45 protein-coding genes (1 of these 45 cut by a window edge) are annotated in these 57,671 nt (G+C 34.1%); 12 read left to right on the forward strand and 33 right to left on the reverse strand.

The window, feature by feature from the left end:
* The first annotated feature begins 54 nt into the window (after window positions 1–54).
* The gene (locus B3C18_RS07285; protein ID WP_256634485.1) at window positions 55–801 is read left to right on the forward strand and encodes an acyl-[acyl-carrier-protein] thioesterase; all 747 of its coding nucleotides are present in this window, start codon (window positions 55–57) and stop codon (window positions 799–801) included.
* A gap of 363 nt (window positions 802–1,164) precedes the next feature.
* Here B3C18_RS07285 and B3C18_RS07290 read toward each other — a convergent pair whose 3' ends face one another.
* The 16 genes from B3C18_RS07290 to B3C18_RS07365 all read right to left on the reverse strand — a co-directional run bounded on the left by B3C18_RS07290 (window position 1,165) and on the right by B3C18_RS07365 (window position 17,312).
* Window positions 1,165–1,692 carry a tetratricopeptide repeat protein gene (locus B3C18_RS07290; RefSeq protein ID WP_291144627.1) on the reverse strand — a complete coding sequence of 176 codons (528 nt, stop codon included), beginning with the start codon at window positions 1,690–1,692 and terminating at the stop codon, window positions 1,165–1,167.
* Window positions 1,679–2,368 (reverse strand): peptide chain release factor H, encoded by a 690-nt coding sequence (gene prfH, locus B3C18_RS07295; protein ID WP_291144631.1) that lies wholly within the window; start codon window positions 2,366–2,368, stop codon window positions 1,679–1,681. The genes B3C18_RS07290 and prfH overlap by 14 nt, the downstream gene beginning before the upstream one ends.
* Complete coding sequence (locus B3C18_RS07300) at window positions 2,356–2,961, reverse strand: hypothetical protein (RefSeq protein WP_291144634.1); 606 nt, start codon at window positions 2,959–2,961, stop codon at window positions 2,356–2,358. The genes prfH and B3C18_RS07300 overlap by 13 nt, the downstream gene beginning before the upstream one ends.
* A 12-nt stretch (window positions 2,962–2,973) precedes the next feature.
* Window positions 2,974–4,365 (reverse strand): RtcB family protein, encoded by a 1,392-nt coding sequence (locus tag B3C18_RS07305; protein WP_291144636.1) that lies wholly within the window; start codon window positions 4,363–4,365, stop codon window positions 2,974–2,976.
* A gap of 1,009 nt (window positions 4,366–5,374) precedes the next feature.
* Complete coding sequence (locus tag B3C18_RS07310; RefSeq protein ID WP_012025443.1) at window positions 5,375–6,091, reverse strand: response regulator transcription factor; 717 nt, start codon at window positions 6,089–6,091, stop codon at window positions 5,375–5,377.
* A gap of 3 nt (window positions 6,092–6,094) precedes the next feature.
* The gene (locus tag B3C18_RS07315) at window positions 6,095–7,681 is read right to left on the reverse strand and encodes a sensor histidine kinase (RefSeq protein WP_291144639.1); all 1,587 of its coding nucleotides are present in this window, start codon (window positions 7,679–7,681) and stop codon (window positions 6,095–6,097) included.
* A gap of 59 nt (window positions 7,682–7,740) precedes the next feature.
* The gene (gene coaE / locus B3C18_RS07320; protein ID WP_291144642.1) at window positions 7,741–8,337 is read right to left on the reverse strand and encodes a dephospho-CoA kinase; all 597 of its coding nucleotides are present in this window, start codon (window positions 8,335–8,337) and stop codon (window positions 7,741–7,743) included.
* A 1-nt stretch (window position 8,338) separates the two neighbouring features.
* Window positions 8,339–9,337: a glycosyltransferase gene (locus B3C18_RS07325; protein ID WP_291144645.1), complete on the reverse strand. Its 999-nt coding sequence runs from the start codon at window positions 9,335–9,337 to the stop codon at window positions 8,339–8,341.
* Window positions 9,338–9,457: 120 nt separating this feature from the next.
* Window positions 9,458–10,648, reverse strand: coding sequence for an enoyl-ACP reductase FabV (fabV, locus tag B3C18_RS07330; protein WP_073482174.1), 1,191 nt, complete (start codon window positions 10,646–10,648; stop codon window positions 9,458–9,460).
* A gap of 100 nt (window positions 10,649–10,748) precedes the next feature.
* Window positions 10,749–12,401, reverse strand: a complete 1,653-nt coding sequence (gene recN / locus B3C18_RS07335; RefSeq protein ID WP_291144650.1) for a DNA repair protein RecN — start codon at window positions 12,399–12,401, stop codon at window positions 10,749–10,751.
* Window positions 12,402–12,455: 54 nt separating this feature from the next.
* Window positions 12,456–13,346 carry a DUF4835 family protein gene (locus B3C18_RS07340; RefSeq protein WP_291144653.1) on the reverse strand — a complete coding sequence of 297 codons (891 nt, stop codon included), beginning with the start codon at window positions 13,344–13,346 and terminating at the stop codon, window positions 12,456–12,458.
* Window positions 13,347–13,415: 69 nt separating this feature from the next.
* Complete coding sequence (gene coaBC / locus B3C18_RS07345) at window positions 13,416–14,630, reverse strand: bifunctional phosphopantothenoylcysteine decarboxylase/phosphopantothenate--cysteine ligase CoaBC (RefSeq protein WP_291144656.1); 1,215 nt, start codon at window positions 14,628–14,630, stop codon at window positions 13,416–13,418.
* Between the two features lie 10 nt (window positions 14,631–14,640).
* Window positions 14,641–14,958, reverse strand: a complete 318-nt coding sequence (locus tag B3C18_RS07350) for a DNA-directed RNA polymerase subunit omega (RefSeq protein ID WP_007807938.1) — start codon at window positions 14,956–14,958, stop codon at window positions 14,641–14,643.
* A 9-nt stretch (window positions 14,959–14,967) separates the two neighbouring features.
* Window positions 14,968–15,762 (reverse strand): outer membrane protein assembly factor BamD, encoded by a 795-nt coding sequence (locus tag B3C18_RS07355; protein ID WP_073482182.1) that lies wholly within the window; start codon window positions 15,760–15,762, stop codon window positions 14,968–14,970.
* A gap of 139 nt (window positions 15,763–15,901) precedes the next feature.
* Window positions 15,902–16,783 carry a 4-hydroxy-tetrahydrodipicolinate synthase gene (dapA, locus tag B3C18_RS07360; protein ID WP_291144672.1) on the reverse strand — a complete coding sequence of 294 codons (882 nt, stop codon included), beginning with the start codon at window positions 16,781–16,783 and terminating at the stop codon, window positions 15,902–15,904.
* A gap of 16 nt (window positions 16,784–16,799) precedes the next feature.
* A complete protein-coding gene (locus B3C18_RS07365; protein ID WP_414655343.1) occupies window positions 16,800–17,312 on the reverse strand; it encodes a DUF6913 domain-containing protein in 513 nt (170 codons plus the stop codon).
* A gap of 46 nt (window positions 17,313–17,358) precedes the next feature.
* Here B3C18_RS07365 and B3C18_RS07370 point away from each other — a divergent pair, with 46 nt between their 5' ends.
* On the forward strand, window positions 17,359–18,138 hold the full coding sequence (locus B3C18_RS07370) for a 5'-nucleotidase C-terminal domain-containing protein (protein WP_291144677.1): 780 nt from the start codon (window positions 17,359–17,361) through the stop codon (window positions 18,136–18,138).
* Window positions 18,139–18,250: 112 nt separating this feature from the next.
* Window positions 18,251–19,162, forward strand: a complete 912-nt coding sequence (locus tag B3C18_RS07375; protein ID WP_291144680.1) for a bifunctional metallophosphatase/5'-nucleotidase — start codon at window positions 18,251–18,253, stop codon at window positions 19,160–19,162.
* On the opposite strand, the gene B3C18_RS07380 is transcribed toward B3C18_RS07375, so the two are convergent.
* The 10 genes from B3C18_RS07380 to rpsF all read right to left on the reverse strand — a co-directional run bounded on the left by B3C18_RS07380 (window position 19,148) and on the right by rpsF (window position 43,941).
* Window positions 19,148–19,843 carry a hypothetical protein gene (locus B3C18_RS07380; RefSeq protein WP_291144683.1) on the reverse strand — a complete coding sequence of 232 codons (696 nt, stop codon included), beginning with the start codon at window positions 19,841–19,843 and terminating at the stop codon, window positions 19,148–19,150. The two genes, B3C18_RS07375 and B3C18_RS07380, sit on opposite strands and share 15 nt — an antisense overlap.
* Entirely contained in the window at window positions 19,833–21,836 is a 2,004-nt protein-coding gene (gene ligA / locus B3C18_RS07385; protein ID WP_291144686.1) for an NAD-dependent DNA ligase LigA, read from the reverse strand. Before ligA ends, B3C18_RS07380 begins: the two co-directional genes overlap by 11 nt.
* Window positions 21,837–22,085: 249 nt before the next feature.
* Window positions 22,086–24,023, reverse strand: coding sequence for an OmpA family protein (locus B3C18_RS07390; protein WP_291144689.1), 1,938 nt, complete (start codon window positions 24,021–24,023; stop codon window positions 22,086–22,088).
* An 11-nt stretch (window positions 24,024–24,034) separates the two neighbouring features.
* On the reverse strand, window positions 24,035–24,967 hold the full coding sequence (locus tag B3C18_RS07395) for a PorP/SprF family type IX secretion system membrane protein (RefSeq protein ID WP_291144692.1): 933 nt from the start codon (window positions 24,965–24,967) through the stop codon (window positions 24,035–24,037).
* A gap of 44 nt (window positions 24,968–25,011) precedes the next feature.
* Window positions 25,012–37,698 carry a gliding motility-associated C-terminal domain-containing protein gene (locus tag B3C18_RS07400; protein ID WP_291144694.1) on the reverse strand — a complete coding sequence of 4,229 codons (12,687 nt, stop codon included), beginning with the start codon at window positions 37,696–37,698 and terminating at the stop codon, window positions 25,012–25,014.
* 1,243 nt (window positions 37,699–38,941) lie between these two features.
* Window positions 38,942–39,415: a DUF6495 family protein gene (locus B3C18_RS07405; RefSeq protein ID WP_291144697.1), complete on the reverse strand. Its 474-nt coding sequence runs from the start codon at window positions 39,413–39,415 to the stop codon at window positions 38,942–38,944.
* A 95-nt stretch (window positions 39,416–39,510) separates the two neighbouring features.
* Window positions 39,511–42,690, reverse strand: coding sequence for a TonB-dependent receptor (locus B3C18_RS07410; protein ID WP_291144699.1), 3,180 nt, complete (start codon window positions 42,688–42,690; stop codon window positions 39,511–39,513).
* Between the two features lie 100 nt (window positions 42,691–42,790).
* Window positions 42,791–43,231: a 50S ribosomal protein L9 gene (rplI, locus tag B3C18_RS07415; RefSeq protein ID WP_053473459.1), complete on the reverse strand. Its 441-nt coding sequence runs from the start codon at window positions 43,229–43,231 to the stop codon at window positions 42,791–42,793.
* Window positions 43,232–43,297: 66 nt separating this feature from the next.
* On the reverse strand, window positions 43,298–43,594 hold the full coding sequence (rpsR, locus tag B3C18_RS07420) for a 30S ribosomal protein S18 (RefSeq protein ID WP_002987043.1): 297 nt from the start codon (window positions 43,592–43,594) through the stop codon (window positions 43,298–43,300).
* 5 nt (window positions 43,595–43,599) lie between these two features.
* Window positions 43,600–43,941, reverse strand: coding sequence for a 30S ribosomal protein S6 (gene rpsF, locus B3C18_RS07425; protein ID WP_041518692.1), 342 nt, complete (start codon window positions 43,939–43,941; stop codon window positions 43,600–43,602).
* A 177-nt stretch (window positions 43,942–44,118) separates the two neighbouring features.
* Here rpsF and B3C18_RS07430 point away from each other — a divergent pair, with 177 nt between their 5' ends.
* Entirely contained in the window at window positions 44,119–44,817 is a 699-nt protein-coding gene (locus tag B3C18_RS07430; protein WP_053473460.1) for a LytR/AlgR family response regulator transcription factor, read from the forward strand.
* On the opposite strand, the gene priA is transcribed toward B3C18_RS07430, so the two are convergent.
* The 5 genes from priA to nadC form a co-directional block, all read right to left on the reverse strand.
* Window positions 44,814–47,258: a replication restart helicase PriA gene (gene priA, locus B3C18_RS07435; RefSeq protein ID WP_291144729.1), complete on the reverse strand. Its 2,445-nt coding sequence runs from the start codon at window positions 47,256–47,258 to the stop codon at window positions 44,814–44,816. The genes B3C18_RS07430 and priA overlap by 4 nt on opposite strands.
* Window positions 47,259–47,281: 23 nt before the next feature.
* Window positions 47,282–48,028: a subclass B1 metallo-beta-lactamase gene (gene bla-B1-FLAV / locus B3C18_RS07440; RefSeq protein ID WP_291144732.1), complete on the reverse strand. Its 747-nt coding sequence runs from the start codon at window positions 48,026–48,028 to the stop codon at window positions 47,282–47,284.
* 11 nt (window positions 48,029–48,039) lie between these two features.
* Window positions 48,040–48,468, reverse strand: a complete 429-nt coding sequence (locus B3C18_RS07445; protein WP_291144735.1) for a DUF2147 domain-containing protein — start codon at window positions 48,466–48,468, stop codon at window positions 48,040–48,042.
* A 5-nt stretch (window positions 48,469–48,473) separates the two neighbouring features.
* Complete coding sequence (locus B3C18_RS07450) at window positions 48,474–49,394, reverse strand: YihY/virulence factor BrkB family protein (protein WP_291144738.1); 921 nt, start codon at window positions 49,392–49,394, stop codon at window positions 48,474–48,476.
* Between the two features lie 103 nt (window positions 49,395–49,497).
* On the reverse strand, window positions 49,498–50,355 hold the full coding sequence (gene nadC, locus B3C18_RS07455) for a carboxylating nicotinate-nucleotide diphosphorylase (protein WP_291144741.1): 858 nt from the start codon (window positions 50,353–50,355) through the stop codon (window positions 49,498–49,500).
* 262 nt (window positions 50,356–50,617) lie between these two features.
* On the opposite strand from nadC, the gene B3C18_RS07460 reads away from it, so the two are divergent.
* The 8 genes from B3C18_RS07460 (at window position 50,618) to rlmH (ending at window position 56,755) form a co-directional block, all read left to right on the forward strand.
* Window positions 50,618–51,718 carry a DNA alkylation repair protein gene (locus B3C18_RS07460; protein ID WP_291144743.1) on the forward strand — a complete coding sequence of 367 codons (1,101 nt, stop codon included), beginning with the start codon at window positions 50,618–50,620 and terminating at the stop codon, window positions 51,716–51,718.
* A 19-nt stretch (window positions 51,719–51,737) separates the two neighbouring features.
* On the forward strand, window positions 51,738–52,103 hold the full coding sequence (locus B3C18_RS07465) for a hypothetical protein (RefSeq protein ID WP_291144746.1): 366 nt from the start codon (window positions 51,738–51,740) through the stop codon (window positions 52,101–52,103).
* A gap of 188 nt (window positions 52,104–52,291) precedes the next feature.
* Entirely contained in the window at window positions 52,292–53,173 is an 882-nt protein-coding gene (locus B3C18_RS07470; protein ID WP_291144748.1) for a pirin family protein, read from the forward strand.
* A gap of 2 nt (window positions 53,174–53,175) precedes the next feature.
* Window positions 53,176–53,571 carry an OsmC family protein gene (locus tag B3C18_RS07475; protein WP_291144751.1) on the forward strand — a complete coding sequence of 132 codons (396 nt, stop codon included), beginning with the start codon at window positions 53,176–53,178 and terminating at the stop codon, window positions 53,569–53,571.
* Between the two features lie 2 nt (window positions 53,572–53,573).
* Window positions 53,574–53,855, forward strand: coding sequence for a GNAT family N-acetyltransferase (locus B3C18_RS07480; protein WP_291144753.1), 282 nt, complete (start codon window positions 53,574–53,576; stop codon window positions 53,853–53,855).
* A gap of 431 nt (window positions 53,856–54,286) precedes the next feature.
* Window positions 54,287–55,702 (forward strand): adenosine deaminase, encoded by a 1,416-nt coding sequence (locus B3C18_RS07485; protein WP_291144756.1) that lies wholly within the window; start codon window positions 54,287–54,289, stop codon window positions 55,700–55,702.
* A gap of 139 nt (window positions 55,703–55,841) precedes the next feature.
* Window positions 55,842–56,144, forward strand: coding sequence for an antibiotic biosynthesis monooxygenase family protein (locus B3C18_RS07490; RefSeq protein WP_291144759.1), 303 nt, complete (start codon window positions 55,842–55,844; stop codon window positions 56,142–56,144).
* Between the two features lie 137 nt (window positions 56,145–56,281).
* Window positions 56,282–56,755 carry a 23S rRNA (pseudouridine(1915)-N(3))-methyltransferase RlmH gene (gene rlmH, locus B3C18_RS07495; RefSeq protein ID WP_053473473.1) on the forward strand — a complete coding sequence of 158 codons (474 nt, stop codon included), beginning with the start codon at window positions 56,282–56,284 and terminating at the stop codon, window positions 56,753–56,755.
* A gap of 42 nt (window positions 56,756–56,797) precedes the next feature.
* On the opposite strand, the gene B3C18_RS07500 is transcribed toward rlmH, so the two are convergent.
* Both B3C18_RS07500 and B3C18_RS07505 read right to left on the reverse strand, forming a co-directional pair.
* On the reverse strand, window positions 56,798–57,430 hold the full coding sequence (locus tag B3C18_RS07500) for a hypothetical protein (protein WP_291144762.1): 633 nt from the start codon (window positions 57,428–57,430) through the stop codon (window positions 56,798–56,800).
* Between the two features lie 6 nt (window positions 57,431–57,436).
* A protein-coding gene (locus B3C18_RS07505; RefSeq protein ID WP_291144765.1) for a hypothetical protein crosses the window boundary here: on the reverse strand, window positions 57,437–57,671 show its 3' portion. Its footprint extends 233 nt past the window's final position; 235 of the gene's 468 nt are visible here — the last part of the coding sequence; its start codon lies beyond the right edge, outside the window; the stop codon is at window positions 57,437–57,439.

Here is a 57,671-nt window from a genome sequence, read left to right on the forward strand (position 1 = left end):
TATTCTCAAATAGAAAAAATCTAAACTCAACAATCTAAAATCTAAAATTAAAAAATGCCAATATCTCCAAATTTCACATCAGTTTTAAGTAAAGACTGGGAAATCAATTTCACACAATGCACGCCAACAGGTTTCTTAAAATATACCGATTTGTGTAATATTTTACAATTAACCGCCGCAGCACATTCTGAAATTGGAGGAATTAGTTTTTATGATATGCAGGAATTTCACCAAGCCTGGGTTTTAAGCCGAATGCGCGTTGAAGTTCACGCTTTACCAAAATGGCAGGATGTTGTAACCGTAAAAACATGGATTAATAGTTTAGAAAATTCACGTTCAGTTCGTGCGTTAGAAATGTATGTAAACGGAAAAAAAATCGTCGGCTGCGAAACGTATTGGGCTGTTTTTAATACACAGGCACGCCGTCCAGAAGCTTTAGCACTTCCGTACGAGCATTTCGAATTATTCCCAGAAAAAAGAGCTACAGAAGAAGGTTTTTCTAAAATAAACATCAATCACGAAAAAGAAGCCGTTTTTGAAAAAACAGTTTATTTATCTGATTTAGACATTGTAAATCACGTAAATAACGTAAAATATCTGGAATGGTGCCTTGATCACGTTGACCCAAAAAGAATCATGAAACAAGAAGTTAAAAGCTTCGAAATGAATTTCATGAAAGAGCTTTCATTAAAAGATAATGTTGTAATTCATGAAAGCGAAGATGATGATCATACAACAGCAACATTTAGCATTACAAAAGGTGAAAAAACTTGCTTTGCTTTGGAACTTCATTGGAAATAAAATTGCCCACTGATTAAACTGATTAAACGGGTTAGCGCAGATTTTTAATTTAAAACGTGATTCTAGCAATAGTGAACAGGTGAAGCAATTCGCTGCTAAAACTTTTTGATCTATAAAACTTAAAATTTGTATAGTCCCTACGGGACAAAAATCATTTCTTTTATAATGTTCTACCGAGATATAATCTCTACGAGATAATTTTATCTTCATTATTTCTAAGTAAAGAACTCCGTTAGGAGTTAAAGATCGGTAGAAAATTAATGTGCGTCACAACAATTAATGTCCCGTAGGGACATCTCTAATATTGTATTCATAAAAAACGATGCGATTCAATAACCGCATCGTTTTTTCTTTCAATCAAAATCATTTCGATTTCTTTTTAGAATCTTTTTTAGATTTCTTTTTCTTCTTTAGCAAATCAATTTTGCCTTCAATTCTTTTCTCTACATCGCTAATATTGCATTCGTATGCAAATTGTAAAGAATGAAGCTTAGCATTTTTAATCTCCTTTAATGCTTTCTTAAACTCATGTTGTGCTTCAAAAAGAATCGCTTTTTTAACGTAAATATCAGATTTATTAATTCCTTTTATTGTTAAAGCAAAATCAATTAATTTTTGTGCTTCTTCATAATCTTCGTTTAAAATTAAAGTCTGCAAATAATACGGATAAACTTCAAGCGCATGAATATTTATCGATAAAGCCTCCTGAAAATAGGATTTTGCCTCTTCATAATTCATTAATTGTTCTGCCTGAATTCTTCCGTACAAACACAAAACCATTGTATTTTTTGCATCATAAGAAAAAGCATAATCTAAAGATTCAATCGTTTCTTCAAGCGAATACGGATAGTTATCCAAAGCTTGAAAAAGGTATTTATCAATTGTTTTCATGTCGTAAGTCGTTTTTTAATTTCTGACGAGTTCCTTTGTAATTTTTCTCTACTTTGTTCTTTTTAAAATCACTTCCGGTAAAAACCCTCACAGGATTTCCACGCTCGATATTAAGCTGATTTTCCCATTGTTTACCCACATGATTTTTAAGCTGAACCCGTTTCTCGTCTTCTAGTTTTTTTAATAATCTTTCTGTTGCCAGTTTTTTGTTCTGGTGCTGCGAACGGCTGTCCATAGAAACAACTGCAATTCCTGTTGGAATATGCGTCGCCCGAATTGCCGAGCTCACTTTGTTTACATGCTGACCGCCAGCTCCCGAACTACGCATTGCCTGATATTGAATATCATTTTCTGAAACTGATGCATTTTTTTGCGGTTCGATTTCAAAAATTCCAATAAACCAGTTCTTGCGTTTGTGCATTTTCCTAAACTGACTCTGACCAATCCACTGAATTGTTCCAATCCAGGATTTTATAAATTGTTCTGCATTTTTTCCTTTTATCGAAATTGAAGCTGTTTCAACCGTTCCGTTTTCTTCTCCAACTTCCCGTTGTAGCAGCACAACATCTAATTGCTGATCCTGCGCTTCTTCCAACACTTTTTTAAGCACTTGGGCGACAACCCAAGTGCATTCTGCAGGTCCGCGACCCGCTGTTATTTGAATTATTCTTTCCATTTTTCTAATATTTTAAGAAGCTTTTCTCTGTTTTTCGCTTCTTTTATAAATTTTGGAAGTCTTGAAACCATTGTTCCATTACCACTACCATTATTATTTCTTTCTCTTAAACCAGCTTTAATATATCTTTCCAAATACTCTATATGTATCTGATTGTAAGCCCAAAAAATTGATTTCCCAAAATCTTTTTGATACCAGATTTCTACATTAAAATTTGTATCATACATCTTAGAATTATCTCTATCAAATACAAAAGGAACCATGTCAATTCTTGGTTTATAATGTTTAACTTCACTACAAATCGGGCATTTTAACTTAATTTGTTTTGGTTGTTCATTTAGTAATTGCGATTGAAACTGTATCTTATCCTCATTATTACAGCAGTATGCATCTACATAAGCAAGATACTTTACAGCTACTTCTTTTTGAGAATAATAGCAATTTTTACATTCTAAAATTCTTTTATCAGAGTAATACCATTCAGATACAAAAGTTCTTCTAACAATTGCTTTTGAAGCACACTTTGGGCATTTTACATTGATAATATCTCCAAAACTGCCCAACCATTTATTTTCATCTTGAAATCTTTCCATAATTTTACTTTTTTAGCGATCCATTCTAACAATCTTCGGCGTAAAAGTTCCTATGACTTCAACCAGATCAGTTTGGTTTGCCATTACTTTTGTAATGTCTTTGTATGCCATTGGAGCTTCATCAATATTTCCTCCAATCAAGGTTACGTCATTGGCTTTCAAAACCTTTTTGATTTCGCTTTGCGTAAAAGTGCTTTTGCATTTTGCTCTCGAAAACAAACGTCCGGCGCCATGCGATGCAGAATTTAAACTCTCTGCGTTTCCTTTCCCTTTCACAATGTAACCCGGTGCGGTCATTGAACCAGGAATAATTCCCAATTGACCTTGTGCCGCTGGAGTTGCTCCTTTTCTGTGCACAATACATTCCTGACCGTTTACCATTTCTTTCCATGCAAAATTGTGATGGTTTTCAATTGTAACCACTACCCTTTTCCCAATTGCTTTTGCTATTCGTCTGTGAATATCATCGTGACAGGCTTTTGCATATTCTCCAGCTAAATTCATTGCCAGCCAATATTCCTGACCATCGTGTGTATTCAAATCCAGCCAGGCCAAATGCTGCACATTTTTTGGTAACGGACATTGTTTTGTTGCCAAATAAGTATAATGCTTTGCAATATTTGCCCCCAAACCTCGTGAACCGCTATGTGAAAGAACTGCGAAATATTCGCCTTTTTCAAGCTTCCATTCATTCTCTGGATTATCAATTTTAGCAATTCCAAATTCTACAAAATGGTTTCCTCCGCCTGAACTTCCTAATTGTTTATAAGCTTTTGGTAAAAGATTCTTTAGCAGCGGAATATCCTGAAATTCGCTCTTATGAAAAACTTCATGATCTACTCTTGAAGCGTGTGTTTCATTCATTCCGAATTTTGTATTGTCTTTCAAAATTGCTTCTAACTGATGTTCCTTTCCTTTGAAATGCGACGCTGGTAAATCAAAAATTGAAAGGCTCATTCGGCATCCAATATCAACTCCAACTCCATATGGAATTACAGCATTATCTGTTGCTAAAACTCCACCAATTGGCAATCCATATCCCGAATGTGCATCCGGCATTAAAGCTCCGGCTACAGAAATTGGCAGTTTCAACGAATCATACAATTGAAATTTTGCCTGCTGATCAATTTCATTTTCACCAAAAATCGTAAAAGGAGCTCTTGTTGCTTTAAGCTGATGCATTCTTACCTGAACCGGTTTTATCAAACCTTCAGCAACTTTTCCCCAAGTTCCGTGACCTTCAAATTTTTCAGGATTCAGCAGAACGTCTTTTGCCTCTGTTAGAATAGATTCCTTTTTTTCTCTTTTTCTATATCTGTTTATCTGCCCTAAGGCGATGTTTATTGAATTGTTTTTTGGAAATCCCAATTTAATCAGGTCTTTTCCAGTTAATTTATTTCCCATAAATTTTTTATAATTATGTTGATGCACAGCTAAGTCAGGTTGAAACCAACAAAGGATTCAAAAATGAAATAAGCATGCGGATTTTTTATCCTTTCGGATAGTTTGTAAAATATTCTTCGGGAAAATTTTGAAGTGTCTAGAATAAAAAAAGCCCGAAACTAAATGTCTTCGGGCTTTTTTATATATCTAAAAATGTATTTCTAAGATTGAAATAAGCCACGAAGAAGTGCTACACCAAATCCGTTTGGTGTGAAGCTTTGTGATGTCAATGTAAGTACAAACATTTTTTCTTCGTTTTTAAAGGGTTATTATTTTTTTCGTCTGCAAATATTCAGAATTGTTTTTTGATTTTCCAAATTTATTTTTCAGAAAAGTTGTGTGAAAAATATTTTTGGTATTAAATTCTTCAATAAATAAGAAGTTATTACTTTGAAAATGAGAACAATATATTCTCTAGAAATAAAATTAAAAATTCTAGTATTATATGTCTTTTTTGTCATTTCGACTGAAAGGAGAAATCGCACACGTATATCGACAAAGATTGGTGATTCTCTTTGCGTAGACGCACTGCTGTGCGTCTCTACGATATACGTTATCTATAAATCAATTTTAATATAGAGATACACACTGCAATACGCCTACACGATTTACGTTATCTATAAATCAATGACAATTCTAATATAAATTAATCATATTTTAATGTAGAGATACACTGCAGTGCATCTAACCAAAGATTGGCGAAATTAGATGTGATATTCTTTTTAAACATAAAAAAGAGCACAGACGAAGGAGGTCATACAATCATAATTCGACAAAGATTGGTGAATCTCTTTGCGTAGACGAACTGCTGTGCGTCTCTACGATTTACGTTATCTATAAATCAATCATAATTTTAACGTAGAGATGCACTGCAGTGCATCTAACCAAAGATTGGCGACATTTAATTGTCTTTCTAAACATAAAAAGCTCTGATTTCTCAGAGCCTTTATATTGTTTTTAGGTGAATTCGTTATTCAGAAACTTTGCTTTTTACAACTAATCTGAAACCTTCTCCGTGAATGTTTAAAATTTCAACATCTTCATCAGATTTAAGGTATTTTCTAAGTTTAGCGATGTAAACGTCCATACTTCTTGAAGTAAAGTAGTTGTCATCTCTCCAGATTTTAGTCAAAGCTAATTCTCTTGGCATTAAGTCATTTTCATGAAGAATTAACATTTTAAGCAATTCATTCTCTTTTGGAGATAATTTAATTGGCTCTTCATCCTGGAAAGTCAGGAATCTAAGTTTTGAGTTTAAGTGGAATTTTCCAATATTAAATTCAAATTGTACTTGTTCTGCTTTTGTATCAGCTGATTTTCTTTGAATAATCGCTTTGATTTTCATCAATAAAACTTCTGAGTCAAAAGGCTTGTTTAAATAATCGTCAGCACCAGCTTTATATCCTTTTAACACATCTTCTTTCATAGATTTTGCTGTTAAGAAGATAATTGGCACTTCGCTATTTTTTTCTCTAATTTCTTTTGCTAAAGTATAACCATCTTTATAAGGCATCATTACATCGAGAATACATAAATCATATACATCCTTCTTAAATTTCTCGAAACCTTCCATACCGTTTTTAGCTAAAGTAACTTCAAAGTCATTTAACATTAGATAATCTTTAAGAACCGCCCCAAAATTTAGGTCATCTTCTACTAAAAGTATTCTTTTGTTAGTATTTTCCATATTTTAATTTATTAATGGTATTTTTATTATAAAGGTGCTACCTTTTCCTTTTTCGCTTTCAACATATACTTGACCATTATGGTCCTCTACAATTCTTTTTACGTACGCCAGACCTAAGCCGTGCCCTTTTACATTATGAAGGTCTCCTGTGTGTTCTCTATAGAACTTCTCAAACACTCGTTTTTGAGCTATCTTACTCATTCCCAAACCATGATCTCTTACTTTTATCAAAATCATGTCTTTTACATTTTCTGTAAAAATTTCAATTTCAGGAATGTCAGGTGAATATTTTATGGCATTCTCTAAAATATTAACCAGAACGTTTGTAAAATGAACTTCATTGATTAAACAAGTCGTTCTTGCTGCATGATAATGTTTTACTACCGTACCTTTTCTATCTTCTAAAATAAGGTTTACATGCTCAATTGCATCATCAATTACATCAGTTACCACGGTTGGCTCTTTCGTAATATCAAGTTCTCGTTTTTCTAATTTAGAGATACGTAAAACGTTCTCAACCTGCGCATGCATTCTTTTATTTTCATCCCTTATCATTTGAAGATACCTAAAGACTTTGTCTTTATCTTCAATAATTTTAGGATTTCTAATCGCATCAAGTGCTAAATTTATTGTCGCAATTGGAGTTTTAAACTCGTGCGTCATATTATTTATAAAATCTGTTTTGATTTCAGAAATATGTTTCTGACGCAACAATTGATTTAATGCACTTGTGTATGCAACTATTATAATTAATGTAAAAACTATTGATAAAATAGTAATACTTAATAATTCAGATAATAAAAATTTCTTTTTATGAGGAAATGTAACTGACAATTCATATCTGCTATTTCCTTCGTTATCAGTATATATCGGAATATTATAAGTTGCTTCTTTATCGTAGTGAAATCCATCCGATTTAATTTTGGTTGGAACACCACTGCTATAAATTCCAAATTCAAATTTGGTTTTAACTCCGTACTCTTGTAATTCTTTCTTTAAAAGCTTAGAAAGTTTATCTTTAGTAATTCTTCCTTCAATTGGAGTTAAGGACGCAATATCTTTATACTGAATTTGCTGCTGAACTTTATTTAAAATATCTAAACTTCCTGATTTTTCAATTGTAAGATCCGGTATAATACTTTGACCTAAATTGTTATTATCAATTCCGTTATTATTATTATAAACTTCGGTTACTCTTTTAGAGCTAAAATTCTTAAATCGCTCACTGCTGAATTTTTTATTAAAAAACGATCCGCTTATATCGTAATCTTCAGAAGTCAGTGTATTAGAATAAACAATTGTTTTATTTGTTTTTGCATTTCTCTGCACATAAAACACTTGAAGTAAGTCCTCTTTTTTGGGAATTTTACCTGTGCTGTCTTTTATGCGGTTGTATTTATCGTAAAAACTGTATTCTTCCTGCTGTTCAAGTTTGTCTGCTACATTTCCGATAACTTGGGTAACGTGGTATTTAAACTGCTCTTCATTATTTTTAAATGAAGAGTTAAACCAAAATACCTGCACTAGAATTATCCCTATTAAGGACAAACTCATCAGTAAAACAAGTATTCTAAAAAATAATTTATTCATCGAAACAAAATTAATATTTTAACAATATACTAAATAATACATTAACCAAATATTAACATTTAAGACTGTTTTTGTTTTATTTTCAAAATTTTAAGAATTTCAACTACTTCTTCTTTAGCAATTTTAAGATTACTGTTATTAATAACAAAATTGCTCAAAGAAATTCGTTTTTTATCATCCCACTGCATTTTCATTCGGCTTAAAACGTGTTCGCGTGTTGTGTTATCACGTTTCATCACTCTTTCAATTCTTACTTCTTCTGGAGCAGTAACGGTAACTATATAATCAAATTCTTTGTATTTCCCGCTTTCAAATAAAATGGCAGCTTCGTAAACTACAAAAGCTTCCTCTTTATTTTGAGACAGCCAAAATTGAAAATCCTTTTTTACTGCCGGATGTACAATCGAATTTAAAACTGTTAATTTATCTGCATCATTAAAAACAATATCAGCTAATTTTGCCCGGTTTAAAACATTATTTTCAAAGAGCGATTCTCCAAAAGCATTTTTTATTTCAGCAATAATTTCTGCTGACTGCATTATCTTTTTAGCTTCATCATCTGCGATGTAAACAGGAATTCCCATTTCCTTAAAAAAAGCAGTGATTGTTGTTTTACCGCTTCCTATTCCGCCGGTTAAGCCGATAATTTTTGTCATATTATATCTTAAAAAACATACGAGGAAAAGCTTCTTGTGGTTTCTTCTTTAATAAAATAACTTTTACAAAAGATTCCAAAAATCCTGTTCCGTAACCGTAAAATTGTTTCCAAACAGCAATAACCGATAAATACCCAATTTTAATACTTTTATTTTGAATACTTGCTGTAAGAAAAATAATAACGAAATATACAAAATATAATTGTAATAAAATATCAATATTGAAAATTAATAGTAAAAAAGCTATCAATAAACCTATGATAAATACGGTTGGAAAGAAAAAAGTAAGCTTATTATGTTCTGGATACCAACTGTTTAATATTGGTCTGGCGATACCGAATTTTTTTACCTGAATAGAGAATTTTTCCCAGTCAATTCTACGTTTGTGGTACACAAAAGCCTCAGAAAACAGTCTGGTTTCAAATCCTAAATTCCATAAACGGATCGATAAGTCGGGATCTTCGCCGGGATGAATGTTTCCAAAACCTTTTGAAGCTTCAAAAGCTTTCTTCGAAATCCCCATATTAAAGCTTCTTGGCTGGAACTTATTAATCTTTTCAGAACCACCGCGAATACCTCCTGTAGTAAGAAAAGAGGTCATAGCAAAATTGATTGCTTTTTGAATACTAGAAAAGCTTTTCAAGGCTTTATCAGGACCTCCAAAACAGTCTACATATTTTTCATCTAAAGCTTTACGAACTTCAGTTAAATAGTTTGGAGGAATAATACAATCTGAATCAAAAATGATAAAATAATCCCCTCTCGCCTTCTGCATTCCAAAATTTCTGGAGTCGCCGGGACCAGAATTTGGTTTAAAATAATATGAGATATTCAATTTCCCATCATAGTTCATTACAACATCTTTACAAGGAATAGATGATCCGTCTTCAACCAGAACAATTTCAAAAGGTTCGTTGTAATCAGATTTTGTAAGACTTTCTAAAAGTTCGTCAACTTCGTCCGGTCGATTATACACGGGTATAATTAAAGAAAAAATCATAGTGGGAATGCGGTTTTAAGTGGAATATTCTAAACTTTAAAAATTTGAGCAAAGATAGGTTATATTCATAAAAAAACCACCAACTTTTGGTTGATGGTTTTTGTTGTAAGATTTATGTTTTTATTTGATACTGTCAATATTAACTACTTCATTAGCTTCTGCTTTGTAGTCAACTCCGTCAAATTCAAATCCAAATAAATTTAAGAAATCATTTCTATAACCTGCTAAGTCTCCAATAGCCGGTAACGTTTCTGTTGTAGCTTCTTTCCAAAGTTCAGCCACTTTTGCCTGAACATCGTCACGCATTTCCCAGTCGTCAATTCTAATTCTTCCTTTTTCATCAACAGGAACTTCAGAACCGTTGTATAATCTATCCTGGAATAAACGCTGAATCTGCTCGATACATCCTTCGTGAATACCTTCTTCTTTCATGATTTTATATAAAAGAGAAATATATAACGGAATAACCGGAATTGCAGAACTTGCTTGTGTTACTAATGCTTTGTTTACAGAAACATAAGCTTTTCCACCAATAGATTTTAAGTTATCTGTAATAGTGAATGCAGTAGCTTCTAAATGGTCTTTTGCACGACCAATTGTTCCTTTACGGTAAACTGCTTCTGTTAATGCTGGCCCAATATAAGAATAAGCTACTGTTGCAGCACCTTCTGCTAATAAATTTTCATTTTTTAAAGCATCGATCCACATTGCCCAGTCTTCACCTCCCATTACAGCAACTGTGTTTTCAATATCTTCCTCATTTGCAGGAGCGATTGAAACCTCAGTTACATTTCCTGTATGAAAGTCAACTGTTTTGTTTGTAAATGTTTGTCCAATTGGTTTTAAAACCGAACGGTGTAAAACTCCTGTATTAGGGTTTGTACGTACTGGAGAAGCTAAACTGTAAATTACAAGATCTACTTGTCCTAAATCAGCTTTTATTAAATCTAAAGTTTCTCTTTTTATTTCGTTTGAAAAAGCATCTCCGTTGATACTTTTTGCATATAGACCTGCTTTGTGAGCTTCTGCTTCAAAAGCTGCAGAATTGTACCATCCTGGTGAAGCTGTTTTTCCTTCAACTGGTGGTTTTTCGAAAAATACTCCAATTGTAGCAGCATCAGATCCGAAAGCACTTGTGATTCTTGAAGCTAATCCGAAACCTGTTGAAGCACCAATAACTAATACTTTTTTTGCTCCGGCAATTGCACCTTTTGATTTGATATATTCAATTTGATTTTTAACGTTTTGCTCAGCTCCCTTTGGGTGGGCAGTCAAACAAATAAATCCTCTCATTCTAGGTTCTATAATCATACTCTTTTTATTTACTCATAAATTAATCATTATCAAGATAAATGACAACTTATGCCTGTTTTGTTTAATTATTTTTCGATGACAAATATAAAGTATTTCTTTAGTTCAACAAGGCTTTGGCGTGATTTAAAGCCGAATCTGAAACGACTGCTCCTGATAACATTTGAGCAATTTCTATAACTCTTTCGTCCTGAGACAGTAACTTTAATTCTGATTGTGTATGATCGCCTACTGTTGCTTTAGAAACTTTAAAGTGCGAATCGCCTTTTGCCGCAATCTGCGGTAAATGTGTGATGGCAAAAATCTGCATTTTAGCACTCATTTCTTTCATAATCTCTCCCATTCTAATGGCAATTTCTCCCGAAACTCCGGTATCAATTTCATCAAAAATTAAGGTTGGTAATTTTGAATACTGCGCTAAAATTGCTTTTACTGCCAGCATAATACGTGACATTTCCCCACCTGAAGCTACTTTTTTCAACAAACCAAAATCAGTTCCTTTATTGGCAGAAAACAAGAACTGTAATTCGTCTTTTCCGTTTTGAAAATAAGTTTCAGATGGTAAAAGTTCCATATTAAAACGAACATTTGGCATTCCTAATGTTTCTAAAATCGATATTAACTGATTGGATAAAACCGGAATAGCATTTATTCTATTTTGATGAATTGTTGTTGCAAAAGCATCTAATTCATTTGCTTTTTGTTCAATTGATTTAGATAAGGTTTCGATTTCTTCTTCGATATTATCTAATTCTAAAAGTGTATTTCCTAAATCTGCCTGAATTTGAAGCAATTCGTCTACAGAATTAACATGGTGTTTCTTTTGCAGATTAAAAATTAACTGCAGTTTTTGACTTACTAATTCTAATTGTTCCGGATCGTTTAATAATTTTTCAGAAGCGTTTTGCAATTCTTTTGAAACATCATCAAATTCAATTGAAATACTGGTGATTCGTTCAAAAAAGTTTTGATATTCTGCTGAAAACGGAGCAATCTTTTGCAGCGCGTTTTTAATTTCATTAAGATTATGAAATACACCAAATTGTTCTTCGTTTGCAATTACAAGCGATTTATCAATTGATTCTTTGATAATTTCAACATTATTCAGTTTTTCAAAATCAGCTTCTAATTCTGCTTGTTCTCCAGATTTTAATTTAGCCGAAACCAATTCATTCAATAAAAAAGTATTGTACTCCTGCTCTTTTCCTGAATCGCTTTGTTTTTTTAGTAAAGCATTTAATTTTGATTTCTCTGATTTATAAACTTTTAATAGATTTTGATACGTTAGAATTGTATCAAAATTATCAGCAATAGCATCAATTATTTTGAATTGAACCGTTTCATCAGACAATTCCTGAGTTTGCTGCTGCGAATGTATATCTATTAAAAAAAGACTCAAATCCTGCAATTCCTGAAGATTTACGGGACTATCGTTTATAAAAGCTCTTGATTTTCCCGAAGGTAAAATTTCACGTCTAATTATGGTTTCATCTTCATAATCGAGATCATTTTCTGCAAAAAAATCTTTTAAGTTGTATTTAGAAATTTCAAAATGTGCTTCAATAACACATTTTTCTTCTTTGTTTTTTAATGAAGTTAAATCTGCTCTTTTTCCTAAAACGAGTCCAATCGCACCTAATATAATCGATTTTCCTGCTCCTGTTTCACCAGTAATTATAGAAAAACCTTTTGAAAAATCAATAGAAAGCTTTTCAATCAGAGCATAATTTTTAATCGATAGTGAAGTTATCATAAAGGGAAATTATAAAAATAAAGTGCTACGAAGAAAGGAAAAAAAATTAAGTTATTAAAACTTAATTTGTGACCATTTTGAATTATTTAAAGGCGAAACTCTATTCAAAATATCGGTTAAGTCCGTAACAGGAATACTTGGGCCGCCAGAAAAAACAGAAACTATTTCATCTGATTTTGCGTCAAAAAATACGCGGGTTAAAAATGCATTTGGCCTAACTGAATTTACTTTTCCAATTAGTATTAAAGAAGATTTTACTTTTTCTTTTGCTCCTTTTAAATCATTACTCATGGTATCTAAACCTGTGTGATATAAAAAGGTTGTCTGACGTAAATCAGCATACATAGGAGAAAGCATATCGGTTATTAAATAATAACGGTTTTGAAGCCCGTCTGTCTGGCTCCATCCTCTAAAGCCACCTTGCTGAGCAACGCTTGCAATGTTTTGAGCTGTTTCAAAATATTGATTTCCGGCACCGCTTTGAAACGTATCAGCATCCATACCCAAAATTATGTAGCTGTAAAAAGATACTACAGATACTAAATTTGATTCGAAAACAGTTGGATTAAACAATAATGGTTCGTATTCTGTGTATCTAAAATTAAAGTCTTTGTCATTAAAATTCAGAACAGGCGAAGAATAAGTTGAATTGTAAATTAATCTTGAAGACTGTACCTGAATAGTTCCTGTAAACTGATCAGAACTATAAGATGACAATGTGATGTACATTGAGCAATTAATTCTTTCATGCTGCTTTAAGGCAGATCCAGTTCCTGTCCAGTCTGTTTTGTTTACAAATTCAGATAAAGAAGTCTGCAGCGTTTTAAAAACCTGCTGATTTGGTGTAGGAAGCCTTTCAGTATTGATAGTTACTGTACAATTTAGCTGCTGCGCCTGAGTAAAGCCAAAAATAAAAAATACGAAAAGTGTAACTATTTTGTTCATACAAATACAATTTTATTAGTAGCAAAAATAGAACAACTATTCTTACTTTTTATAAAATATTTTAAATCTTTATGATTTTGAAAAATGTGAAATCACTTTGTTTAAAATATCGACTGCTACAAATTCTTTCGATTTTAATTCCATTGGCTCGATATTAAAGTTTTTATCAATAAATGTTACTTTATTGGTTTCTTTTTTAAAACCGGCACCTTCATCCTGTAAAGAATTTAGAACTATCAAATCTAAGTTTTTTTTCTGGATTTTCAGCTTAGCATTTTCAATTTCATTTTCTGTTTCAAGGGCAAAACCTATTAAAAACTGATTTTTTTTAATAGCTCCTAAAGAGGATAAGATATCTTTTGTTTTCTCTAATTCAATCGAAAACTCACTTGCATTTTTCTTAATCTTTTGTAACGCAACCTCTTTTGGTTTGTAATCTGCTACGGCTGCTGCTGCGATTGCTGCATCAGAATCATCAAAATGTTTGTGGCAGGCATCGTACATTTCCTGTGCCGACATTACATTTATAACTTCAATCGAAGGATTTTTAGTTTTATAATGTGTTGGCCCTGAAACTAAAACAACCTGCGCTCCAAGATTTGCTGCTGCATTTGCAATATCAAATCCCATTTTTCCAGAAGAATGATTTCCTATAAAACGTACGGGATCTATTGCTTCGTATGTTGGACCTGCAGTTATTAGTATTTTTTTTCCTTTAAGGGGTAATTTGCTTTCTAAATCTGCTTCAAGAAAAGCTATAATGTTTTCTGGTTCAGCCATTCGGCCTTCTCCAGATAAACCGCTTGCTAATTCACCTTTTTCAGCAGGAATAATAATGTTTCCAAATTGCTTTAAAGCATTGAAACTAGAAATTGTAGACGGATGTTTGTACATATCCAAGTCCATTGCGGGAGCAAAATAAACAGGACATTTAGCCGATAAGTATGTAGCAATTAAAAGATTATCGCAATTTCCTGTTGCCATTTTAGACATTGTATTTGCTGTTGCAGGAGCTATCAGCATCAAATCTGCCCAAAGGCCTAATTCAACGTGATTATTCCATACAGCATCTTCATTGTCGTCGTTAAAGAAACTGGAATGTACAGGATTTTTTGATAAGGTAGATAACGTAAGTGGCGTTACAAAATCCTTAGAAGCAGGTGTCATTATCACTTGGACATGTGCACCTGCTTTTATAAAAAGTCGTACTAATGAGGCTGTTTTATACGCTGCAATTCCACCGGAAACTCCCAGTAAAATCTTTTTTCCGTTTAAAACTGACATTTATACTATATTATTTGTTTGAACCTCTGTGGTAAGTTTTTCCGTCTAACCATTCCTGAACAGCTAAAGCGTGTGGTTTTGGTAATTTTTCGTAAAATTTAGAAACTTCAATTTGTTCTTTATTTTCAAAAACTTCTTCAAGACTGTCATTGTAAGTAGCAAACTCTTCTAATTTCTCAGTTAATTCTTTTTTGATTTCAGAATTAATCTGGTTTGCTCTTTTAGCCATAATGGTAATTGCTTCATACACATTTCCTGTTGGCTCTTCAATAACTGTTTTATTGTAAGTTATTGTGTTAACAGGAGCATTCGTCTTTTTTAAATCCATGACTTATTTTTATTTAGTATATTTTTGTAAATCCGTTTCAACTCTGGCATTCATTTCGTCTGCCTCTTTTTTATATTTTGTATCGCTTTTGTACTTGATTAAGTTTGCATAAGCTGTTTTTGCAATATTTAAACGTTCTTCCATTTTTGAAGGAACACTGTTTATTGCTAACTTATATGCTGAATCATATTTGTAAAACAAAGCGTCTTCTTTAAAAGGAGTCCCTGGAAAATCAGCTATAAAATTATCAAAAGCTACAAGAGCTGATTTATAATCTGAAATCGTGTTGTATCCTTTAGCATTTTCGTATGCTTTTTTCTCTAATTTTCCATTTAAAACCTGTACCGTTTTATTTGCTTCAGGTATATATTCTGAATTTGGATAATTATCAATAAATGCTTGTAATTTTTCTAAAGCTTTTACGGTATCAGCCTGATCTAAACTGTAAACCGGAGATAATTTTGAATAACTGTAAGCTCCTAAATAAGCACATTCCTGTACTTTTTCGCTTCGCGGATATCCTGAAACAAAACTTTCAAACTGATATCCTGCCAAATAATATTGTTTTGTTTTGTAATAAGACTGTGAAAACATATAAAAAAGTTTTTCAGCCTGAGGTTTACCTCTATATGTTGGCGCTAATTGTTCAAAAAGACGAATGGCTTTATTATACTTGCCTGCTTCGTACATTTTTGTCGCCACTTCGAACTTTGCTGCAACATCTTCATTTTTTAATGCCTTTTGGTAATCACTACAAGAACAAAAAAGGGCTACAACAATTAATAGAGATACTATTTTTTTCATTTATTTACTTTTATTATGATTTTCTTAGACATTATGCCAAAGTAAAAATCACACCGAAGCTTTCGGGTGCAAATTTAGTCATTAATTTAGCGACTGCAAAATAATTTTTTAGTATCTTATAATACTAACACTTTAACAATTATTTAATGCTATTTTTTACAAACTCATTTAATCTTGCTGCTAAAGCGTCATCTACAGAAACCAAAGGTAAACGTACCACATTTTCAGCAATACCAAGGGCTTGAAAGATTTGTTTTATTCCGGCAGGGTTTCCTTGTTCGAAAATCATATCGATACAATCTGCTAAAAAGTATTGTGTTTTAAACGCTTCAACGGCTTTTTTATTCAATCCTAAGCGTATCATTTCTGAAAATTCTTTTGGAAAACCTTGTCCAATTACTGAAATTACACCTGCTCCACCTGCTAAAACGATAGGTAAAGCAATCATATCATCTCCAGAAATTACCAGAAAATCTTTTGGAGCATCTTTTATAAGTTTTAATGCCTGGGCCATGTCTCCTGCCGCTTCTTTTATAGCTACGATATTTTTAAAATCGTTTGCTAAACGAACCACAGTTGCCGGAAGCATATTGCTTGATGTTCTTGCAGGAACATTATATAGTATTACAGGAATTGGAGATGCTTCTGCAATTGCTTTAAAGTGCTGGTAAATTCCTTCCTGTGTTGGTTTATTATAATAGGGTGAAACTGAAAGTATGGCTTCAAAAGCAGAAAAATCTCTTGTTTTTAATTCTTCAACAATCTGCATGGTATTATTTCCTCCAACTCCAAGAACTAATGGCAGTCTTCCTTTATTAACATCAATTACGGTGCTGATAACTAACTCTTTTTCTTCTGATGTTAAGGTAGCATTTTCTGCTGTTGTTCCCATAACAACAAGATATTCAACTCCTCCGTCAATCGAAAAGTTAACGACACGCTGCAACGCTTCGATATCTACTGAAAAGTCTTTTTTAAATGGGGTTACAAGCGCAACACCAGTTCCTATTAATGATTGCATATTTTGATTTATAATTTTATTTTATACTTTTTAAATACTTAAACAATTCTGTAATGAAAAGTTTATACTCTTCCATTGTAGTACTAATCATCCAGCGATTTAATTTATCATCGACAGAAGAAAACCCTACTTTAAATTTTGCTTTTGACTTGCTTGTGATCATCATTAAAATGGGAGTTTCCTCTTCATAATAACTAATCAAAAGATCAAATTCTGTATCTGTAAATTCATTTAAAAAATCTTCTGTAACCTGCCCTTTCCAATCGATATGTTTTTTACCGAAAGTTGGTCTTGAGTACTCTTTTTTCTTGTCGAATTTACGTCTGTACGCAGCAATTTTTATGTTTCCCGGAGCAATTCCATTCGATTCAAGTTCTTTTATTAACTCTTTTGAATTTCTAAAATTACTCTCATCAACCAGCAAACCAATGGTTTGTATATTGCTTGTAAAAACCTCGTTTTTGATAGTATTCAAGTTATTTTTTAATGATTTTTTTACAAAAAATTCTCTTATATAATCTAAAAACATAGTACTTTTACGAATTACAAAATTAATTATTTAAGCCGCATTTAAAATGGTAAAACTAAAAAAGTATAACCGATTTTTAAAACTTTTTGTTATATTCTTAACACTAACTACAATATTTTCTTGCAGCCCCAAGAATTATAATTTAACGAAGATAGAAGGAAAACAGATTCCAGTTGCAGAAAATAGTGCACAAACTCCAGAAATTGAGAATTTTATTAAACCTTATCGCGATAGAATTAATAAGGATTTAGACAGCGTTTTGGCATATTGTCCTGAAACTCTTGATAAAAGTACAGGAAAATGGCAGACTCCTATTGGAAATTTATTAGCCGATGTCTGCTTAGAAAGAGGTAATAAAGTTTTTAAAATGCGTGAAAATAAAAGTATTGATATCTGCTTTTTAAATCATGGCGGTATCAGAGCGATTTTACCTAAAGGAAATGTTACGACGAGATCTGCTTTTGAAATTATGCCTTTTGAAAATAATATGGTTGTTCTGGCTTTAAAAGGGGAACAAATTTTAGAAATAACGTCTTATATTATAAAAGAAAAAAAACCGCATCCTTTGTCTGGAATGACTTTTACTATTGCAAAAGATAATACGGCAAAAAATATCCTGGTGCAGGGAAAACCGCTTGATGTAAATAAAACATATTATGTTGCTACAAATGATTATTTGGCAAATGGCGGCGATAACATGAGTTTCTTTGCAAAAAATATTCAGAAATATGATTTGAATTACAAACTTCGAAATGTTTTAATTGATTATTTCAAGGAAGTTGATACAATCCCGGTTCCTAAAGATATTCGTATTACAGAAGAGTAAAAAAAGTTTGCCACGAATTGCACGAATTTACACGAATTATTTTTTTGATAGTTTAAAATTTGTGGCCGAAAAAATCACCAAAATATAAAGTTCCCCGCAAAAAATATACAAAATGAAAAGAAGAGAATTTATCGAAAAAACAGCTGCAAGTACTGCCTTATTAAGTTTAGGATTGTCGTTGAGCAGTTTTGGCACTGACGATATAAAACACTTAACTATTCTGCATACAAACGATGTTCACAGTCATATAGATCCGTTTCCGGCTGATGATCCGCGTAACCCAAATAAAGGCGGCGTGTCTCGTCGTGCGGCGCTTATTGAAACGATTCGCAGGGAAAATCCAAATGTTCTTTTGTTAGATGCGGGTGATATTTTTCAGGGAACTCCGTATTTTAATTATTATGGTGGTGAATTAGAATTCAAGCTGATGAGTATGATGAAATATGATGCTTCTACTATTGGAAATCATGATTTCGACAATGGTCTTGATGGTTTGTATGCTCAAATGCCTCATGCTACTTTTGAATTTATAAATTCTAATTACGATTTTAAAAATACCGTAATGAACGGTTTGGTGAAACCGTATAAAATCTTCAATAAAAACGGAATTAAGGTTGGTGTTTTTGGTGTGGGAATTGAACTTCAGGGTTTGGTTGATAAACAACTTTATAAAGAAACTGTTTATAATGATCCTGTTGAAGCTGCTCAGGATATGACACGTTTATTAAAACAGGAAGAAAAATGCGATTTAGTAATTTGTCTTTCGCATCTTGGTTATAAATATAAAGATGAGCCTTCGAAAATTTCTGATTTAAAATTTGCGGAACTTACGCAGGATATTGATTTAATTATTGGCGGACATACGCACACTTTTCTTGACAAACCAACTATTGTAAAAAACAAAGCCGGAAAAGAGGTATTGGTTAATCAGGTTGGCTGTTACGGAATCAATTTAGGCCGTATCGATTTTTATTTTGATAAGGATAAAGCGCACAGTAATCAAGCAACATCAATTATTGTATAAAGCTCTTTTATGCATTTTTATTTTTTCGAGGAAATATTCGACCATAAAGTAGTAGGCTAAAATTTGTGTTATATCACGAATTAAAACTAAAACTACGGAGTGTGAAAAGTATTCGTTGAAGATGTAGAATATATCTGAAAATATATAACTAACTGCCATTAATGACATTAATAGGGTTATAAATGTGCCTTTTGTAATATAACTTACAAAAGAGAAATAGCTTATATAGCTCAGAATTATTCCGTAAATAATATAGATATAATCGAACTTTTTAGTGTTGTCAAATTTCATACTGAGTACTGAAATAAGCAGGTAAACAATAAAAATTATAACTAAGGATATTGGTAAAATATCCTTTTTTTGCAGTTTAATTTTTTCGTGTTCTACTATAAAAAGCTTCATGATTAGGGCGTAGACAACAAGAAAACTTAATACGGCTCCAATTTCTGAAACCTCAACATCCATAAGGTCGAAAACCTGGCCTATAAAGCAAAATACAAAAATAAAGCTTTCTGTTTTCTTGATTTTGAATTCACTGCTTATTAAAAAATAAATGAAAATGGCAGGCAGCACTATTGCCTTTGCATAAATTGCAAGGAAGTCTTGTTCTGTCCAATCAAAAATAATTGTAAACAGTAACGCCAGGAAGAATAAAATTAACGATGGTTTATTAGCCTTCATTCAGTTTAGTTATAAAATCATCTTCAGATAGTATAGGAATATTCAATTTATTTGCTTTTTCTAATTTAGCCGGCCCCATGTTATCTCCCGCCACGACAAAGTCGGTTTTTGCAGAAATCGAACTTCCTACTTTTCCACCGTTATCCTCAATCGTCTTTTTTAAATCGTCTCTCGAAAATTGGCTGAAAACTCCTGAAACAACAAAAGTTTTTCCAATAAATTTCTCGGTAGCATTTGGGTTTATTCTTTCTACGGTTTCAAATTGAACTCCATAACTTTTAAGACGTTCAATTATGATTTTATTTTCTTCGTTTTCAAAAAATTCTATTACGCTTTTGGCAATTCTTTCTCCAATTTCATCTACTAAAATTAAATCCATTAAAGAGGCCTGGCTTAAAGCGTCGATATTTTTATAATGTTTGGCCAGTTTTTTGGCTACGGTTTCTCCAACAAAACGAATTCCGAGTGCAAACAGTACGCTTTCAAATGGAATTTCTTTTGATTTTTCTACTCCTTTTACCAAATTTTCGGCTGATTTTTGCGCCATTCTTTCCAGATGCAAAATATCTTCGACTTTCAATTCGTATAAATCGGCATAATTGTGAACTAAATTATTTTTGAAGAGCAGCGCTACTGTTTCTCCGCCAAGTCCTTCGATATCCATTGCTTTTCTCGAAATATAATGCTGTACTCTTCCGATAATCTGCGGAGGACAGCCGTAAAAATTCGGGCAATAATGGTTTGCTTCTCCGGCATTTCGAACCAATTCGGTCTGACATTCCGGACAATGCGTTATGTAGTGTGTTATTTCTGAATTTTCTGGGCGTTTCTCTAAATCTACAGCAATAATTTTTGGGATAATTTCTCCTCCTTTTTCAACAAAAACGGTATCATTTATTCTGATATCCAGTTTTTCAATTTGGTCTGCATTATGAAGAGAGGCTCTTTTTACAATGGTTCCGGCCAATTGAACTGGCTCCAAATTGGCCACGGGAGTAATGGCTCCTGTGCGCCCAACTTGATAAGATATTGATTTTAATTTGGTTGAAACCTGCTCTGATTTAAATTTGTATGCGATTGCCCAGCGTGGTGATTTTGCTGTATAGCCTAATTCTTCCTGAGAATGTATGCTGTTTACTTTGATTACAACACCGTCTGTTTCATAAGGTAATTGATGACGGTGCACATCCCAATAGTCAATAAAGTCGAAAACTTCCTGCATGTTATTGACTAACTTGGCTTCGTTTGGAACTTTGAATCCCCATTTTCTGGCTGATTCTAATCCTTCGTATTGGGTTTTAAACGGAAGGTTATTTCCTGTTACAAAATACAGTAAACATTCCAGCGGACGTTTCGCAACTTCGGCACTATCTTGTAATTTTAAACTTCCTGATGCTGTATTTCTTGGGTTTGAGTATGGAGTTTCGCCAATTTCGATCAATTCCTGATTCATTTTTTCGAATCCTGCATGCGGAAGAATAATTTCTCCTCGAATGTCAAATTTTTCAGGGTAATCTCCTTTTAATTTGATTGGAATTGATTTGATTGTTTTGATGTTATTGGTCACCTCATCTCCCTGAAAACCGTCACCGCGTGTTAACGCCTGAACTAATTTTCCGTTTTCATAAGAGATACTGATTGAAGCTCCGTCGTATTTTAATTCGCAGGTATATTGCAGGTCAACATTTCCCAAAACGCGCTGAATTCTGTTTTCCCAATCGATTAAATCTTCTTTTGAATACGAATTATCAAGAGAATACATTCTGTATTGGTGCGCAATGGTTTTGAAGTTTTTTGTTACGGCTCCGCCTACTCTTTGGGTTGGCGAATCTTCATCAAAAAACTCTGGATTTTTATTTTCTAAATCCTGAAGCTGCTTTAGTTTAATATCGAAATCGTAATCAGAAATTGTGGCATTATCCAACACGTAGTAATTGTAATTGTGTTGATTAAGTTCGTCTCTTAAGGTTTGAATGGTTTCCTGAATACTCATAAAATGCTAAAATAATGCTGATTTTGATTTGAAAATAAATGTATATCAAAATTAGGATTATTTTTGTTCATACAACATTAAACACAAAAGTTTTATAAAAATCAAAAATCAGGCTGCAAAAATTTGCGGCCTGATTTTCTCCTTGTCCATTATTCTTAAAAAAGAATTTTAAAAAACCAACTTCCAAATGGTTTCTACGTTCTATATCTTAAAATCTGATTATCAATAAATTAGATCGAAAATATAGTACTATTTTTGAATAATGATGAAATCGGAGCGTCTGTTTAACAAATGTTCTTCTTCAGTACATTTCACTCCATTTTTGCATTTATTGATTAAACGACTTTCGCCGTAACCAATGGCACTTTCGATTCTTGAAGCGTCAATTCCCTGCGAGATAATATAATCTCTTGTTGATTTTGCTCTGTTATCTGAAAGTTTTAAGTTATAAGCATCTTTCCCTCTTGAGTCTGTGTGTGATTCAATTTTGATTCTGATGTTTGGAAATTTTTGCATAATGAAAACTACTTTTGTCAATTCTTCGACTGCCAAAGGTGTAATGTCGTATTTGTCATAATCAAAATAAATTGGGTTAACATCTACTTTTTCAACACCTTTCTTTTTTACCACTAAATCGTCATAATTGCTAAGTTCAAAATTGATATTTGGAATTTCGCCTTCATTTTCTTTTGTAGTTTCTACGGTTTTTTCGTCGCTGCTGTAATTTGGTTTGGCAGCAATCATATTAACCACTTTATTACACGGAACAACAATGGCGTATTTTCCTTCGTAGTTTGTTTTGGTTTCGCCTAAAACTTCTTTAAAAGAATTGTAAGCCATAACGGTAACATCTGATAATGGAAGTTTTGATTTTCTATCAACGGCAATTCCCGAAATACTTTGGTTACAAACCGGTTTTCCTTTTACAAAAGAATAAATATCATCGTCGCCTTTTCCTCCTGCTCTGTTTGAGGAAACGTAACCGTAACTGTCTGACTTATCTACGATATAAGCAAAATCATCTTTATTACTGTTTATTGGAGCGCCAAGATTTCTTGGTGTTGTAAAAGTTCCGTCTGATAAAAATTTACTTTCGTAAACATCTAAATCTCCTAAACCATAATGTCCATCTGAAGAAAAATAAAGCATTCCGTTTCTGTAATAAGGAAAAAGGTCATTACCAATTGTATTGATTTTTGGTCCCAGATTTAACGGTGTACTCATTGTTCCGTCATCTGAAATTTTTACTACATACAAATCCGTTTCACCAAATCCGCCCGGCATATCTGATGCGAAGAAAAGCCATTTTCCGTCATCGCTTAAAGAAGGATGTCCTACAGAATAATCATCGCTGCTAAAGAATACGTTTTGCGGATTTTCTAATTTATTATCTACAACATCTCCTCTAACAATTTGAAAATTATTGACTTTATCGCCATCAACAACTAATTTGTTTTTCTTTAAAATGTTAGTGGTATAATAAATTGTTTTTCCTGCTGCATCAAATGTGGCTGTTGCTTCGTGATATTTACTCATTACGTTTGGAATGAATAAACTTTCGTTGAAGAGGCTTCCATCTGCAGGATTTCTTTCAGAAACATATAAATTCAGGAAGGGCTGATTGTTCCAAGTGTATAGTTTTTCGCTAAACTTGGTTGTGTCTCTTGCCGAAGTAAAGACAATTTTTTCCTGATAAAAAGTGGTTCCAAAATCAGATTTAGTGGTATTGATATCCAGATTTTTAATTTGATACAATGGCTTTGCTTTCGCTAAACTATCCAATTGCTTTTTCTGTGCAACATAACGGTCTATTTCCTTTTGATCTCCTTTTTTGTCCAGATATTCTTTGGTTACTCTATCTGCTTCATCATAATCCATGACTGCTTTCATGGTTTGAATGTATCTTAGATAGTAAATATCAGTTAGATTATTGCCCTGTGCTTCGTATAGTTTTCTATACCATTTTAGGGCATTTCGTGCATCAGAAATAAAATAATACGAGTCTGCGGCATTTTTTAATGTTTGTGTCGACGGACTTTTAATATTTTGTAATATTTCTTCGTAAGCCTTTGATGCATCTGTATATGAATAATTTCTAAACAAAGCATCGGCTTTCTTTAAATTAGTCTTTTGAGCAAAACTAAACGTAATGCTCAAGACTAAACTTAGGATATATAATTTTTTCATATGTTTTGTTTTTAGAAGAATCTAGGAGATTTAATTTTGCTTTGTCCTTTGTTGAATGAATAACGCAAGATGAATTCGTGTGTTCCATCGTTGTATTTATTCAATTGACTTGTGGTGTAATCAAAAGCATAACCTAGATAAAAACTAGGTGTTATTTGAAAACCTGCCAGAATACTTACAGAATCGTCTGTTCTGTATGATCCTCCAATAACAAATTTCTCAGCTATCATAAAATTCGCCGATACATCAGCAGTTAAAGGTGCTCCGCTTACTGCTTTTACTAAAAATGCTGGTTTGAACTTTAAATTTGGGTTCAAATCAAAAACATATCCTCCCATTAAATAATAATGCAAACGATCGTAATCTATTGATTCCTGCACATCATCATAATAGTTGTTTGAAATAAAACTTGGAATAGAGAATCCTAAATACCATTTTTCTGTGTAATAGTAAATTCCGGCTCCTACTGCTAGTTTCATTTGATTGTCTATATTTTGGTTTAGGAGAACATCATTGTTATCGTAATATCTTCCTTTTGACCAATCTATATTTAGCATTCTCATACCTGCTTTTAGTCCAAATGCTAATCTTTTTTCGTACCCAAGAGGTAATGAATAAGAGAAGTTTCCGTCAAGGTATAATTCATTTGAAGGACCAATTTTGTCGTTAACTACACTCAATCCTAAACCGATTTTTTCGTTTGAAAGCGGTCCGTGAATGGAAAACGATTGTGTTTCTGGTGCTCCTGAAATGCCTACCCATTGCGAACGGTGTAAAAGTGTGGCTTCGAGAGTGCCGGTAGACCCGGCATAAGCCGGATTTACCGCCATTGTATTATACATATACTGCGTATATTGAGGATCTTGTTGTGCACTGACACATACTGTAATAAGAGAACATATTAAAATTAAATACGTTTCTAATGGTTTTATATATAGTTTCATAACGATACTTATTTAGTTTAATTAATTAGATGATTAATAGAATGTTATCTCATTATTGATAACCATCCTTTTTTAACCGTTCCATCTCCAATGGTAATCACATAAAAATAAGTACCTGTTGGCAGCATATCTCCTCTATTAACTACTCCGGATACATTTGCAGTTCCGTCCCAATCGTTCTCATAGTGTGCTTTGCTGTACACTAATGCACCATATCTGTTAAAAACTTTTAACTCGTTGTTAGGATGTGTTTCGATACAATCAATTCTAAACAAGTCATTAGCTCCGTCATTATTTGGTGTAAACTCATTGTAAACTGTCAAACAAATTGGCTCAACCGAAGCTGAAGCTGAATTGTTTGTTGCATCGACATCTAAAGGAGTTGAGTTTTCGATAGTAGCAACATTTAAGTAGTTTCCGCTTGAAAGTACTTCTGCAACTATTGTTAACGTTACACTTTGTCCTGCTGGCAGTGTTGGAATTGTCCAAAGTCCTGTTGCCGGATTAAATGTTCCTGTTGATGTATTAGAGCTAACTAAATTATATCCTGTTGGTAATAAATCACTAACAAGTGTGTTTATGAAACCTCCTTCGCCAACATTGTTTACTGTTATTGTAAATGTTACATTGTCACCAAAATTTGGCGTTGGATTATCAACCACATTCGTAATTGTTAAATCAGAACATGTTGCTACAGTTACGTTTAAGAATTTAGTTGTGGTTTCGTCACAAGTATTTGTGTAAGTAACCTCAACTCTTCCCGGTCCAATATCTGACCATGAGATTGTTGCAGATCCGTCTGCAGTTCCTCCGCCAGAAGTGATTGTTCCGTTTGTAACTGACCAAACATAATTTGATTTTCCATTTGCAATTGAATAGGTTACTCCTTGGAAAACACATGGTGTGTCGTCTGTAGTTGTAAGCTGTACTAAAGCATCATTTTCAAAGGCAATTGTAATACCTAATCTTGTCGCGCTTTCACATCCGTTTGTTGTGTTACTAAGTGCGGCAGCGTAATACGTACCTGCTGTGAGCAATGTTCCTGCCGGAAGTGGTGTTCCGCCTGTTGCAGTGGCATAGAAAACAACGTTTGGTTCGTTAACTAAAATGTTAGCTAATGTTGGCAATTTAGATAAACAGAACGTTTGCGTTGTGTTTGGCGTTGTAATGATACCCGGAGTATTTACATTTACTGCAACTGCTAATCTCGCTGGATTTTCACAATTTATAGCACTTGACACAGCTCCATAATATGTTCCTGTTGCTAAAGCTGTTGTAGCTGGAAGTGCTGTTCCGCCTGTAGCAGAAGTATACCAAATCACATTTGCTTCGTTTACCTGAATATTAGCAACTGTTGGTGCATTGATTGAACAGAAATCCTGTGTTGCATCTGTTGTAGTTGGCGTTGGACTCGGATCTGTTACTGTTACTGTAACTTGTAAACGAGTTGAGCTTTCACAACCTGTTGCCGGATCTACAATGTTTCCATAGTAAATACCTGATGTTAAGGCTGTAGTTGCCGGAATTGCTGTTCCACCTGTTGCTGTGCTAAACCAAGTTACATTGCTTTCATTTACCTGAATGCTTGCAATTGTTGGTGATGCTGTTGAACAGAAGCTTTGAGTTGCATTTGTTGTTGTTGGATTAATTGTGTTTCCAACTGTAACTGCAACTAGTAATCTCACGCTGCTTTCGCATCCTGTTACCGGATCCTGAATTACTCCATAATAATTACCTGTTGCTAAAGCTGTTGTAGCTGGAATTGCTGTTCCGCCTGTAGCAGCTGTGTACCAAACTACATTTGGTGCGTTTACCTGAATGTTAGCAACTGTTGGTGCGTTTCCAGAACAGAAAGTCTGTGTAGCATCTGTAGTTGTTGGTGTAGCAGGATCTGTTACACTTACTGCAACTGCTAATCTTACAGTACTTTGACAATTTGTTGCCGGATCTAAAATGGCTGCATAATAAGTTCCATTTGTCAAGGCAGTTGTCGCTGGAATCGCTGTTCCGCCTGTGGCTGTACTGTACCAAACAATGTTTGATTCATTTACCTGAATATTGGCAAAAGTTGGTGCATTAACTAAACAGAAATCCTGAGTGGCATCTGTTGTAGTTGGTGTTCCCGGATCTGTTACACTTACTGCAATTGCTAATCTAACGTTGCTTTCGCAGTTTGTTGTCGGATTTAGAATTGAAGCGTAGTAGTTTCCTGTTGCTAAAGCTGTTGTAGTAGGAATCGCTGTCCCGCCTGTAGCAGCTGTATACCAAACTATTGTGCCTACTGCTGGTGTGTTTACTTGGATATCAGCAACGATTGGCGCATCAATTAAACAGAAGTCTTGTGTAGCATCTGTTGTGGTTGGTGTTCCAGGATCGGTTACACTTACTGCAATTGCTAATCTTACATTGCTCTCGCAATTTGTTGTTGGATTTAGAATTGAAGCGTAGTAAGTTCCAGTTGCTAATGCTGTTGTTGCTGGAACTACTGTTCCGCCTGTGGCAGCTGTATACCAAACTATTGTTCCAACGGCTGGTGTATTTACCTGAATGTTCGCAACTGTCGGTGCATCAATTAAACAGAAATCTTGTGTGGCATCTGTAGTAGTTGGTGTTCCAGGATCTGTTACACTTACGGCTATTGCTAATCTAACATTGCTCTCGCAATTTGTTGTAGCATTTAGAATTGAAGCGTAGTATGTTCCTGTTACTAAAGCTGTTGTTACTGGAACTGCTGTTCCGCCTGTCGCAGCTGTATACCAAACTATTGTACCAACGGCTGGTGTGTTTACCTGAATGTTCGCAACTGTCGGAGCATCAATTAAACAGAAATCTTGTGTTGCATCTGTTGTAGTTGGTGTTCCCGGATCTGTTACACTTACTGCAATTGCTAATCTAACGTTGCTTTCGCAGTTTGTTGTCGGATTTAGAATTGAAGCGTAGTAGTTTCCTGTTGCTAAAGCTGTTGTAGTAGGAATCGCTGTTCCGCCTGTCGCAGCTGTATACCAAACTATTGTTCCTACCGCTGGTGTATTTACCTGAATATTGGCTACTGTCGGAGCATCAATTAAACAGAAGTCTTGTGTAGCATCTGTTGTGGTTGGTGTTCCCGGATCTGTTACACTTACTGCAATGGCTAATCTAACATTGCTCTCGCAATTTATTGTTGGATTTAGAATTGAAGCGTAGTAAGTTCCAGTTGCTAATGCTGTTGTAGTTGGAATCGCTGTTCCGCCTGTGGCAGCTGTGTACCAAACTATTGTACCTACTGCTGGCGTGTTTACCTGAATATTGGCAACCGTAGGAGCATCAATTAAACAGAAGTCTTGTGTCGCATCTGTTGTAGTTGGTGTTCCAGGATCTGTTACACTTATGGCAATCGCTAATCTAACATTGCTTTCGCAGTTTGTTGTTGGATTTAGTATTGAAGCGTAGTATGTTCCTGTTGCTAAAGCTGTTGTTGCTGGAATCGCTGTTCCGCCTGTGGCAGCTGTGTACCAAACTATTGTACCTACTGCTGGTGTATTTACCTGAATATCAGCAACTGTCGGCGCATCAACTAAACAGAAGTCTTGTGTGGCATCTGTAGTTGTCGGTGTACCCGGATCTGTTACACTTACTGCAATGGCTAATCTTACATTGCTCTCGCAGTTTGTTGTAGCATTTAAAATTGAAGCGTAGTAGTTTCCTGTTACTAATGCTGTTGTAGTTGGAATCGCTGTTCCGCCTGTAGCAGCTGTGTACCATACGATTGTACCTACTGCTGGAGTGTTTACCTGAATATCGGCAACGGTTGGCGCATCAATTAAACAGAAGTCTTGTGTTGCATCTGTAGTTGTTGGTGTCCCCGGATCTGTTACGCTTACTGCAACTGCTAATCTAACGTTGCTTTCGCAGTTTGTTGTCGGATTTAAAATTGAAGCATAATAGTTTCCTGTTGCTAAAGCTGTTGTTGCTGGAACTGCTGTTCCGCCTGTAGCAGCTGTATACCAAACTATTGTGCCTACCGCTGGCGTATTTACCTGAATATCGGCAACGGTTGGCGCATCAATTAAACAGAAATCTTGTGTGGCATCTGTTGTAGTTGGTGTTCCCGGATCTGTTACACTTACGGCTATTGCTAATCTAACATTGCTTTCGCAGTTTGTTGTTGGATTTAAAATTGAAGCGTAATAGTTTCCTGTTACCAATGCTGTTGTAGTTGGAATCGCTGTTCCACCTGTTGCAGCTGTATACCAAACTATTGTTCCAACAGCTGGTGTGTTTACCTGAATATTAGCAACGGTTGGTGCATCAATTAAACAGAAATCTTGTGTAGCATCTGTAGTAGTTGGTGTTCCCGGATCAGTAACACTTACTGCAATTGCTAATCTAACATTGCTTTCGCAGTTGGTTGTTGGATTTAGAATTGAAGCGTAATAGTTTCCTGTTACCAATGCTGTTGTAGTAGGAATCGCTGTTCCGCCTGTCGCAGCTGTGTACCAAACTATTGTTCCTACTGCTGGCGTATTTATCTGAATATCGGCAACGGTTGGAGTATCAATTAAACAGAAATCTTGTGTAGCATCTGTTGTCGTTGGTGTTCCAGGATCTGTTACACTAACAGCAATTGCTAATCTAACATTGCTTTCGCAGTTTGTTGTCGGATTTAGAATTGAAGCGTAATATGTTCCTGTTGCTAAAGCTGTTGTTGAAGGAACTGCTGTTCCGCCTGTAGCAGCTGTATACCAAACGATTGTACCTACTGCTGGTGTATTTACCTGAATATCAGCAACGGTTAGTGCATCAATTAAACAGAAGTCTTGTGTGGCATCTGTCGTTGTTGGTGTTCCAGGATCTGTTACACTTACCGCAATTGCTAATCTAACATTGCTTTCGCAGTTTGTTGCTGGATTTAGAATTGAAGCGTAGTAAGTTCCTGTCACTAATGCTGTTGTAGTTGGAATCGCTGTTCCGCCTGTTGCTGCTGTATACCAAACTATTGTTCCAACGGCTGGTGTATTTACCTGAATATCGGCAACGGTTGGCGCATCAACTAAACAGAAATCTTGTGTTGCATCTGTTGTAGTTGGTGTTCCTGGATCTGTTACACTTACTGCAATGGCTAATCTAACATTGCTTTCGCAGTTTGTTGTTGGATTTAGTATTGAAGCATAGTAATTACCTGTTGCTAAAGCTGTTGTTGATGGAATCGCTGTTCCGCCTGTAGCAGCTGTATACCAAACTATTGTGCCAACAGCTGGCGTGTTTACCTGAATATTGGCAACTGTCGGAGCATCAACTAAACAGAAATCTTGTATTGCATCTGTAGTTGTCGGCGTTCCAGGGTCAGTTACGCTTACGGCAATCGCTAATCTAACATTGCTTTCACAGTTTGTTGTCGGATTTAAAATTGAAGCGTAATATGTTCCTGTTGCTAAAGCTGTTGTTGATGGAACTGCTGTTCCGCCTGTAGCAGCTGTATACCAAACTATTGTGCCAACGGCTGGTGTATTTACCTGAATATCGGCAACTGTAGGAGCATCAATTAAACAGAAGTCTTGTGTTGCATCTGTTGTGGTTGGTGTTCCAGGATCGGTTACGCTAACTGCAATGGCTAATCTAACATTACTTTCGCAGTTTGTTGTCGGATTTAGAATTGAAGCGTAGTAATTTCCTGTTACTAATGTTGTTGTAGCTGGAATCGCTGTTCCTCCTGTAGCAGCTGTGTACCAAACTATTGTGCCAACGGCTGGCGTATTTACCTGAATGTTGGCAACTGTAGGCGCATCAACTAAACAAAAATCTTGTGTTGCATCTGTAGTTGTCGGTGTACCCGGATCAGTTACGCTTACAGCAACAGCTAATCTTACAGCACTTTCACAATTTGTTGTTCCGTTAAAAATTGATGCATAATAAGTACCAGTAGTCAAAGCTGTTGTAGAAGCGATTGCTGTTCCGCCTGTTATGGCAGTATACCAAACTATTGTTCCAACGGCTGGTGTGTTTACCTTAATATCAGCAACTGTAGGAGCATCAATTAAACAGAAGTCTTGTGTTGCATCTGTAGTTGTTGGTGTTCCAGGATCTGTTACACTAACGGCAATCGCTAATCTAACATTGCTTTCGCAGTTTGTTGTTGGATTTAGAATTGAAGCGTAGTAGTTTCCTGTTGCTAATGCTGTTGTAGTTGGAATCGCTGTTCCGCCTGTAGCAGCTGTATACCAAACTATTGTTCCAACAGCTGGTGTATTTACCTGAATGTCTGCAACGGTTGGCGCATCAACTAAACAAAAATCTTGTGTCGTATCTGTCGTGGTTGGTGTTCCCGGATCTGTTACACTTACTGCAATGGCTAACCTTACATTGCTCTCGCAGTTTGTTGTTCCATTTAAAATTGAAGCGTAATAGTTTCCTGTTACTAATGCTGTTGTAGTTGGAATCGCTGTTCCGCCTGTGGCAGCTGTATACCAAACTATGGTTCCTATCGCTGGTGTGTTAACCTGAATGTCGGCAACAGTTGGCGCATCAACTAAACAGAAATCTTGTGTTGCATCTGTTGTAGTTGGTGTTCCTGGATCAGTTACACTTACTGCAACTGCTAATCTTACGCTGCTTTCACAACCTGTAATAGCATCTGTTGCAGCTCCATAATAAGTTCCTGTTGTTAATGCTGTTGTAGATGGAATCGCTATTCCGCCTGTTGAAACATTATACCAAACTACATTTGATTCATTTACCTGAATACTTGCAATTGTTGGCGCATCAACTAAACAGAAATCTTGTGTAGCATCTGTGGTTGTCGGTGTATTTGGATCACTTATGATAATTACGGCATCTTGTAATGTTCCTGCAAGATTTTCACAAGTATTATCGCTGGCAACTGCCACATGATAAGTAATTGGGCTCATTGCTTTTGTCAATCCTACAGCTGTTAAAACACCTGCAGCATTGATTGTATAAGTAACTCCTGCTATAACTGAACCGTTTGTTATAGGCTGTGTTCTGGCTGCATCTAAATACCAGGTAAATACCGGATTTGTTAATGTTGGTGCAGTTGGAGTTAATGATGCTGGCACACTGTGACAAACTGTTAAATCATCAACTAAAATATCATTGACTGTTGAAGGAGGCAGAATTGTAAATGTAATTTGTTTTCTGTCTGCAACTGCAGTTTCACAAAATTGATCTCCGCTAACCCCTACATAATAAGTATAAGTTCCCGGAGCTAATCCGTTAACGATTAACTGTGCCGTTGTTTCTCCAGGAATCAACTGCGCTGTAGTACCGTTAAAGCTATACCAGTAATAAACAGGGTTTGTTACAACTGGTGTTCCGCTTAAACTTGTTGCTAATGTTACAGTTCCTGAAGGAGAGCAAATTGAAGTTGTTGTTCCTCCATTTAAAGTAATATTTGTTAAAGCATTTACCGGAGTCGAAGCTTTGATTTCAACTGTTACTTCTCCTCTAGCAAAAGTTTCACAACCATAACGTACTGGCTGAACGTAGTATTTATAGATTCCTGCTGTTAAACTTGCTGGTACTGTATAAGTAATTCCTGTAGCAAGTGCAGTTCCTCCTGTTGGTGCATCATACCAAATGTAAGTTGAACAGGCTTCTTCGGGTATTTGAAGGGTTATATCTGTTCCCGGGCAGACCGTTATTTTATTCTCCGGATCGGCTCCTATTACGGTTGTGTTTGCAACTCTTTCTACTGTATGAACTCTTAAGAAATCTAATACTCCTGCAACTCCTCCCAAACGAATTCTTACTCTATCGTAAACTTCTGTTGGTGAAGTAACAAGTGCCACTGCCATTGAATTTCCTGGCAATAATCTTAAGCTCAATAATGTACTTGTATTTTGAATTGGTGCCCCAACGGCAACACTTCCTAAATAACGCTGAATACTAAATCCTGTCAATAAATTAACATCTAAAAGTGCTCCCGGTTTTGAGATCACAATTCTTAGTGTATCACTTACAACAGATGGTGTTTTGAATTCAACTGTTAAATCGGCAGCAGCCAAAACTCCTAATCCGCTATACATTGTTGCAAAAGTTGTAATGTCATTGTCTGCAATATTCCATGCATCGTTAACTCCTACTGCAGTTGTGACAGCTCCAATTCCTAAATCAGTTGCGCCATAAAAAATATCACGGATATCTCCAGGCGTACAAACAACACTTGAAACGGATCTGTTATAATGTGCATCGAATACTTTCGTATTTTGAGCCACACTTAATAGTGAAGCTGACTGAATACGAATTCCGTCATAATCCTGCGGACCTGAAGCGTCTGAAGGAACAAAAGTAAATTCATAGGTATTATCTCCAGAAATTAAATTCAATAAAGAACCCGATACAGATTGCATTGTTCCAATATCAACTCCTCCAATTGTTCCAATTACTGATAAATTTTGGCCTACTGCTAATAAACTTAATTCAGAACCCAATTTAATCGTTACTGGTGTTCCTTTTACGATTGGTGCTGGCCAAGTTAAATTTTGCCAGGTTGTACCCACTCCTAAAAGTCCTAAACCTGTAGTAATGGTAGAGAATGTCTGTGGATCACCATCGACTGCATTTGCTCCGTCAGTAACCGTTCCTGTAACTATTGATCCCATTGTTTGTGCTGTTGCATAAACTCTTTCTGTTAAAGATTGACAGTTACTAAGATCAATTACATTAATTACTTTGGTTGCAGTTCTGGAACAAATTCCGTCGCTGGCAACAACTGTATAAGTATAAACTCCCGGTGTGTTTAAAACTCCGGTAGTAAATGTTGGTCCTGTTAAAGCATTTCCTTGCGGATCAAACCATGAAATTGTTCCGGTTGATGTTGCTGTTAAGGTAACGTTTGATCCTATATTTACTGATTCTGATGGATTTGTTACAACTAAACTTGGTAATGCATTTATTGTCACAGTTACAGATTGCTGTACAGATGGACAAGTAACTCCATTACCCTGAGCTAAAATTGAATAAACACCACTTAATGTAATATTAGCCGCAGCATCTGCAGTTATTACATTATTCGATGGATCATAGAAAGTATAAGTTGTATTTCCTGTTGAATCAAAATTAGTTATTGCATCTCCTAAATTAACACTTCCACAACCTGCTAACGTTGCATTTACAGTTAAAACAGTAGTTGAAGGGAAGTTAACGGTTACTTGTTTTAATGTTCCGTTTACATTTTCACAAGTTCCGCCATTTAAAATGGATACGAAATAATTATAAGGTGTTCCTGCAGCATTTAAGCCTGCTATAGTAAGTTCTCCTGTTATAGCATCTTTAGTAAATGTTACTCCCGGCTGAGCTGCTACTGTAGTGCCTGTTATAATTTCCTGAGTTTTATTTTGATCTGTATAATATTTAAACTCAGCTCCTGCAATTGTTGATGATGTTGGAGTTAAAACTGCACCTCCCGCACAAGTCGCCTCAACTGGAGTTGTAATGGTAACATCAGCATCTGTAGGAATTGGCAGTACTGTAACTGTAACAGCCTGACGTAAACTATTAATACAAGTTCCTCCACGAGTTCCTTCTAAATAATATGTTGTAGTAGAAGTTAGTGGAAGCGTTGGATTAACGGCTACAATATTTCCGCCTGTTGGTGCATCATACCAAGTAAAGGTTTCTGTACCTGTTGAAGATGCTGTTAAAGAAGCAGTTTGTCCTGAACAAATTGGTGCTGAAGCTCCTGTAATTGTAGCATTTGGAAATCTGTAAGAAGCATCATAAATATCTAAAGATACAAGAGCACTTAGTATTCCTGTTAATCTAACTTGTACACTTGTAAATGGACCGGCCGCAACAAAACTAGCTCTAAAACGGTTACCACCTAAAAGCTGAACATTAACAAGATTACTGATATTAGACTGATCTGCATTAGGAGTTACACCGTTGAAACTTTGTAAACTAATATTAGAAAGAGCACTAATATCCAGTAAACCAACAGGAATTCCCAACTCTACATCAATTATATCACCAGCTTGACCTGGAGATGTAAAAGTTAAGGTTTGTTGTATAAAATCTAATAATCCTAATGGAATTGTAAGTGTAGTTGCTGTTGCGTTGTTACCGTCAACAGAAGCTGCGTCATTAGCTGAAGTACATGTAATACAGCCTAAAACTACTCCTCCTCTTGTAATAGCCTGAGAGTTGGCTTGCAAACAAGTACTAATAGTATTTATTACGATAACGTTTATTACACCTCGTACAGCATTTCTACAATCTGTTGCTATATCAACTGCTTCAACATAATAGGTTTTATTTGCCGTTAAAACCGGACTTGGTGTATACGTTTGCGTATTAGTTGCTATTGGTAAACCGCCAGTTGCAACATCATACCAATTGTAGTAAACGCCCGCAACCGGATTTGAAACTGATAATGTAACTGTTTGTCCAGTTTGTATAATAACATCCTGAGAAGCAAAAGTTGGTACAGCTGGTAAAGGAGTTACTGTTAGATTTACAGCCGTACGTGTAGGCGTAGAACAACTTCCAACAACTGCTTCAAGATAATAATTTGTATTTGCTGTTAAAGCTGGTGTCGTAAATGAAGTTCCTGTAAATACCAAATTTCCTCCTGACGCAGCATCGTACCAATTATAAGTTGTACCTACTACCGGAGTCTGAACCGTTAAAGTCGTTGTCCCTCCGCTGCATATTGTTGATGGAGAAACATCAATTACCGGCAATACAGGATTATTTACTAAAACCTGAACCGGATTTCTTTCACTATTAACACAGCCATTTCTTGTTATTTCTACATAATAAGTTGTTGCTGTTGTTAAAGCCGGAGTTGTAAATGCAGCTGTAGAAGCTAATGAAGCTCCGCCAGTCGCAGCGCTATACCAATTAACAGTTTCACCAACTGCAAGAGTCGCGGTTAATGTTGTCGTCTGCCCGCTGCAAATTGTTGTATTTCCTGTTATAACTGGAGCTTTATATCTATATGTAGCCTGATAAATATCTAAATTTGTCAGTACTGTTGCCAAACCTCCTAATCGAATTTCTACACGATCAAAATTTGCTCCCGCAACTACGCTTGCTCTAAAACGATCACCGCTTAATAATTGCAAAGTAATTAACGGATTGTTAATTGAAACTCTGTCATTATTATAAGTTGCTCCATTATACGTTGCCAGACTAACTGCTCCTAATAAGGAAAGATCGGCTAATCCGCCTGGTAATTCTAATTCAACATCAACGATGTCACCCGTTTTACCCGGATTCGTAAATTGTAATGTCTGTTGCACCCATCCATTAATTAAACCAATAGGAACGGTAAGTCTCGCTGCTGTTGCAGGATTTCCATCTACCGAATTATTTGGATTTGTAGAACTACATAATAAACATAAACCATTTTGGGTTGTTTGCTGGCTGCTCGCCTCAAGACAGCCGCCTAAAGCTGCAGGCTGAACCGTAACTGTTATTGGAACTCTTACTGCACTAACACAACTTCCGTTTGGGCTTTGTGCTTCAACATAATATGTTTTTGTTGCAGTTAAAATAGGTGTTGTAAAAGTTGCTGTATTTGTTGCAACTGGTGTTCCGCCTGTAGGCACATCATACCAATTTAATTGTGCACCTACTTCAGGCGTTGTCGCATTTAAAGTTGCATTTTGACCTGACTGTATCGTAACACTTTGTGTTAAAACAGTTGGTGTTACAGGAACTGCTGTAGAAACTACATTGACTGTAGTACGCGTAGGGCTTACACAACTGCCTATCGCTCCTTCTACATAAAAAGTTGTAGTACCCAAAGGTACTGTAGGTGAATATGTTGTTCCTGTTGCTAATGCTACTCCTCCACTTGCAACAGAATACCAGGAATATGTTGTTCCAGGAATAGGATTTAAAAGTGTTAAAGTTGTCTGTTGTGTTGCTCCTGTAGAACAAATAGCAGTTCCAGCGTTGTTAACCGCTGGTGCAACTGGATTAGAAACATTAAGAACTACTGGTACTCGAACATTGCCTTCGCATCCGGCAACTCGGGAAATACCAATATAATAAGTAGTATTAGCATTTAATACAGGAGTTGTAAAAGTGTTTCCTGTTATTAATGGTGTTGTCGACGCTGCTGAGCTATACCATGCAAGCGTAGTTCCTGCAGCTGGAGTTGCTGTAAGCGTTGGTGTAGCTCCTGCGCAAACCGTTTGCGTTAAACCGCCGGCTACTGTTGGCTGTGCAAACTCTAATCGGACATCATAAATTCGTAAGCTGACTAAAAGACTTAAAAGTCCGCCAACCTGAATTTGTACCTGATTTGCATCACCAGTTAAGGTGTACTTTGCAACTGCAATCGTATTTCCATTAAGCAAATTTAAGTTCAGGAGCGGGCTATTTAAAGCTACACTTGAACCTACATTTACACCAGCCAGTTTGGTTTGAAGAGATGCATTAGATAACAATCCAACATCCAGCAAACCATTTCCTGTACCAAAATAAATTGCAATTTGATCCCCTGCTCTTGCCGTCTGGTTCAAGGTCAATGTTTCTTCGACGAAACAGCCTACTCCAACAGCATTGGTCAGGGTTGCAAAAGTCGTTAAGCCCGCGCTGTCATAAGCGTTGGCTGGACTATCTACATTTAATCCTACGCACAATAATCCGCCCTGACTATTTGTTTGAGACGTTGGTCTGCAAATAGTCTGCGCAAATGAATTCGTGCATAATAAGAATAAAAATAATAGTCCGAATAATCTCTTCTGAAAGTTGAGACTACAAAAAATAAATTTTTTTTTCATAATTTGGAAGATTAGAAAATGGACAATAAAATACCTGCTGCCATAAGCACGTATGCTTAGGCAATTAAAAAAAAACATTAAAAATCAATTAGTTAAACTCTAAAACAAATCCTTAGCACATAAAGACTATAGTTTAAATTTTTATAAAAAAATTACGTTGTGTCTGGTATACCGAAGTATACAATTGAGGTCTTTTTATTTTCTTCAAATAAAAAAAATCTCGAAACTTTTGGGAAATATTGATCTACACCAATCTTCCAAATGAAGTGATTTGTTTAAAATTAATTTTCATAAAAGAAAATTTAAAGTGTAGGGGGAGAATTTGAATTCAATAATATTTAATCAATTTCAAATAGAAAGTTGATTACTCTTTCTATGATTTTGATTTATCTAAAATCAAAACCTAAATTGAATTAATTAGACATTAAAGATTTGTCCACTAAAATAAAATTTAATGGACAACATGATCGTCTACACAATGTAGACAACACTTTAAATATTTAGAATTGAATATTAAAAACTTTTGAAAAAAGTCTGCAATAAAAGAAGGGTAATCAAAAGAATGAAGAAGTTTGTTTTTCTTCAGAATAATAAAATGTAAAGCTAAAATGATAGGAAGACCTAATGCAAACTCAATAATAAAGAAAGTAAATGTCAGTTCCATAAGCAGGGCGGTTAAAAGTTATTATTACAAAGTCTATTCGATTATAATTATTACATACTATATTTTTTTGATCTTAAAAGTTCAACAGATAAATTTCTTTTGATTTTATTGAAGAAAACCTCAAAAACATTTTGTTTAACTTTTGTATTCTAAAATTAGAAAAAACAAAACAATAAAACAAGTATAAAATTCTTATTTTTTTGATGTGAAGTGAAAATTAAAAAACAGCCAATCTTCCTTAATATAAGAAAATACGGCTTTTTTAATACAGAAACGTCCCATTTTTCAAGGCTTAAAAATATTTACGTTTTTCTGTTAAATTTAATATTTGTAAGTTTATGGTTACAATATAAATCACGCAATCGATTGATATTTAACAATTTTAAGCATATTATAATCTAAATCTTACTGAAATAAAATAAAATCTTAAAATTTTAATTATTATTACAAAACCGCGTAAAAATACGGGTATCAAAAAACACAAAAGTTTAAACAATAGTTAAAAAATTAAAAAAAGGATAAACAATTAACACAATCGCCTATCCTTTTATAATATTTTGAAAATGAACTTATTACAACCTAAGATTCTAAAATTGTATTAATTTGAGTAAATAATTGTCCATCACTTAAAAAAGCACCCTGTTTGATCAATTCAAAAATAGAAGAATTTCTATCCTCAGTGAAGACCTTTTTTCCAACTTTCATTTCGATATTTTCAGTAAACATATTATCACTAAGCCACTGCAAACCTTCTTTACTTAAAAAATCAGTTTCCGGAAGTAATGACTTCAAAACTATAGATTGTACATAAGTATCAAAACATTGAAATAAAAAGATATGATTCTTCGAAAAATGCTCTAAAAATTCTGCTCTGCCCAAAACACCTTCCCAAATCAAATCTGAAAAAACATCCAGTTCCTGTTCTGCAACTTCTGGTTTATTTATTTTAAGAGAATCCCACTCTGCTTTATCAATTGCCTGAGTTGCTAAAAAACTGGCAAATTCTGCATGCAATTCATCAAACTGCTCTTTTGTTAATCTTGCGTACTTCATTATTTTTTTATTGTTTAAACGCTTTAAAAAGAACTTTTAATAATAAAAAAAGCCCTCGCAAATGCGAGGGCAAATTTATAACTTTTTTATCATTACTAAAAAATGTATCTAACACCAAATTGAGCCTGCCATCTTGAGGTTAAACTGGCATCATAACTGAATGTTTTAGTCTGTGTATTATTAAAGGTATAAGTTGGTGTATTTCCAACAACAGTTACCCCAATAGGCTGAACACTAGTTGGTACCTGAACAACTCCCCAATCAGAATTTAATAAATTTCCGAAATTTAAAATATCAATACTAAACTGAATAGTATTTGTCTTTTCAGATGCTGATGAATATTTAAAATTATAATCCTGCAATAACTTAATATCACAACGTCCTCTCCAAGGCGATATAGCACCATAACGCTCTGCATACTGCCCTCTTCTGTCTTTCATATATTTATCCTGCGAAATAAACTTATCAAAAGCTTCACCCTGACCTGGGCCGCTAAAAGTCATTTGAGCAATCTCTGCAGTTGTTGGAATATAAATCAAATCATTTACAATAGAACCGTCTCCATTAATATCTCCTCCATAAGTATAATTAAAACGTCCGCCCTGAGCATATTCAAAAAACGCAGAAACTGTAGTTGCCCATTTATCCTTTCCGTATTTCCATTTTTTTGAAGCTACACCAATAAAACGATGATTATCGCCATATTTAGAATTCGAAAGCACATCATTATTTACATTTCCTAAAGCCGGATTAAAAGAAAAAGCATCTCCGGTAATTTCTGCCTCAATAGAGTTAACGTCTTTTGATTTCATATAATTATAAGCAACACTTGCATACAATCCATTTACAAAAGTTTTCTGCACTTTGACCGAAGCATTAAAAGCACTTCCTTTATCAGAATTTGTCATTACATACGCATTATTCGCGCCATGATCTGCTGCCACATAAATTGGTCTGTTATCCACGCCAGCCAATACTCCCGTTGGAGGTTTTAATCCCCAGTTTTGCACATGCACCGCATTAATATCTTTATTAAGCGATAAATCAAGCGTTACAATATAATTACTTTCAAATCTATGATCGTAACCCAAACTTGTTCTCCACACTTGCGGCCATTTATAATCCGGATCCATAATTTGCAAAAAGCCATCATCTGCACCACTCACCTGATTTCCTAACCAAACAAACGGAATTCTTCCTGTAAAAATTCCAGATCCTCCTCTAAGCTGCGAAGTCGCATTCCCTTTTACATCCCAGTTAAAACCTATACGAGGCGACCACAAAATCCTGTCACTAGGTAAATCTGTCGAAATCAATTTAACCGCTTCTCCCGTTTGAGGATCATAATAATCAATATCATTATTTCTACCTGCCCCGCCATTATCAGTATCAATATATTTTTGTATTAAATCTGCAGTATTAAAATACAAAGGTTTATCAATTCTTAAACCTACAGCCAATTTAAAATCATCACTTACACTAATATCATCCTGAGCATATAAAGCCCATTGCCCTACATTAAGTTCCGCCAATTTCCAGCCGCCGTCGCTGCCTACAGCAAATTGACTTCTTGCATCATGCGTATCTTGAGCATATTGCAAATTTTGAACTAAAGAACTAGATGCTAATGGCAAACTTGCATCCGCTAAAAAATCCGCTACACTTGCATAAGGTCTAAAAGTACCATAATACGGAACCGGATCCGTATCAGGATCACGAAATTTATCATAACCTGCTAAATTGAAGGAATTTTTAAAAGCAAATTTCTCAAAAGAAGTTCCAAAAGTAAAAGCGTGTTTACCAATAGTATAAGTTAGATTATCAGTAATTTGAATTACTTTTTGATCTAAGGTATTATTTATTGAAAATGGCTCATGTCCCGCAATAATATAATTTGATCCTGCCCCATCCTGAATTGTAATAACAGGCGCTGGAACAGAAAATGGATCTCTATAATCATTAAAATGAGTGTAACCCACCTGTAATTTGTTTGATACCGATTCACTAAATTTAGAATTCAGCTCCACCAAAAAGGAACTCAATTTATTATTGATTTGATATCCTGAATTTTGAAACTGTAATATAGAAGCATTTGGCCCTCTAAAACCTAAAGCTGTTGGGTGAGCTGGTTTATCTTTTGAGGCATCAAGGAAATTATAAATAACCGCTAATTTATGATTATCATTAATATTCCAATCTACTTTTATAATTCCTTTACTTGAATTTGATTCATGCTTAAATCCCTGATACGCTCCAGTATTATAACCTAATTTTGCCAAAGCATCAGAAACTGCGATTAAATCAGATTCTAAAACTCTTGATTCATTAATTCCAGTTACACCGTCATTATTATTAGCCACAAAATTAGATCCTAAATCACTTCGTTTATCAATTTCAAAATTCCCAAAAATGAATAATTTATCTTTAATAATTGGAGCACCCAAACTAAATCCGGCCTGAGTCTGCTCTAATGAAGGCACAAATATTTTCTCTCCTTTAATTTTACTTCCTGTTAAATCCTGATTTCTGTAAAAAGCATAAGCAGTTCCGTGAATTTCATTCGTTCCTGATTTGGTAACCGCATTTACAGAAGCTCCTGTAAAACCAGACAATGTTACATCATAAGGAGCTGTAGCAACCTGAATCTGCTCAATTGCATCTAATGAAATGGGCTGAGCACCCGTTTGTCCTCCGGGAGTTGCAGCATCAAGTCCGAAAGGATTATTAAAAACTGCTCCGTTTAAAGAGTAATTGTTATATTGATCATTTCTACCGCCAAAAGATCCGCCGCTCGCTGTTGGTTCCAAACGGGTAAAATCTTCTGCCGATCTTGAAATAGTTGGCAGAGCTGTTAGCTCTCTCCTTCCAATTGTTGTTTCTGCACCGGTTTTTCCGCTTTTAAAAACTTTATCTTTTGAGGTTACTTTAACTTCTTCAAGAGTCTGACTTTCGTCAGCGAGAAGTACATCAATATTAAATGGTTTTCCTAAATCCAGATATATGTCATTATATTCCTGACTTTGATACCCAACAAACGTTACTAAAATCTTGTAAGGTCCGCCAATTCTCATATTTAAAATATTAAACCTTCCATCTTCATTGGAAACGGCAGAATATTTAGTTCCAGTTGGAGTATGAACTGCTAAGATACCAGCTCCCGGTAATAGTTCATTACCTGAACTCTTTACAATACCTTTTATACTCGACGTTGTAGTCTGTCCTGTGGCTAAGGCGAGTCCCAACACACATAACATAAATGCAAATAGTTTTTTCATTTTCCTGGTTTTGAGTGAGTTAATTCCCTTAAAATTAGGTAAAAAAAAACCACTCCTAAGAGTGGTTTTTATATTTTATTAACAAGAAGTTAACAAAATGTTATTTTTCAGCGATAATCTCGTATGGTAATTCAACAATAACATCTCTGTGTAAACGGATGCTAGCTGTATATTTTCCTGTACGTTTTACAATACCACTAGTGATGAATTTTCTGTCAATAGCGTTACCTGATTTCTCTAAAGCTTCAGCAATGTCGATGTTTGTGATAGAACCAAAAAGTTTCTCTCCACCAGCTTTTGCAGTAAGTTTAATTTCAAGAGCTTTTAAAGTTTCAGCTAATGCTTTAGCATCAGCAACAACTTTAGCTTCTTTATGTGCTCTTTGTTTTAGATTTTCAGCTAAAACTTTTTTAGCAGAAGGAGTTGCTAATGCAGCAAAACCTTGAGGAATTAAAAAGTTACGACCGTAACCAGGCTTTACAGATACTACATCATCTTTAAATCCTAAGTTTTGTACGTCTTGTTTTAAAATAAGTTCCATGTTGTTGTCCTTATATTTTAGAAGTTAGGTTCTGATTGAACAGAAACCAGCGACTAGAGTTTTTAATTATTTTAATAAATCGGCCACGTATGGCATTAAAGCTAAGTGACGAGCTCTTTTTACAGCTACAGAAACTTTTCTTTGGTATTTTAATGAAGTTCCAGTTAAACGACGAGGAAGAATTTTTCCTTGCTCATTTACGAATTTCAATAAGAAATCAGCATCTTTATAATCGATGTATTTGATTCCTGATTTTTTGAAACGGCAATACTTTTTAGTTTTGTTAGTTTCAATGTTTAAAGGCGTTAAATATCTGATATCTCCGTCTTTTTTTCCTTTTGCAGATTGCTCTATTGTAGACATAATGATTAAGCTTTAGTAGATTTTAATTTTGCTCTTCTTCTCTCCGCCCATGAAATAGCATGCTTGTCTAAACTTACAGTTAAGAAACGCATAACTCTTTCGTCACGTCTAAATTCAGTTTCAAAAGCAATTAGAACTTCTCCTGATACTTTGAACTCAAATAAGTGATAAAAACCACTTTTTTTGTTTTGGATTTCGTAAGCCATTTTTTTAAGACCCCAATCCTCTTTTGATACCATTTCAGCTCCTCTGCTAGTAAGAAATTCTTCAAATTTCGTTACTGTTTCCTTCACCTGAACCTCAGATAAAACGGGATTTAAAATGAAAACAGTTTCATAATGATTCATAAATAAAAAATTTATTTGTTAAAATTGGGTGCAAAAGTAACCATTATTTTTAAATATACAACACATTTTTTCTATTATTCGTCATAATGCAAAAATTATACGTCTATTTTAGTTTTTTTTCCAAAAAAACTATACATTTACTACTGCTATCCTGAATTTATTCTAAATTTAAATGTTATGAAACTAAACTGTGTTGTTGTGGATGATAGTTCTATACAAAGGACAATTATTGCAAAATTAGTTAATAATCACCCAGGTTTGCACTTAATCGGGGATTTTTCTAATGCAATAGAAGCAAAAAGTTGTATCTCATTAAATAATATCGACTTAATTTTTCTTGATATAGAAATGCCTGTCATTAATGGCTTTGATTTTCTTGATGGTTTAAAATCTAAACCACAAATTATATTTATCACTTCTAAAGCTGAATATGCACTAAAAGCTTTTGATTATGATGCCACTGATTATCTGCAAAAACCAATCGCTGTAGACCGTTTTAATGCTTCTGTAAAAAGAGCAATTGATATGCATTTGCTTAAAAAAGAAGTCAAAGAAGAAGAAGGCGAACATATTTTTATAAAAAGCAACCTTAAAAAACTTAAAATATTTACGGCTAAAATCAAATGGATTGAGGCTTTTGGAGATTACGTAAGAGTGGTTACCGAAGACGACAGTAATCTGGTGCTTTCAACAATGAAATCTTTTGAAAATGATTTATCAAAAGACAAATTCATTCGTGTACACAAATCGTATATCATTAATATTGATAAGGTTGAACGCTTTAATAGTAAATTTGCAGAAATCGGAATTACGAAAATTCCGCTTAGTCGAAACAAAAAAGAAGATTTAGTAAAAGCATTGTCGACATCTAATTAATAGAAATCGACATTGACAACAACTTTTATAGCTCTGTACTGAGCAACTGCTTCAAAACTATTCAACATTTTCTGAATAGTTTTTTTTGTATTTCCTAAATGCAGGTTCTGCGGAATCTTAATTAATATAGTCCTTATATATTCATTTCGGATTCTGCTGATAGCCGGTTCTTCCGGGCCCAAAACCGGCATATTCAGGTTTTGGCTTAAAACCTGATACAGCCACATCGAACCTTCTTTCAATTTCTCAAATTCTCGATGTTTTATTGTTAGTTTAATAATCCTGAAATACGGCGGATATTTATAAATCTGTCTGTCATACAATTGCTCCTTATACATACCTATATAATTATGGTTTGTAACCTGCTGAATTGTATTATGATCTGGATTATAAGTCTGAATCACAACTTTACCTTGTTTTTCTGATCTTCCTGCTCTTCCCGCAACTTGTGTCATCATTTGAAAACTGCGCTCAAAAGCCCTGAAATCAGGATGATGCAGCATATTATCGGCATTCATGATTCCGACTAAACTAACATTATCAAAATCTAAACCTTTTGCGAGCATTTGTGTTCCAACCAAAATATCGATTTCCCTATTTTTAAAGGTATCGATAATCTTTTCAAAGCCGAATTTACCACGAGTCGTATCCTGATCCATTCTAGCCGTTTTAGCTTTTGGAAAAAGCGATAACAACTCCTGCTCTATTTGTTCTGTTCCAAAACCTTTAGTCGTTAAATCAATGCTGGAGCAGCTGTGACAATGCGTTGGTTTTGCAATCGAATATCCACAATAATGACAGCGCAATTGGTTTTTAAATTTATGAAAAGTCAAACTCACATCGCATTGCTGACAATGCGGTACGTGTCCGCAGGTGATACATTCTATTATAGGAGAATATCCCCGTCTGTTTTGAAACAAAATCACTTGTTCACCTAAAGATAAAGCTTCAGCAATTTCTTCTATTAAAACGTCGCTAAAATGCCCCGTCATTCGTTTTCTGAAATGCTTGTCTTTTAAATCAACCAAAACAACTTCTGGCATTCGAACATTTTTATAACGTTCTGTAAGCGTAACTAGACCGTATTTTTCGCTCTGCGTATTAAAATAGGTTTCAATACTTGGCGTTGCCGAACCTAAAAGCACTTTGGCATTATGAAAATTAGCCAGAACAATTGCAGCATCTCTGGCGTGATATCTCGGCGCAGGATCTGTCTGTTTAAAAGTCTGCTCATGTTCTTCATCAACGATCAATAAACCTAAATCATTGAAAGGTAAAAACAATGCCGACCTCGCTCCTATTACAATTTGTGCTTTTTCTGAATTTTCGAGTGTTTGTTTCCAAACCTCAACTCTTTCATTATTACTGTATTTGGAATGAAAAACAGCTACTTTATCTCCAAAATGAAGCCGTAAACGTGAAACTAATTGTGTGGTAAGCGCAATTTCAGGAAGCAGATATAAAACCTGTCTTCCAGTCTGCAGATATTCTTCGATTAATTTAATGTAGATTTCTGTTTTTCCGCTTGAAGTTACGCCGTGAAGCAAGCAGACTTCTTTTTCAGAAAAACTCTCTTTTATTGCGGTAAAAGCATTTTGCTGTGCTTCGCTTAATTGTAATTCCTTATCTGTTTTTTCTCCGTTAAATAAAATACGATCTTGCTGTAAATAATATTCTTCGAAGATTTCATTCTTAATCAAAGTTTTTACAACAGCCGAAGTTGAGCCTGAAACCTCAACCAGTTTATTGACTGTTATGGGCTTTTTTTCTGAAGCACTTATTTGAAAATATGCTAAAACAATTTCTTTTTGCTTATCACTTCTCAAAATATCCAGCAAATTCATCAAACCTTGATCTGTTTCGTATTGTGAATGTAATTTCACATATCGAACCAGTTTTGGTTTGTAGCTTTCTTTTATTTCTTCTTCTAAAACAATAATATCTTTTGCTATTAATTTTTGAAGAATAGGCAGAATATTTTTTCTATTTAAAATGGAAGCAATTTCCTGAACTTTAAGCGAACTTTGATGTTGCAGCGCTTCGTAAACCAAAAATTCATCATCAGAAAGTTCTGAATCATTGACAACAGCTTCTGGTTTCTGCGAAACAATTGTTTCACTTTCTAATAATAATCCGGTTGGGAACGCTCCGCGATACACATCGCCAATACCGCACATATAATAATTGGCAACCCAAAGCCAATGTTTAATCTGCGTTTCGGTTGCAATTGGTTTTTCATCTAAAATTTCATGAATCTCTTTGGCTTCATATAAATTCGGAGCATTTTCATGAATATCTAAAACAAGTCCTGTATAGATTTTATTTTTAATAGGCACCGCCACCCGCATTCCTTTTTTTATAAAATGGAATTCGGCCTCAGAAACACGATAAGTAAGAGGTTTAACCGACGAAAGCGGTAAAATAACTTCGATAAAAAACATGTACTATATATATGAGTGCAAAGTTACTTTTTTCCTGAAGATTTTTGAGCTAAATACTCGTCAACCAATTTCAAAGTATGATTTAAAGATTCTGTATTAGTCCAGTCTTCATGACCCGGAATAATATATTTTGGATTCTTAAATTTCGCCTTCACTTTTCCAATCGATTTTTTCCATTCTTTTACGTCAGAATCTGCTAAATAACCAAGATCTTTAGCATCGGCACTTTTTATAAAGCAAGCTCCGTAAAGCACTTTTTCTTTATCAAACCAAACTACAATATTATCAGATGCATGGCCTTTTCCCGGGTAATAAACCTCAAAAGTATGCTGCCCGACTGTAAAAATTTTATCATTTGGAATTATAAATTCTGCCCTCGGTTTGTTTTCTTTTTTAAGAATATCATCCGTTAACTTAATCGAATATGTTTTGATTCCTTTTTTTCTATAAAATTCAAATCCTCCCGCACGATCATCGTGAGAATGTGTCGCAAAAAGCATTATCACCTCTTTATTATGTTTAGCTTTTATACTATCTAATAAAGGCTGAAACTGAGTTTCGTCCCAAGGCGCATCAAACAACACAACACCTTTATCTGTAATCAGATACATGGCATTCGCAGAAATCAACGTTCCATTGTAATCATGAAATGTTTTATAAACATAAAAATCACCTGTAAGATGACTTATTGGTAATGGCGAATTTTTCTTTTGTCCAAAACTATTTAAGCTTATGACCAAGAATAAAACTATTGAAGCTAATTTTCGCATTTAATTTTGAATTAGTTTTTTACGCGTGTCCAGTATTGTGTTCTTCCCATAATAGAAATTCCTACATATCCGCGAAGTTTTAATTTATCTGCAGAATCTAATGAGATATAACATTTGTATTTTTTACCGCTTGTTGGGTCTAAAATTGTTCCTCCGTTATATTCTGAACCGTCTTTTTTAAGACCGTTTATAATGGTCATTCCTAAAATTGGTTTGTTTTTTTCGGCACCTTCACACTTTACACAAACATCTTTTTTATGATTTTCGCGAAGTATTTCTGTAATCTTCCCGTATATTTTTCCTGATTTTTCGTAAATCTCAACTACAGATTTAGCTTCTCCCGTTTCATCATCTATGGTCTTCCATTTTCCTATAACACTTTGAGCCTGAATACTCATCGCAAAGAAAAACACACCAATCGTTAACATCCAATTTTTCATATTATTTATTTTTTTTTTTGTTTTAATTTTCTGATAGAAGCGTTCAATTCGAACCCTAAAAGCAGAATCATACAGTTTATCCAAATATAAAACATTAGAATTAATAATGTTCCAATAGAACCATAAAGTTCGTTGTATTTTGAAAATTTTATAACCCAAATCCCAAAAAAGAACGAAGATATAACAATTAGTATCGTTGTAAAAACAGATCCGATGCTTATAAAAGGCACTTTGTTGTACTGTTTTGTACCATAACGTAATAATATTGAAGATGTTATCAAAATCATCAGAACAACGAATAAATATCGTCCTAAAATAATCAGCGGAATGCGATCACTCAATACATCCTGAATGATTGTTTTTTGAATAAAAACCTCAAAAACAACAATTGTAGCCACAGTTACAAACAGTATTATGGTCATTAAAAGTGAAATTGCCAATGCTACCAGATACTGACTAAAAAATCCACGTTTATCAAATACGTGTTTAGAGGATTCAAAACCGCTTAAAATTCCGTTAATACCATTAGCCATCAAAAAGATAGAAAGCAAAAATCCCGAAGACAATAAGCCTGAATGACTATTATTTAAGATATCACTGATGATTTTACTAATCGCATCATAGGTATTTGGAGGAACACCTTGCTGCACAAACTGCAGAAAATCATTTTGAAAATTATCTATAGGAATAAACGGAATTAAGTTTAAAATAAATAAGGCAAAAGGAAACAAAGCCATAAAAAAACTAAAAGAAACCGCGCTTGCATGATACGAAAAAGCACCTTCAAGAATTCCTAAAGTGTACATTTCGAGTAAATCATACAAAGAAAATCCCTCTAACCAAGGGAGTTTTATTCTTTTAAAAAGTCGGGCCACATTGCGTATTACGGGCAATTTTTCAATGCGCTCTTCTATTTCTTTCGACATATATTTTTGATTTTAGATTGTTGAGTTTAGATTTTAGATTTATTCATGATCAATAGTTTTCAAAAACAAACTCATAACTTATAACTCAAAATTCATAACTTCATTAAAAAGCTTTTAAGCTCAAATCCATATTGTAAACAGAATGCGTTAAAGCGCCTGAAGAAATATAATTTACACCACATAAAGCATATTCGCGAACTGTTTTTTCGCTAATATTTCCCGAAGATTCTGTCTGGCATTTTGTACCAATCAAATTTACTGCCGTTTTTGTATCTTCATAATTAAAGTTATCAATCAGGATTCTGTGAACGCCGTCGCTCAGCAAAATTTCTCTAATTTCATCCAAATTACGGGCTTCAACAATGATTTTCAAATCCAGGTTATTCTCTTTTAAATACTCTTTAGTTTTTGAAATAGCACGTGTTATTCCGCCGGCAAAATCAATATGATTGTCTTTTAGCATAACCATATCATAAAGGGCGAAACGGTGATTTTCACCTCCGCCTATTTTTACAGCCCATTTTTCAGCAACTCTAAAATTTGGCGTCGTTTTGCGTGTATCTAATATTTTAGCGTTTGTTCCTTCTAAAAGTTTCATTAAATGTTTGGTTTTTGTCGCAATTGCAGACATACGCTGCATGGTATTTAAAACCACTCTTTCGGCCTTTAAAATAGACTGTGAGCTTCCTGAAACTTCAAAAACAACTTCACCATATTCTACATGTGTTCCATCTTCTATAAAAGTTTTTACTTTTAGTTTTGGATCAACATGTTCAAATATCATTTTGGCAGCTTCAACACCGGCAATTATTCCCTGATCTTTTACCAATAATTTTGCCTGTCCATGTGCAGTATCCGGAATACAGGCAAGTGAACTGTAATCACCCGGACCAACATCTTCTCTAATGGCATTACTTATCAAAAGTTGCAATTCTGCTTGAAATTGAGCTTCGCTTATCATTTTTATAATTTTAATAATATGCTAAATTAGGACTTATTTTATGGATTTAAAAGTTTCCTTTCTGCTAAAAGTTTCTTATTAACTATTTTTTATGAGCCACAGATTATTAAGATTAAAATGATTTCAAAAAATCTGTGCTAATCTTTTAATCTGTGGCATAAATCTTTATCAGGAATATTTAAAGTCTATGTGTTTTCAAGCAAAATCTCCCTCAACAATTCAAAAACATTAAATATCTTTGAGGTTCAATCAAGCAAAATTTATGGGATTAATTAAAGATATTTATTCGGTTTCTTTTTACGAAAAATTCAGTCAGGCTGTCGCCGAAGTGCATTCAACATTCAACAAACAAAAATTTATAAAAGCAATTTACGAAGGTGATTTTGCTCAAAAAGAATGGAAAGAGAGAATGAAACATACCACAGTTGTGTTTCATCAATTTATGCCTCAAAATTTTCCTGAAGCTGTTTCCCTAATTGATAAGATCATCAAAAACCTAAGAAAAAACAACTTTGCAGAAAGCAATCTGGCTTTTATTTTCTTTGCCGATTATATCGAAATGTACGGTTTAGACGATTTTAAAACTTCGGCGAAAGCCTTTGTTTCTATAACCCAATTTATAAGCTGTGAATTTGCTGTTCGTCCTTTTATCTTAAAATATAAAGAAGAAATGATTGAAGAGATGACAAAATGGTCTTTGCACGAAAATCATCACGTTCGAAGATTAGCCAGTGAAGGTTCACGCCCGAGATTACCGTGGGCAATGGCAATTCCGTTCCTTAAAAAAGATCCTTCTTCTATTCTTCCAATTTTAGAGAATCTAAAAAACGATCCTTCAGAATATGTCCGCAGAAGCGTTGCTAATAATTTAAATGATATTGCAAAAGATAATCCGCAAATTGTACTTGAAATTGCTTCAAAATGGAAAGGACACAGCAAAGAAACAGACGGAATTATTAAACATGGCTGCAGAACTTTATTGAAACAAGGTCATCCGGAAATTTTAGGTCATTATGGTTTAGAAAGCACTAATATTGAGCTTTCTTCATTTGAAATTAAAACGCCAATTGTAAAAATTGGGGATTATCTTCAGTTTCAATTTCATTTGAATAATAAAAACGAAGAGCCTAAAACAATTCGTTTAGAATATGCCGTTCATTATAAAAAAGCAAAAGGACATTTAGCGAAAAAAGTCTTTAAAATCAGTGAGAAAATTTACCAACCTAATCAATTAACTAAAATTGAAAGAAATCAATCTTTTAAACTGATTACAACGAGAGTTTTTCATACAGGAGCGCATCAGTTGTCGATTATTATAAATGGAACTGAGAGTGAGGTTTTAGAGTTTGAATTGGTTAAATAACTTATATAAAAAAATATTCATGTGGTATACCAGAAAATTAATATTTAAGCTGAGTTTTTTATTTTGCTTACTTCTTTCCTTTTTTATTTTCAGTTTTCAAACTAAAAATGAAGAGGTATTAATCGTTTCCTATTCTGCGATAAGCTGTCCTTGTGCTCAATGGAAAATCGAGAATAAAAACAATACATCAAACATTTATCTTGAGAGAGTAAATAGCAAATTATTAGATGCTGATCATATTTGGGATGGAAAAACTTTACCTTTAAAATTAAAAATAAAAGGATATTTTAAAAAAGAACCAGGAATTCCTAAAGACTTTACAACAAAAGGAGATCCAAAACCTGCAAAAATATTTTTATATACAGAAATCAAAGTAATCAAATAAAGCTTTTTTTCAAAACCCTGATTACAAAATACATAAATATTCATTTTACGAATCTTATCTTTTAAATCAAAACATAATCAACGATTTTCGTTACTTTTATAAATCTAAAAAACAAGTTTCTTAATCTAAATTAAGTTACAAACAAGCACAGTTAATCTAATTTTGTTTTCAAATCAAATAAAAATACCATGTCAAATATCAGTTTAATTATCGAAGAACGTGCTGCCAATATTGGCAACTTTATGGTGGGCCGTTTATTGCCTTTCCGTGAAAAAAGAGCAGTTGGACCATTTGTATTTATCGATCATATGGGACCTGCACATTTAAGTGATCATGAAAATATGGATGTTCCCCCGCATCCGCATATCGGACTTTCAACGCTTACTTTTTTATTTGAAGGAAGCATTATGCACCGCGATAGTTTAGGAACAGAATTAGAAATAAAACCAGGTGCCGTAAACTGGATGACAGCCGGAAAAGGAATTGTGCACTCCGAAAGAACTCCTGAATATTTAAGACATTCCGATAAAATGCTACACGGATTGCAGATTTGGGTTGCGCTTCCTAAAGAATTGGAGCAAATGGATCCGAATTTTGCGCATGTTGAAGCTGATGATATTCCGGCTTGGGAAGAAGACGGCGTTTCATATAAATTAATTGCCGGTGAAGCTTTTGGTAAAAAATCTCCAGTTCCTGTTTATAGTCCGCTTTATTTTATAGAAATCAAAAGTACTGAGGCTACAAAAATCAATATTGGTAAAGATTTATTCGGCGAAAGCGGTTTGTATATTTTAGAAGGAAGTATTAAAAGTGGTGAACACGTTTACGATCCGAAACAAATATTAATTACAACCGACAGCACACTTTGCGAGTTTGAAATTGCCGAAAATTCTACGGTTTATATCTTTGGCGGACAGCCGTTTCCTGAAGAACATTTTATCTTTTGGAATTTCGTTTCTTCGGACAAAAACCTCATCGAAAAAGCAAAAAAAGACTGGACAGAACAGACTTTCCCTAAAGTTCCGGGCGAAACTGAATTTGTTCCATTACCAGAACCAAGAATCAAATAAATATGGACACAATCTCAGCAAAAATAGATACTCGTTTGTATCGAACGGAAATTACATCAGCAAGCAACAATGTTTTAATTTCTGATGAACCACAGGAATTGGGCGGAAAAAATTTAGGATTAAATCCAACGGAACTTCTGGCCGCATCATTGGCTTCTTGTACTGTAATTACTTTGCGAATGTACATCAACCGTAAAGAATGGGACGTTTCAGAAATTAATGTCAAAATTGATTTTGAAAGAGATTCTGAACGAAGTGTATCCGTATTTACTAGAAAAATCGAAGTTATTGGCGAAGTTGACGAAACTCAAAGACAACGTTTAGAAACGATTGCTAATAGCTGCCCTATCCACAAAACACTTACACATTCAATAGAAATTAAAACCACATTAATATAATCATGGAAATTCAACAAATTAACGATACAAAAAAAGGATATTTTGAAGCTGTAGAAGACGGGAAAGAAGCCGGAAAAATGACATATACCTGGGCGGGAGATTCAAAATTCATTATCGACCATACTGAAGTAAGTCCAGATTTTAACGGAAAAGGTGTCGGTAAAAAATTGGTAATGGCCGCTGTAGAATATGCCAGAGTTAACGATGTAAAAATTATTCCGCTTTGTCCTTTTGCAAAAAGTGTTTTTAATAAGGTTGAGGAAATACGTGATGTGCTTTCTTAAAAGAGATACTAAGGTTCTGAGTTGCTAAGATTCTAAGATTTTTTTTAACCGCAAAGCACACAAAGAATACGCAAAGTTCGCAAAGTTTTTAGGCAAAGCTTTGCGAACTTTTGCGTTTGTATTAAGCTATGTCTGGAATAAAACCTTGCGTTCTTTGCGTTAAAAAAACAACACGCATAATGATTATTTTGCTTGCCTTGATGGATTAAAATCCATCCCTACAATATTTACCGTTCCTTCGGAACTCTTTTTAAAAATTCTTCACACAACAGCTTAGTGAACTTCAAAAATCTTATACAACCTCTACAAAAAAACTTTGCGAACTTTGCGAAAATTCTCAGCGCTCTTTGCGTTAAAAACCCACCACACAAAAATCAATTTTTTAATCTCCTCTAAAACTCTTACATTTGCATGTAATTTAAACTTAGAGTATGACAAGGATAATTACGCTTTTCTGTATTTTTATAGCACAAATCGGCTTTTCTCAAACAGCTGAAAGTTATTTAGAAAAAATCAGAAATAATGAAGCTCTCTTAACAGCTTTTTTTCAACAAATGCCAAAAGGAGGCGATTTACACCACCATTTTTCAGGATCAGTTTATGCAGAACCGCTTTTAGAAAGAGCCATTGCAGAAGATTTTTATTTGAATTTAGAAACTATGGCAGTTTCGAAAACCAAACCTGAAAAAGGAAACTGGCAGACTTTTTCTTCTCTAAAAAATGATGGCAAATTAGATTATTACCAACAGCAAGTAATGCAAACCTGGTCAGTTAAAGATTATAACGGTTCTGTTCCTTCTGACGATCAGTTTTTTGATTCTTTTCAAAAATTCGAGCCTACCATAAAAGGCCATTTTGCAGAAGGAATGTTAGAATTAAAAAAACGCGCCATTGCCGAAAATGTAAGTTATATCGAGACACAATTATCAACTATTCCGTGCGATATGAATGTTTCAGATTTAAATGATTTCAATACAAAACTGCGTCAGGCAGCCAATCAAAAAGATGAAAAAGCGGTTACAAAACTTTTAGATGAATTGTATAAATCGATTCAGAAAAAAGAGGCAAAAAAATATGCTGATGATTTCAACAATAATTTCATAGCAAAACTTCACAAAGATTTAAAAATGGACGATGAACGTTTTACAATGCGTTATCAAAACTTTGTACTGCGTTTTATGGAACCTGTAGATTTATTTAAAAATCTAATTATCGCTTTTATTTCTTCAAGTGAAAGTAAACTTACTGCGGGTGTAAACATCGTTTCTCCAGAGCATGGAGAAAATTCGATGAAGGATTATTGGTTACACATGGAAATGTTTAAATACTGCCACTCTAAATTTCCAGATGTAAAATATACGCTTCACGCCGGAGAATTGACTTTAGGTTTAGTCCAGCCGGAAGATTTAACTTGGCATATTAACGACGCTATTCATATCGCCGGCGCAAATAGAATTGGTCACGGAGTTGATATCGCTTACGAAGCAAACTCATACGATTTATTGAAATATATGTCTAAAAACAATATTCCAATTGAGATCAATTTAGTGAGTAATGAATTCATTTTGAAAGTAAAAGAAAACAGACATCCGTTTACACTTTATAAAGAATTTAATGTGCCAATTGTAATCAGTACCGACGATGCAGGAATTTTAAGAAGCAATATGACAGAACAATATGTTTTATTAGCTAAAAGATATCCTGACGTTAATTATGAAACAATAAAGAAATACGTTTACAACAGTATTAATTATAGTTTTATCCAAGACGAATCGGTTAAAAAACAATTGACCAAAGATCTTGATAATAGATTTAAGATTTTTGAGGCAAAATTTTCTAAAAACTAAAACTGTCTCATCTTTGCGAAATTGCACGCAGATTTTAAACAGATTTAAGCTGATCAACGCAGATTTTTTTTAGCTAAAATATCAAAAATAAAATTTGTTTAAATCTGCAAAATCTGCGTGAAAAAAAATATTTATAAATATGATTCTTGAAGCCGCATTTCTTTTTGTTAAACCTGAATTAGCATCTCAATTTGAAGCTGATTTTGCAAAAGCAAGCCAATATATTTCGTCAATTGAAGGTTATTTAGGGCATCGTTTAGAGAAATGTCTTGAAGTTGAAAATAAATATCTTTTATTAGTCGATTGGAATACACTTGAAGATCATACAATAGGTTTTAGAACTTCTGAAGCTTATCTGGAATGGAAAAAGATTTTGCATCATTATTACGAACCGTTTCCTATTGTAGAGCATTTTGAAACGGTTTTTGAGAATAAAAAATAAAGCCCGCAGATTTTACAGATTCAACGGATTTACACTGAATTAATTTAAAAAATCTTTTTAATCCTTTTAATCTGTGGCAAAAAAATAAAAATAAAATTCGTGCCAATTAGTGTAATTAGTGGCAAAAAACTTTACCAATGAATATCAAACTTATCGCCATTGGCAAAACTGATAATAAATCGCTTCAAACTTTGATTGACGATTATACCAAACGTTTGTCTTTTTATATCAAATTTGATTTGGAGATTATTCCCGATATCAAAAATGTAAAAAACTTATCTGAAAGTCAGCAAAAGGAAAAAGAAGGCGAATTAATTCTGTCAAAACTTTCACCAACCGATCAATTAATTTTATTGGATGAAAATGGAAAAAACTTCTCCAGTGTTGGGTTTTCTGAAGAATTACAAAAGAAAATGAATTCTGGAATCAAAACTCTTGTATTTGTAATTGGCGGCCCATACGGATTCTCTGATACGGTTTACAGCAAAGCACAGGGAAAAGTTTCGCTTTCGCTGATGACGTTTTCGCATCAAATGGTTCGCTTATTTTTTATCGAGCAATTGTATCGGGGATTTACGATTTTAAGGAATGAACCTTATCATCATCAATAGCGTTTTTGTTTCTTTTGTTTCAGGTTTTCTTTGTTTCAAATTTTAGTTAATGAATTCTACTGGAAGCCTATCAAGATTGTAAGTTACATGTTTTTGCAGCAGAATTTTATATTGGATGTATTCTTCATAACTCATATTCTTATCGAAGAAAAATACCAAATCTGGCACTCTTTCAAATTTTATAGTGTAGAAACGTTGTAATATTTCTGAAATTTTTATTTCCTTATTTGCCATGAAAACCTGTTTTTTTCCTTTTCTAAAATAAACAACAAGATTTTCTCTACTTGGTTTTTCCATTTTATAATATACTTTCGTAAAAGGTACAAAAGCTAAATTCTTCCCAACAGAATCTGCATAAGAATAATAATTTTCGGCATTTTCGTTTTTATGGGCACTGTCGACTCTCTTTTTTTCCTGTAATTTCATTACTTCCGGAATTACCAATTTCAAAGGCAGACGTTTGTCAATATTAAAAATCCAATTAGTTGAAATTATCGCACTTTTACGGTTTACATCTGCAATTGTATCCTGTCCTTCGGTTTCAAAAAAGATATAAATTGGTGATAGATCTTGTACATCTTTTACAATTGTTATGTTTGATTTTGGAAGTAAAACATCTTGTTTTTTTCCGCAGGAGAAAAGTAGAAAAGCAATAATTAGAGTAAAGTATTTCATAATATGTTAATTAGCACCTTTATTGATTTTAGATTTTTCATTTAATAATGAATAATATCTTTTTTCTAATTTCATGTAATCATTTTTCCAATCTTGAACATTTTTTGGAACATTATACTTTGAATAGTTCAAAATTAAAATCTCATCATCTAAATCATCAAAAAAATTCCATTGTTCTATATCTTCATCCTTATTTCCATTCCAAATATTCATTTTGTTTTTATCAATAGCTATGAGAAAT

This window comes from Flavobacterium sp. UBA7680 (genome assembly GCF_002482975.1).
GTDB lineage: Bacteria > Bacteroidota > Bacteroidia > Flavobacteriales > Flavobacteriaceae > Flavobacterium.

Excerpts from the sequence above, each read along its gene's own strand:
- B3C18_RS07395 (WP_291144692.1), bottom strand. The coding sequence starts at position 24,967 with ATGAAACTATATATAAAACCATTAGAAACGTATTTAATTTTAATATGT.
- B3C18_RS07500 (WP_291144762.1), bottom strand. The coding sequence starts at position 57,430 with ATGAAATACTTTACTCTAATTATTGCTTTTCTACTTTTCTCCTGCGGA.
- recN (WP_291144650.1), bottom strand. The coding sequence starts at position 12,401 with ATGATAACTTCACTATCGATTAAAAATTATGCTCTGATTGAAAAGCTT.
- B3C18_RS07300 (WP_291144634.1), bottom strand. The coding sequence starts at position 2,961 with ATGGAAAGATTTCAAGATGAAAATAAATGGTTGGGCAGTTTTGGAGAT.
- prfH (WP_291144631.1), bottom strand. The coding sequence starts at position 2,368 with ATGGAAAGAATAATTCAAATAACAGCGGGTCGCGGACCTGCAGAATGC.
- B3C18_RS07475 (WP_291144751.1), top strand. The coding sequence starts at position 53,176 with ATGGACACAATCTCAGCAAAAATAGATACTCGTTTGTATCGAACGGAA.
- B3C18_RS07350 (WP_007807938.1), bottom strand. The coding sequence starts at position 14,958 with ATGGATTTAAAAAAGACGAATGCTCCTGTTAACACAATAACTTACAAT.
- bla-B1-FLAV (WP_291144732.1), bottom strand. The coding sequence starts at position 48,028 with ATGCGAAAATTAGCTTCAATAGTTTTATTCTTGGTCATAAGCTTAAAT.
- B3C18_RS07470 (WP_291144748.1), top strand. The coding sequence starts at position 52,292 with ATGTCAAATATCAGTTTAATTATCGAAGAACGTGCTGCCAATATTGGC.
- B3C18_RS07355 (WP_073482182.1), bottom strand. The coding sequence starts at position 15,762 with ATGAAAAAAATAGTATCTCTATTAATTGTTGTAGCCCTTTTTTGTTCT.
- B3C18_RS07400 (WP_291144694.1), bottom strand. The coding sequence starts at position 37,698 with ATGAAAAAAAAATTTATTTTTTGTAGTCTCAACTTTCAGAAGAGATTA.
- B3C18_RS07460 (WP_291144743.1), top strand. The coding sequence starts at position 50,618 with ATGGGATTAATTAAAGATATTTATTCGGTTTCTTTTTACGAAAAATTC.
- rpsF (WP_041518692.1), bottom strand. The coding sequence starts at position 43,941 with ATGAATCATTATGAAACTGTTTTCATTTTAAATCCCGTTTTATCTGAG.
- ligA (WP_291144686.1), bottom strand. The coding sequence starts at position 21,836 with ATGAGTATTCAGGAAACCATTCAAACCTTAAGAGACGAACTTAATCAA.
- B3C18_RS07375 (WP_291144680.1), top strand. The coding sequence starts at position 18,251 with ATGAAAAGAAGAGAATTTATCGAAAAAACAGCTGCAAGTACTGCCTTA.
- B3C18_RS07305 (WP_291144636.1), bottom strand. The coding sequence starts at position 4,365 with ATGGGAAATAAATTAACTGGAAAAGACCTGATTAAATTGGGATTTCCA.
- B3C18_RS07490 (WP_291144759.1), top strand. The coding sequence starts at position 55,842 with ATGATTCTTGAAGCCGCATTTCTTTTTGTTAAACCTGAATTAGCATCT.
- B3C18_RS07445 (WP_291144735.1), bottom strand. The coding sequence starts at position 48,468 with ATGAAAAATTGGATGTTAACGATTGGTGTGTTTTTCTTTGCGATGAGT.
- B3C18_RS07340 (WP_291144653.1), bottom strand. The coding sequence starts at position 13,346 with ATGAACAAAATAGTTACACTTTTCGTATTTTTTATTTTTGGCTTTACT.
- B3C18_RS07390 (WP_291144689.1), bottom strand. The coding sequence starts at position 24,023 with ATGAAAAAATTATATATCCTAAGTTTAGTCTTGAGCATTACGTTTAGT.
- nadC (WP_291144741.1), bottom strand. The coding sequence starts at position 50,355 with ATGATAAGCGAAGCTCAATTTCAAGCAGAATTGCAACTTTTGATAAGT.
- B3C18_RS07310 (WP_012025443.1), bottom strand. The coding sequence starts at position 6,091 with ATGGAAAATACTAACAAAAGAATACTTTTAGTAGAAGATGACCTAAAT.
- rplI (WP_053473459.1), bottom strand. The coding sequence starts at position 43,231 with ATGGAACTTATTTTAAAACAAGACGTACAAAACTTAGGATTTAAAGAT.
- B3C18_RS07370 (WP_291144677.1), top strand. The coding sequence starts at position 17,359 with ATGGTAAAACTAAAAAAGTATAACCGATTTTTAAAACTTTTTGTTATA.
- B3C18_RS07380 (WP_291144683.1), bottom strand. The coding sequence starts at position 19,843 with ATGAAGGCTAATAAACCATCGTTAATTTTATTCTTCCTGGCGTTACTG.
- coaE (WP_291144642.1), bottom strand. The coding sequence starts at position 8,337 with ATGACAAAAATTATCGGCTTAACCGGCGGAATAGGAAGCGGTAAAACA.
- B3C18_RS07480 (WP_291144753.1), top strand. The coding sequence starts at position 53,574 with ATGGAAATTCAACAAATTAACGATACAAAAAAAGGATATTTTGAAGCT.
- rpsR (WP_002987043.1), bottom strand. The coding sequence starts at position 43,594 with ATGTCTACAATAGAGCAATCTGCAAAAGGAAAAAAAGACGGAGATATC.
- B3C18_RS07465 (WP_291144746.1), top strand. The coding sequence starts at position 51,738 with ATGTGGTATACCAGAAAATTAATATTTAAGCTGAGTTTTTTATTTTGC.
- B3C18_RS07315 (WP_291144639.1), bottom strand. The coding sequence starts at position 7,681 with ATGAATAAATTATTTTTTAGAATACTTGTTTTACTGATGAGTTTGTCC.
- B3C18_RS07430 (WP_053473460.1), top strand. The coding sequence starts at position 44,119 with ATGAAACTAAACTGTGTTGTTGTGGATGATAGTTCTATACAAAGGACA.
- rlmH (WP_053473473.1), top strand. The coding sequence starts at position 56,282 with ATGAATATCAAACTTATCGCCATTGGCAAAACTGATAATAAATCGCTT.
- B3C18_RS07325 (WP_291144645.1), bottom strand. The coding sequence starts at position 9,337 with ATGATTTTTTCTTTAATTATACCCGTGTATAATCGACCGGACGAAGTT.
- fabV (WP_073482174.1), bottom strand. The coding sequence starts at position 10,648 with ATGATTATAGAACCTAGAATGAGAGGATTTATTTGTTTGACTGCCCAC.
- B3C18_RS07290 (WP_291144627.1), bottom strand. The coding sequence starts at position 1,692 with ATGAAAACAATTGATAAATACCTTTTTCAAGCTTTGGATAACTATCCG.
- B3C18_RS07450 (WP_291144738.1), bottom strand. The coding sequence starts at position 49,394 with ATGTCGAAAGAAATAGAAGAGCGCATTGAAAAATTGCCCGTAATACGC.
- B3C18_RS07410 (WP_291144699.1), bottom strand. The coding sequence starts at position 42,690 with ATGAAAAAACTATTTGCATTTATGTTATGTGTGTTGGGACTCGCCTTA.
- B3C18_RS07405 (WP_291144697.1), bottom strand. The coding sequence starts at position 39,415 with ATGAAGTACGCAAGATTAACAAAAGAGCAGTTTGATGAATTGCATGCA.
- dapA (WP_291144672.1), bottom strand. The coding sequence starts at position 16,783 with ATGCAATCATTAATAGGAACTGGTGTTGCGCTTGTAACCCCATTTAAA.
- B3C18_RS07485 (WP_291144756.1), top strand. The coding sequence starts at position 54,287 with ATGACAAGGATAATTACGCTTTTCTGTATTTTTATAGCACAAATCGGC.
- B3C18_RS07285 (WP_256634485.1), top strand. The coding sequence starts at position 55 with ATGCCAATATCTCCAAATTTCACATCAGTTTTAAGTAAAGACTGGGAA.
- coaBC (WP_291144656.1), bottom strand. The coding sequence starts at position 14,630 with ATGTCAGTTTTAAACGGAAAAAAGATTTTACTGGGAGTTTCCGGTGGA.
- priA (WP_291144729.1), bottom strand. The coding sequence starts at position 47,258 with ATGTTTTTTATCGAAGTTATTTTACCGCTTTCGTCGGTTAAACCTCTT.
- B3C18_RS07365 (WP_414655343.1), bottom strand. The coding sequence starts at position 17,312 with ATGTTTTTAGATTATATAAGAGAATTTTTTGTAAAAAAATCATTAAAA.